Origin of the sequence: Geomicrobium sp. JCM 19039, assembly GCF_000698145.1 — a bacterium.
GTDB lineage: Bacteria > Bacillota > Bacilli > Bacillales > Marinococcaceae > Geomicrobium_A.
Genome location: NZ_BAXB01000017.1, coordinates 1 through 56,064 on the forward strand (window position 1 = coordinate 1; position 56,064 = coordinate 56,064).

General features: G+C 45.8%; 61 protein-coding genes and 5 pseudogenes (1 of these 66 only partly in view). 41 read left to right on the forward strand and 25 right to left on the reverse strand.

Annotated elements, in window-relative coordinates:
• The first annotated feature begins 521 nt into the window (after positions 1 to 521).
• Both JCM19039_RS15025 and JCM19039_RS15030 read left to right on the forward strand, forming a co-directional pair.
• Positions 522 to 1,286: an ABC transporter ATP-binding protein gene (locus tag JCM19039_RS15025; RefSeq protein WP_042428671.1), complete on the forward strand. Its 765-nt coding sequence runs from the start codon at positions 522 to 524 to the stop codon at positions 1,284 to 1,286.
• Positions 1,283 to 1,897: an ABC-2 transporter permease gene (locus tag JCM19039_RS15030; protein WP_042428674.1), complete on the forward strand. Its 615-nt coding sequence runs from the start codon at positions 1,283 to 1,285 to the stop codon at positions 1,895 to 1,897. The genes JCM19039_RS15025 and JCM19039_RS15030 overlap by 4 nt, the downstream gene beginning before the upstream one ends.
• Before the next feature lie 6 nt (positions 1,898 to 1,903).
• Here the strand turns inward: JCM19039_RS15030 and JCM19039_RS15035 are convergent, their stop codons facing one another.
• Together JCM19039_RS15035 and JCM19039_RS15040 are read right to left on the reverse strand one after the other, a co-directional pair.
• Entirely contained in the window at positions 1,904 to 2,797 is an 894-nt protein-coding gene (locus JCM19039_RS15035) for a LysR family transcriptional regulator (RefSeq protein WP_042428677.1), read from the reverse strand.
• 28 nt (positions 2,798 to 2,825) lie between these two features.
• Positions 2,826 to 3,572: a sulfite exporter TauE/SafE family protein gene (locus tag JCM19039_RS15040; protein ID WP_238545083.1), complete on the reverse strand. Its 747-nt coding sequence runs from the start codon at positions 3,570 to 3,572 to the stop codon at positions 2,826 to 2,828.
• Between the two features lie 251 nt (positions 3,573 to 3,823).
• Between JCM19039_RS15040 and JCM19039_RS15045 the strand changes: the two genes are divergently transcribed.
• The 4 genes from JCM19039_RS15045 to JCM19039_RS15060 all read left to right on the forward strand — a co-directional run bounded on the left by JCM19039_RS15045 (position 3,824) and on the right by JCM19039_RS15060 (position 7,109).
• Positions 3,824 to 4,867, forward strand: a complete 1,044-nt coding sequence (locus JCM19039_RS15045; protein ID WP_042428679.1) for an amidohydrolase family protein — start codon at positions 3,824 to 3,826, stop codon at positions 4,865 to 4,867.
• 14 nt (positions 4,868 to 4,881) lie between these two features.
• Complete coding sequence (locus JCM19039_RS23285) at positions 4,882 to 5,031, forward strand: Rieske (2Fe-2S) protein (protein ID WP_081834559.1); 150 nt, start codon at positions 4,882 to 4,884, stop codon at positions 5,029 to 5,031.
• Positions 5,007 to 5,240: a hypothetical protein gene (locus JCM19039_RS22380; RefSeq protein ID WP_152550228.1), complete on the forward strand. Its 234-nt coding sequence runs from the start codon at positions 5,007 to 5,009 to the stop codon at positions 5,238 to 5,240. Before JCM19039_RS23285 ends, JCM19039_RS22380 begins: the two co-directional genes overlap by 25 nt.
• A 1,347-nt stretch (positions 5,241 to 6,587) precedes the next feature.
• Positions 6,588 to 7,109, forward strand: coding sequence for a topology modulation protein (locus JCM19039_RS15060; protein ID WP_042428684.1), 522 nt, complete (start codon positions 6,588 to 6,590; stop codon positions 7,107 to 7,109).
• 12 nt (positions 7,110 to 7,121) lie between these two features.
• Here the strand turns inward: JCM19039_RS15060 and JCM19039_RS15065 are convergent, their stop codons facing one another.
• Complete coding sequence (locus JCM19039_RS15065) at positions 7,122 to 8,081, reverse strand: alpha/beta hydrolase (protein ID WP_042428686.1); 960 nt, start codon at positions 8,079 to 8,081, stop codon at positions 7,122 to 7,124.
• Positions 8,082 to 8,234: 153 nt separating this feature from the next.
• On the opposite strand from JCM19039_RS15065, the gene JCM19039_RS15070 reads away from it, so the two are divergent.
• Complete coding sequence (locus JCM19039_RS15070) at positions 8,235 to 8,717, forward strand: hypothetical protein (protein WP_042428689.1); 483 nt, start codon at positions 8,235 to 8,237, stop codon at positions 8,715 to 8,717.
• 196 nt (positions 8,718 to 8,913) lie between these two features.
• Positions 8,914 to 9,741 (forward strand): STAS domain-containing protein, encoded by an 828-nt coding sequence (locus JCM19039_RS15075; RefSeq protein ID WP_042428692.1) that lies wholly within the window; start codon positions 8,914 to 8,916, stop codon positions 9,739 to 9,741.
• Between the two features lie 38 nt (positions 9,742 to 9,779).
• On the opposite strand, the gene JCM19039_RS15080 is transcribed toward JCM19039_RS15075, so the two are convergent.
• Positions 9,780 to 10,547 carry a hypothetical protein gene (locus JCM19039_RS15080; protein WP_042428694.1) on the reverse strand — a complete coding sequence of 256 codons (768 nt, stop codon included), beginning with the start codon at positions 10,545 to 10,547 and terminating at the stop codon, positions 9,780 to 9,782.
• Between the two features lie 327 nt (positions 10,548 to 10,874).
• Positions 10,875 to 11,486, reverse strand: a complete 612-nt coding sequence (locus tag JCM19039_RS15085; protein WP_042428697.1) for a hypothetical protein — start codon at positions 11,484 to 11,486, stop codon at positions 10,875 to 10,877.
• 126 nt (positions 11,487 to 11,612) lie between these two features.
• Between JCM19039_RS15085 and JCM19039_RS15090 the strand changes: the two genes are divergently transcribed.
• The gene (locus JCM19039_RS15090; protein ID WP_042428700.1) at positions 11,613 to 12,878 is read left to right on the forward strand and encodes a S41 family peptidase; all 1,266 of its coding nucleotides are present in this window, start codon (positions 11,613 to 11,615) and stop codon (positions 12,876 to 12,878) included.
• Here the strand turns inward: JCM19039_RS15090 and JCM19039_RS15095 are convergent.
• Both JCM19039_RS15095 and JCM19039_RS15100 read right to left on the reverse strand, forming a co-directional pair.
• Positions 12,875 to 13,069 carry a hypothetical protein gene (locus tag JCM19039_RS15095; RefSeq protein WP_042428703.1) on the reverse strand — a complete coding sequence of 65 codons (195 nt, stop codon included), beginning with the start codon at positions 13,067 to 13,069 and terminating at the stop codon, positions 12,875 to 12,877. The two genes, JCM19039_RS15090 and JCM19039_RS15095, sit on opposite strands and share 4 nt — an antisense overlap.
• 5 nt (positions 13,070 to 13,074) lie before the next feature.
• Positions 13,075 to 13,767, reverse strand: coding sequence for a hypothetical protein (locus JCM19039_RS15100; protein WP_052398854.1), 693 nt, complete (start codon positions 13,765 to 13,767; stop codon positions 13,075 to 13,077).
• 39 nt (positions 13,768 to 13,806) lie between these two features.
• Here JCM19039_RS15100 and JCM19039_RS15105 point away from each other — a divergent pair, with 39 nt between their 5' ends.
• Both JCM19039_RS15105 and JCM19039_RS15110 read left to right on the forward strand, forming a co-directional pair.
• The gene (locus JCM19039_RS15105; RefSeq protein WP_042428705.1) at positions 13,807 to 14,409 is read left to right on the forward strand and encodes a TetR/AcrR family transcriptional regulator; all 603 of its coding nucleotides are present in this window, start codon (positions 13,807 to 13,809) and stop codon (positions 14,407 to 14,409) included.
• A pseudogene (locus tag JCM19039_RS15110) lies at positions 14,402 to 14,945 on the forward strand (DUF4256 domain-containing protein). Before JCM19039_RS15105 ends, JCM19039_RS15110 begins: the two are co-directional and overlap by 8 nt.
• Before the next feature lie 238 nt (positions 14,946 to 15,183).
• Here JCM19039_RS15110 and JCM19039_RS15115 read toward each other — a convergent pair.
• Together JCM19039_RS15115 and JCM19039_RS15120 are read right to left on the reverse strand one after the other, a co-directional pair.
• Complete coding sequence (locus tag JCM19039_RS15115; RefSeq protein ID WP_042428707.1) at positions 15,184 to 15,750, reverse strand: NADPH-dependent FMN reductase; 567 nt, start codon at positions 15,748 to 15,750, stop codon at positions 15,184 to 15,186.
• Positions 15,747 to 16,816: pseudogene (locus JCM19039_RS15120) on the reverse strand (LLM class flavin-dependent oxidoreductase). The gene JCM19039_RS15115 and the pseudogene JCM19039_RS15120 overlap by 4 nt, the downstream one beginning before the upstream one ends.
• Before the next feature lie 121 nt (positions 16,817 to 16,937).
• Between JCM19039_RS15120 and JCM19039_RS15125 the strand changes: the two are divergent.
• Positions 16,938 to 17,291 (forward strand): helix-turn-helix domain-containing protein, encoded by a 354-nt coding sequence (locus JCM19039_RS15125; RefSeq protein WP_042428710.1) that lies wholly within the window; start codon positions 16,938 to 16,940, stop codon positions 17,289 to 17,291.
• Positions 17,292 to 17,329: 38 nt separating this feature from the next.
• Here the strand turns inward: JCM19039_RS15125 and JCM19039_RS28055 are convergent, their stop codons facing one another.
• The 5 genes from JCM19039_RS28055 to JCM19039_RS15145 are packed head-to-tail and all read right to left on the reverse strand — an operon-like array spanning position 17,330 to position 19,257.
• On the reverse strand, positions 17,330 to 17,575 hold the full coding sequence (locus JCM19039_RS28055; RefSeq protein ID WP_373975841.1) for a GNAT family N-acetyltransferase: 246 nt from the start codon (positions 17,573 to 17,575) through the stop codon (positions 17,330 to 17,332).
• A gap of 2 nt (positions 17,576 to 17,577) precedes the next feature.
• Positions 17,578 to 17,844 (reverse strand): hypothetical protein, encoded by a 267-nt coding sequence (locus JCM19039_RS28060; RefSeq protein ID WP_373975817.1) that lies wholly within the window; start codon positions 17,842 to 17,844, stop codon positions 17,578 to 17,580.
• Positions 17,841 to 18,311 carry a helix-hairpin-helix domain-containing protein gene (locus JCM19039_RS15135; RefSeq protein WP_238545084.1) on the reverse strand — a complete coding sequence of 157 codons (471 nt, stop codon included), beginning with the start codon at positions 18,309 to 18,311 and terminating at the stop codon, positions 17,841 to 17,843. The genes JCM19039_RS28060 and JCM19039_RS15135 overlap by 4 nt, the downstream gene beginning before the upstream one ends.
• Before the next feature lie 19 nt (positions 18,312 to 18,330).
• A complete protein-coding gene (locus JCM19039_RS15140) occupies positions 18,331 to 18,678 on the reverse strand; it encodes a DUF6176 family protein (protein ID WP_042428717.1) in 348 nt (115 codons plus the stop codon).
• A gap of 15 nt (positions 18,679 to 18,693) precedes the next feature.
• A complete protein-coding gene (locus JCM19039_RS15145; protein WP_042428719.1) occupies positions 18,694 to 19,257 on the reverse strand; it encodes a metalloregulator ArsR/SmtB family transcription factor in 564 nt (187 codons plus the stop codon).
• A 148-nt stretch (positions 19,258 to 19,405) separates the two neighbouring features.
• On the opposite strand from JCM19039_RS15145, the gene JCM19039_RS15150 reads away from it, so the two are divergent.
• The gene (locus JCM19039_RS15150) at positions 19,406 to 20,227 is read left to right on the forward strand and encodes an AraC family transcriptional regulator (RefSeq protein WP_042428720.1); all 822 of its coding nucleotides are present in this window, start codon (positions 19,406 to 19,408) and stop codon (positions 20,225 to 20,227) included.
• A gap of 488 nt (positions 20,228 to 20,715) precedes the next feature.
• Here the strand turns inward: JCM19039_RS15150 and JCM19039_RS15155 are convergent, their stop codons facing one another.
• On the reverse strand, positions 20,716 to 22,305 hold the full coding sequence (locus tag JCM19039_RS15155) for a PucR family transcriptional regulator (protein ID WP_042428723.1): 1,590 nt from the start codon (positions 22,303 to 22,305) through the stop codon (positions 20,716 to 20,718).
• A 153-nt stretch (positions 22,306 to 22,458) separates the two neighbouring features.
• Here JCM19039_RS15155 and JCM19039_RS15160 point away from each other — a divergent pair, with 153 nt between their 5' ends.
• The 8 genes from JCM19039_RS15160 to JCM19039_RS15195 all read left to right on the forward strand — a co-directional run bounded on the left by JCM19039_RS15160 (position 22,459) and on the right by JCM19039_RS15195 (position 32,698).
• Entirely contained in the window at positions 22,459 to 23,907 is a 1,449-nt protein-coding gene (locus tag JCM19039_RS15160; RefSeq protein WP_152550229.1) for a CoA-acylating methylmalonate-semialdehyde dehydrogenase, read from the forward strand.
• 21 nt (positions 23,908 to 23,928) lie between these two features.
• The gene (locus tag JCM19039_RS15165) at positions 23,929 to 25,296 is read left to right on the forward strand and encodes an aspartate aminotransferase family protein (protein WP_042428729.1); all 1,368 of its coding nucleotides are present in this window, start codon (positions 23,929 to 23,931) and stop codon (positions 25,294 to 25,296) included.
• 274 nt (positions 25,297 to 25,570) lie between these two features.
• On the forward strand, positions 25,571 to 26,806 hold the full coding sequence (locus JCM19039_RS15170) for a Zn-dependent hydrolase (protein ID WP_042428731.1): 1,236 nt from the start codon (positions 25,571 to 25,573) through the stop codon (positions 26,804 to 26,806).
• A 91-nt stretch (positions 26,807 to 26,897) separates the two neighbouring features.
• The gene (locus JCM19039_RS15175; protein WP_042428734.1) at positions 26,898 to 28,268 is read left to right on the forward strand and encodes an NAD(P)-dependent oxidoreductase; all 1,371 of its coding nucleotides are present in this window, start codon (positions 26,898 to 26,900) and stop codon (positions 28,266 to 28,268) included.
• A gap of 18 nt (positions 28,269 to 28,286) precedes the next feature.
• Positions 28,287 to 29,552 (forward strand): NAD-dependent dihydropyrimidine dehydrogenase subunit PreA, encoded by a 1,266-nt coding sequence (gene preA, locus JCM19039_RS15180; protein ID WP_042428736.1) that lies wholly within the window; start codon positions 28,287 to 28,289, stop codon positions 29,550 to 29,552.
• A 15-nt stretch (positions 29,553 to 29,567) separates the two neighbouring features.
• The gene (hydA, locus tag JCM19039_RS15185) at positions 29,568 to 30,980 is read left to right on the forward strand and encodes a dihydropyrimidinase (RefSeq protein WP_042428739.1); all 1,413 of its coding nucleotides are present in this window, start codon (positions 29,568 to 29,570) and stop codon (positions 30,978 to 30,980) included.
• A 45-nt stretch (positions 30,981 to 31,025) separates the two neighbouring features.
• Positions 31,026 to 32,486, forward strand: coding sequence for an NCS1 family transporter (locus JCM19039_RS15190; RefSeq protein WP_042428741.1), 1,461 nt, complete (start codon positions 31,026 to 31,028; stop codon positions 32,484 to 32,486).
• Between the two features lie 5 nt (positions 32,487 to 32,491).
• Complete coding sequence (locus JCM19039_RS15195; RefSeq protein ID WP_042400723.1) at positions 32,492 to 32,698, forward strand: hypothetical protein; 207 nt, start codon at positions 32,492 to 32,494, stop codon at positions 32,696 to 32,698.
• Between the two features lie 884 nt (positions 32,699 to 33,582).
• On the opposite strand, the gene JCM19039_RS15200 is transcribed toward JCM19039_RS15195, so the two are convergent.
• Both JCM19039_RS15200 and JCM19039_RS15205 read right to left on the reverse strand, forming a co-directional pair.
• The gene (locus tag JCM19039_RS15200) at positions 33,583 to 34,050 is read right to left on the reverse strand and encodes a hypothetical protein (protein WP_042428744.1); all 468 of its coding nucleotides are present in this window, start codon (positions 34,048 to 34,050) and stop codon (positions 33,583 to 33,585) included.
• Entirely contained in the window at positions 34,047 to 34,262 is a 216-nt protein-coding gene (locus JCM19039_RS15205; RefSeq protein WP_042400720.1) for a helix-turn-helix transcriptional regulator, read from the reverse strand. The genes JCM19039_RS15200 and JCM19039_RS15205 overlap by 4 nt, the downstream gene beginning before the upstream one ends.
• A 105-nt stretch (positions 34,263 to 34,367) precedes the next feature.
• Here JCM19039_RS15205 and JCM19039_RS15210 point away from each other — a divergent pair, with 105 nt between their 5' ends.
• Genes JCM19039_RS15210 through JCM19039_RS28065 form a run of 6 tightly spaced genes read left to right on the forward strand, consistent with a single transcriptional unit; the run spans position 34,368 to position 37,516 of the window.
• Positions 34,368 to 34,946: a GNAT family N-acetyltransferase gene (locus JCM19039_RS15210; RefSeq protein ID WP_042428841.1), complete on the forward strand. Its 579-nt coding sequence runs from the start codon at positions 34,368 to 34,370 to the stop codon at positions 34,944 to 34,946.
• Complete coding sequence (locus JCM19039_RS15215) at positions 34,943 to 35,755, forward strand: SDR family oxidoreductase (RefSeq protein ID WP_042428747.1); 813 nt, start codon at positions 34,943 to 34,945, stop codon at positions 35,753 to 35,755. The genes JCM19039_RS15210 and JCM19039_RS15215 overlap by 4 nt, the downstream gene beginning before the upstream one ends.
• A gap of 13 nt (positions 35,756 to 35,768) precedes the next feature.
• Positions 35,769 to 36,587 (forward strand): DUF368 domain-containing protein, encoded by an 819-nt coding sequence (locus tag JCM19039_RS15220; RefSeq protein WP_052398855.1) that lies wholly within the window; start codon positions 35,769 to 35,771, stop codon positions 36,585 to 36,587.
• 55 nt (positions 36,588 to 36,642) lie between these two features.
• Entirely contained in the window at positions 36,643 to 37,152 is a 510-nt protein-coding gene (locus JCM19039_RS15225; protein WP_042428749.1) for a hypothetical protein, read from the forward strand.
• A 5-nt stretch (positions 37,153 to 37,157) separates the two neighbouring features.
• Positions 37,158 to 37,451 (forward strand): hypothetical protein, encoded by a 294-nt coding sequence (locus JCM19039_RS24525; protein ID WP_052398856.1) that lies wholly within the window; start codon positions 37,158 to 37,160, stop codon positions 37,449 to 37,451.
• Positions 37,412 to 37,516 carry a hypothetical protein gene (locus JCM19039_RS28065; RefSeq protein WP_373975843.1) on the forward strand — a complete coding sequence of 35 codons (105 nt, stop codon included), beginning with the start codon at positions 37,412 to 37,414 and terminating at the stop codon, positions 37,514 to 37,516. The genes JCM19039_RS24525 and JCM19039_RS28065 overlap by 40 nt, the downstream gene beginning before the upstream one ends.
• 380 nt (positions 37,517 to 37,896) lie before the next feature.
• On the opposite strand, the gene JCM19039_RS15240 is transcribed toward JCM19039_RS28065, so the two are convergent.
• Complete coding sequence (locus JCM19039_RS15240) at positions 37,897 to 38,472, reverse strand: class I SAM-dependent methyltransferase (RefSeq protein WP_052398857.1); 576 nt, start codon at positions 38,470 to 38,472, stop codon at positions 37,897 to 37,899.
• Between the two features lie 126 nt (positions 38,473 to 38,598).
• On the opposite strand from JCM19039_RS15240, the gene JCM19039_RS15245 reads away from it, so the two are divergent.
• Positions 38,599 to 39,069 (forward strand): GNAT family N-acetyltransferase, encoded by a 471-nt coding sequence (locus tag JCM19039_RS15245; RefSeq protein ID WP_042428754.1) that lies wholly within the window; start codon positions 38,599 to 38,601, stop codon positions 39,067 to 39,069.
• A 56-nt stretch (positions 39,070 to 39,125) separates the two neighbouring features.
• Positions 39,126 to 39,902, forward strand: coding sequence for a 3-hydroxybutyrate dehydrogenase (locus tag JCM19039_RS15250; protein ID WP_042428756.1), 777 nt, complete (start codon positions 39,126 to 39,128; stop codon positions 39,900 to 39,902).
• A 103-nt stretch (positions 39,903 to 40,005) separates the two neighbouring features.
• Here the strand turns inward: JCM19039_RS15250 and JCM19039_RS15255 are convergent.
• The 3 genes and pseudogenes from JCM19039_RS15255 to JCM19039_RS15265 form a co-directional block, all read right to left on the reverse strand.
• A pseudogene (locus JCM19039_RS15255) lies at positions 40,006 to 40,454 on the reverse strand (DUF4385 domain-containing protein).
• A gap of 92 nt (positions 40,455 to 40,546) precedes the next feature.
• Positions 40,547 to 40,861, reverse strand: a complete 315-nt coding sequence (locus JCM19039_RS24820; RefSeq protein WP_052398858.1) for a hypothetical protein — start codon at positions 40,859 to 40,861, stop codon at positions 40,547 to 40,549.
• Between the two features lie 460 nt (positions 40,862 to 41,321).
• The gene (locus JCM19039_RS15265; RefSeq protein ID WP_042428761.1) at positions 41,322 to 42,272 is read right to left on the reverse strand and encodes a ring-cleaving dioxygenase; all 951 of its coding nucleotides are present in this window, start codon (positions 42,270 to 42,272) and stop codon (positions 41,322 to 41,324) included.
• 77 nt (positions 42,273 to 42,349) lie between these two features.
• On the opposite strand from JCM19039_RS15265, the gene JCM19039_RS15270 reads away from it, so the two are divergent.
• The 6 genes and pseudogenes from JCM19039_RS15270 (at position 42,350) to JCM19039_RS26655 (ending at position 47,083) form a co-directional block, all read left to right on the forward strand.
• Positions 42,350 to 42,961 (forward strand): alpha/beta hydrolase, encoded by a 612-nt coding sequence (locus JCM19039_RS15270; RefSeq protein ID WP_042428763.1) that lies wholly within the window; start codon positions 42,350 to 42,352, stop codon positions 42,959 to 42,961.
• A 563-nt stretch (positions 42,962 to 43,524) separates the two neighbouring features.
• On the forward strand, positions 43,525 to 44,865 hold the full coding sequence (locus tag JCM19039_RS15275) for a cytochrome ubiquinol oxidase subunit I (RefSeq protein WP_042428765.1): 1,341 nt from the start codon (positions 43,525 to 43,527) through the stop codon (positions 44,863 to 44,865).
• Positions 44,862 to 45,878: a cytochrome d ubiquinol oxidase subunit II gene (locus JCM19039_RS15280; RefSeq protein ID WP_042428767.1), complete on the forward strand. Its 1,017-nt coding sequence runs from the start codon at positions 44,862 to 44,864 to the stop codon at positions 45,876 to 45,878. Before JCM19039_RS15275 ends, JCM19039_RS15280 begins: the two co-directional genes overlap by 4 nt.
• A gap of 4 nt (positions 45,879 to 45,882) precedes the next feature.
• The gene (locus JCM19039_RS28070; protein ID WP_373975830.1) at positions 45,883 to 45,978 is read left to right on the forward strand and encodes a hypothetical protein; all 96 of its coding nucleotides are present in this window, start codon (positions 45,883 to 45,885) and stop codon (positions 45,976 to 45,978) included.
• A 188-nt stretch (positions 45,979 to 46,166) separates the two neighbouring features.
• Positions 46,167 to 46,583: pseudogene (locus JCM19039_RS26650) on the forward strand (TraB/GumN family protein); the annotation flags it as partial.
• Between the two features lie 8 nt (positions 46,584 to 46,591).
• Entirely contained in the window at positions 46,592 to 47,083 is a 492-nt protein-coding gene (locus tag JCM19039_RS26655; RefSeq protein ID WP_081834565.1) for a TraB/GumN family protein, read from the forward strand.
• A 44-nt stretch (positions 47,084 to 47,127) separates the two neighbouring features.
• On the opposite strand, the gene JCM19039_RS15295 is transcribed toward JCM19039_RS26655, so the two are convergent.
• The 4 genes from JCM19039_RS15295 to cydD all read right to left on the reverse strand — a co-directional run bounded on the left by JCM19039_RS15295 (position 47,128) and on the right by cydD (position 52,683).
• Positions 47,128 to 49,035, reverse strand: a complete 1,908-nt coding sequence (locus JCM19039_RS15295; protein WP_042428776.1) for a hypothetical protein — start codon at positions 49,033 to 49,035, stop codon at positions 47,128 to 47,130.
• 218 nt (positions 49,036 to 49,253) lie between these two features.
• Positions 49,254 to 50,135: an amino acid ABC transporter ATP-binding/permease protein gene (locus JCM19039_RS25790; RefSeq protein WP_307190277.1), complete on the reverse strand. Its 882-nt coding sequence runs from the start codon at positions 50,133 to 50,135 to the stop codon at positions 49,254 to 49,256.
• Positions 50,123 to 50,965, reverse strand: coding sequence for a hypothetical protein (locus JCM19039_RS25795; protein ID WP_238545085.1), 843 nt, complete (start codon positions 50,963 to 50,965; stop codon positions 50,123 to 50,125). The genes JCM19039_RS25790 and JCM19039_RS25795 overlap by 13 nt, the downstream gene beginning before the upstream one ends.
• Entirely contained in the window at positions 50,962 to 52,683 is a 1,722-nt protein-coding gene (gene cydD, locus JCM19039_RS15305) for a thiol reductant ABC exporter subunit CydD (protein ID WP_238545086.1), read from the reverse strand. Before cydD ends, JCM19039_RS25795 begins: the two co-directional genes overlap by 4 nt.
• Before the next feature lie 153 nt (positions 52,684 to 52,836).
• Here cydD and JCM19039_RS15310 point away from each other — a divergent pair, with 153 nt between their 5' ends.
• The 6 genes and pseudogenes from JCM19039_RS15310 to JCM19039_RS25800 form a co-directional block, all read left to right on the forward strand.
• Positions 52,837 to 53,952 carry an aminopeptidase gene (locus JCM19039_RS15310; protein WP_042428780.1) on the forward strand — a complete coding sequence of 372 codons (1,116 nt, stop codon included), beginning with the start codon at positions 52,837 to 52,839 and terminating at the stop codon, positions 53,950 to 53,952.
• Positions 53,930 to 54,046 carry an aminopeptidase gene (locus JCM19039_RS26660; protein ID WP_152550232.1) on the forward strand — a complete coding sequence of 39 codons (117 nt, stop codon included), beginning with the start codon at positions 53,930 to 53,932 and terminating at the stop codon, positions 54,044 to 54,046. Before JCM19039_RS15310 ends, JCM19039_RS26660 begins: the two co-directional genes overlap by 23 nt.
• Entirely contained in the window at positions 54,034 to 54,387 is a 354-nt protein-coding gene (locus JCM19039_RS15315) for a TIGR04104 family putative zinc finger protein (protein ID WP_042428782.1), read from the forward strand. The genes JCM19039_RS26660 and JCM19039_RS15315 overlap by 13 nt, the downstream gene beginning before the upstream one ends.
• Positions 54,388 to 54,408: 21 nt before the next feature.
• Complete coding sequence (locus JCM19039_RS15320) at positions 54,409 to 54,879, forward strand: GNAT family N-acetyltransferase (RefSeq protein ID WP_042428784.1); 471 nt, start codon at positions 54,409 to 54,411, stop codon at positions 54,877 to 54,879.
• Positions 54,876 to 55,355, forward strand: coding sequence for a nucleoside deaminase (locus tag JCM19039_RS15325; protein ID WP_042428787.1), 480 nt, complete (start codon positions 54,876 to 54,878; stop codon positions 55,353 to 55,355). Before JCM19039_RS15320 ends, JCM19039_RS15325 begins: the two co-directional genes overlap by 4 nt.
• A 447-nt stretch (positions 55,356 to 55,802) precedes the next feature.
• Positions 55,803 to 56,064: pseudogene (locus JCM19039_RS25800) on the forward strand (CAP-associated domain-containing protein); its annotated part runs 79 nt beyond the window's last position; the annotation flags it as partial.

A 56,064-nucleotide genomic window follows, 5' to 3' on the forward strand; every position in this document is an offset into this window, starting at 1 on the left:
CAGCCCTCAAAATAGGCACTTTCGGTTCTCAACGGTCACAAATATCGCGATTTGTGACCGTTGACTGCGTTTATGTGCGAATCCACGTTTAAAATGATGATTTTCCCTTTCCGAACTGTCACAAATATGAACTTATGAGGCATTTGGGCTTCTTTTTCTACACCCTAGCCAGTAGGCAGAAAAGTGAACCGCGTCGCCCTTATGCTCTGGAATGTAAAGAAAACACGGAGCTGTCATTTGGCCACCGATGTTGCACTTGTAGTCTGGACTGCAACCCTCCCCCAGCAGTGAAAAGCAACAACTAACGGTGCTAATCAGGAAAAGATTTAATTGTTACCGTATAGGAAAAGGTTCCTAAATTATTTTAACGCAATTCTGAAGCAATATCGATGAATATTGGTAAAGTATGATTCCTAATCTCTATCTTTGCAAGATGTTAAAATCATTAGTCAAAACAGTACTCGGTGTAGCAGCTATAGATGATAGGATGGAACGTGAATCTATCGCTGAAGGAGAGGCCCATGGACCATATTCAATTTAATCAAGTTGCAAAAAAACGCGGCGATTTTGAACTGAACATTCCGTCTATAACGATCCAGCAAGGGGACATGCTTGGTGTGATTGGGAATAACGGTGCTGGAAAAACGACGATGATGCAGATGGTTTTAGGATTATTAACGCTTGATTCTGGCGAGCTTCGCCGCTTTCATGACGGGAAAGAGTTTCTTGATGTTGGGAAGTGGAAGCAAGATGTCGGCTTCGTGTATGATGACTTGCTCATGTATGACGATATGAAGCTCTCAAGACTTGGCAAGTTTCTTTCTGAACAATATCATTCTTGGGATGATGACCACTACCAATCGATGCTCGAGTCGTATAAGGTGGGTGAAAACAAAAAGATTAAGAGCCTTTCGCGAGGCATGAAGATGAAAGCTGGTTTTGCCATGGCGACGGCGCACCGCCCCCGGTTGTTAATGTTAGATGAGCCGACGGCTGGATTGGATCAAAAATCAAGAAGGCAAATGCTTCGGTTGTTGAAAGGAGCCAATGAACATGGTGTGACGGTGATTTTTTCTTCTCATATTTTAGGAGATATGGAAGAGTTGGCCGGTTCAGTTTGGTTGATGGACGAAGGAGAAGTGAAGGCGCACGGTAAAGTAAATGACCTGAAAAGCCGCTTCGGAAAAGACGAGGAAGGGAACGTCACCGCTAAAGAAGACGGAAGTGAAGACCTTGTCTCCTTAGAAGATCTTCATGACTTTTATTTAGGTGGTGAAGACGTATGATATCCTTATTCAAACTTGAAATGTGGCTATTCCGATATAGCCTTCCAATACTCGTCATCGGTCCATTTTTGCTCGGTTGGTTTTTTCCATCGGACAATGTAGTTAGCCCGTTAATCATCATTCTCGTACTGTCAATGTCACTCGTACAGTTGGAAGAGAAGAATGGTGTCGCCCGGTTTATGAACTCGCTGCCGCTAAATAGATCAGACATACTCCTCGCCCGTATTCTCGTTATTAGTACGTGCGGCTTCATGTGGTTGTTTTTTGAAAGTCTCGCGAGAGTCATGACAGGAACACCAATCACACCAGCACTCCTATTTTATATGGTTTCAATGATTGTGATGATCGTTTTACTTGCGACAATTTTGGCTATCACACTTAAACTGATGCGACCGGGAATACTGCGTTGGGTGATCATATTTGTTGTGTACGGTGTTGCAATTATACTGATGACTCTCGCCACGACAATCAGCACACAATGGTTTGCAGAACAAGTATCATCGTGGGTCACTTACAGTGCCACTATCGGAACAGCTGTAATGGGTGCACTATTGTTTTGGCTTCTCTTTATAGCCGGAATGGCGATTCACAAAAAGCAAGATGTTGTGTAATCGTATCTATTTAGGCGCCGCTAGTTGCTGTTTCACTTCTGTAAAAAACGAAGCAACTAATGGCTTTTCAAAGCGTTTTTCCTTTTTGACTGCCCAAAGGGTTCGATGAATGGATAGATTGGCAATCGGGATGTGAACGAAAGCACCGTGCCCGATCTCTTGTTCCACGACTAAGCGAGAGACGAACGCATAACCGACGCCTGACAACACGGCACTTTTTACAGCTTGGGTTGTGGATAGCTCGATGTATGGAGATGGTGGTGATTTCATTCGCTCGGACAGATGTTGTTCAACAATTCTTCGTGTGCCAGATGCTTCTTCTCGGGAGATGAGATGGTGAGGGTACAGGTCATCAATCACTAGTGATGTGCGTGCGGCCAACGGATGAGTTGGCGCGGCAATAGCGACAATCTCATCCGTAGCAATCGGTTCTTTCGTAAAATCATCTCCGCCAACCTCACCTTCAACAAATGCGAGGTCTAGTTCATCGGCATGTAAAAGGTCGAGAATATCAGGGGTATTAAGAATTTGTAGTTGCAATTCTCCGGGGGATTGTTGTTTAAACGAGCTAATAATCTTGGGGAGAACGTATTCACCAAGCGTGTAGCTGGCTCCGATTCGTAGCTTGGATTGGATGTGCTGTTGAATAAACAGAACGGCTTCTTTGGAGTTGTAGAACTCAGACACGATGGCGCGTGCATGCGGATAAAGTTGCTTGCCGGCTTCGGTCAAGGAGATCCTTCCTTGTTGTCGATTAAATAGCAGGCAACCAAACTCCTCTTCCAAGTCACGGACGCTCTTCGTGACGGACGGCTGGGTAAGGTATGCTTCCCGGGCAGCGCTACTAATGCTGCCTTTTTCTGCGATAAGGCAAAATAGTTCAAACGTGTGAATTTTCATCGGGTGTCCTCCTGTTCGTCTAACCGTCTCATATTACGAGTAGAACCGCAATGACGAACACGAGAGCTGCCAATAGTTTCGTGATAGCTGAGGCGTTAAAGCGTCTGGACATACGAGCACCAACGTATGCGCCGATAACTGCGCCAGCTCCGCACCAGGTAAGCAGCTGCCAATCAATCGTATCTGCGCCGACAGCAGAAGCTGCGCCGACAAACGAATAGATGCCAAGCGAGAACACAGACGTAGCCGTTGCCCGGTAGGCATCAATGCGAAATAGATAAATGAGAATCGGGACGAGGAGCCAACCGCCTCCAATGCCAAAAAAGGAAGAGATCGTTCCGATGATCAATCCAATGACGAGTAACAAAAAAATCTGTGGTCGCTCATTGGCCGAGGTGTAGCGAACTTCAGCCACCTCAGGCGGCTTCTTACATGTAATGTAAATGCCTAGACCTACGAGTAAGACCGCTAACCCATATTGAAACCAGTGCTCAGAAATTTGCTGTACGAAAAAGAGGCCGACGAATGTTCCAGGAATGGCGGCGACGCCAAAAAGAACCCCTTGTCGGATCAACACTCTTCCTTGTTTCAAATATACATACAGCCCACTAATACTATTCAGGAAAACGATAGCTAAGCCGGTTCCTGCAGCAATGTGAGACGGCGTATCAAAAAATAAAATGAGGAACGGAACGATAATAAACCCTCCGCCTGCGCCAATAATGATGCCGTACACACTTGCGATAAAACCGAGCAGAAACAATAAAATACTCATGAAGTTCATACCTTCTCTCACGTTGTTCCTTCTATCTTTACATAGTTGTTCGTGGATTTGGCTCAGTTTTGTAAAGCGTTATAGCCTATAACAAAATGGCATAGTTGAAAATGTGTCACTGATGCTCACTGAATATCACTGATGTTCACTGAACGAGCTCATCGCTTTATATGAGCGCTCAGTCGGTTTGTTGGAACACGTTCCCTTATGGTACATTTTTCAAAAAGTTGTAGTGTAAAGGGGATGAGTGAATGAAGTTAATCGATACAGATATACATGAGCGGGTAAGTTATGAACAGTTATTGCCGTATCTTGAACAGCCGTGGAAGCGGTATATTACGGACAGCAACTGGGTTCAGGAGAAGCATATGCCGTATACGCAACCAGCGGTTGCGGGTGTGGATCGTGCGGATGCGAAGGTGCCTGATGGGAGACCTGCTGGCTCTGATCTCGGTTTCTTGCAAGAGCAATTGCTTGATGCGAATAATCATGAATACGGCATACTTACGGGTGCGCTTGATCCTTCGCCGTCATCGATGCACGGATGGTATGAAATGGCGACAGCTCTGGCAAGTGCATATAACGATTGGCAAATTGACCATTGGCTCGAGCGAGATGAGCGGTTGTACGGATCGGTCCATATCGCCGCACAAGATCCTGCAGGGGCGGTTCGCGAGATTGAGCGTGTAGGAAGCCATCCGAAAATGGTTCAAATCTTACTTCCAATTGATGATATTTTGTGGGGAGACCCGTATTATCATCCGATCTATGAAGCGGCGCAAAAATATGACTTAATGATTGCGATGCACCATAATGAGCCACCAGTCTATTTTGGGAAGTGGCCACGGTATTTTATTGAATGGCACACGTTAATTCCAACATCACATATGAATCAAGTGACGAACATGATTTTCTCGGGCGTGTTTGAGAAGTTTCCGCGCTTAAAACTCATGATGATTGAAGGCGGATTTACGTACGCCCCGTTTCTAATGAGAAAAATGGATCAGCAATACAAAGACTTGCGCCATGAAGTGCCTTGGGTGAAGCGGATGCCAAGCGACATCGTATGTGAGCATCTGTGCTTTACGACCCAACCGCTAGAAGAGCTAAAAAAGTGGGAAATGATGCAAATGATTGATCAGATGGGAAGTGATCGCAATATTGCGTTTTCCACAGATTATCCACATTGGGATTATGATTCTCCGGAACGTGCCTTGCCGCCTGGACTGGATGATGAACTAAGACGGAAAATCTTTAGCGAAAATGCAAGAAACTTTTACCCAAAACTTCCATAGGAGATGAAGCACAAATGCAAAAAGTGGTAGGAACGACAGCGGATTTGTCCCCGGGAGAAATGATGGAAGCGGAGTTTAACGGCCGGTCGATTGTCGTTTGCCGAGCTTCTGACGGCGAGTTTCATGCGTTCACCAATGTGTGTCCTCATCAAGAGCTCCTTTAAGTAAAGGGAAATTGTGCGGGGCGCCCGTTGCAACAGAACAAATTGGGGAATATGACTTTCAACATGAAGGGGACATTCTTCGTTGCCCTTGGCATGGCCGTGAATTTAATATTAAAAATGAAGGTCGAACACTTGCCGCAGATGGAAGGCAGAAGCTACGTGAATACACGCTTTCTATTGAAGGTGAGCAGATCATGATTCATAAATAGTAAAGAGAGGCGGCCTGAGAAGGTCGTCCCTTTCGTCGTGGTGTGGCAAGTATGACTCATAATTTGAGGACATTCGCTTTGACAAACCGCTTGTTGCAGGAGTAAAGGGGAGGATTGTTCAGATTTCTTCGTAGACATGTGCAGTTTCTGGCACATATGCAATTGGGATATAATGGAATTTAGTCATTTGGATCGCACCCGAAACGATATAGATCACGTTAAAACAATGGTTTTTACCACACACTGGTCGATCTAGATCGTTTTCTTGATGATCTATATAGAATGAACGTAACATTTTCTTGACTTGCACTGTTGGGTTGGAGGGGTAGCGCGGTGCTAGGTGCCATTCTGCGCGCAAGTTTGCGCTCTTCACCGATTTTAGCGCCGATATCACCAAACTTGCGCGCAGATTCCAGGCTGAAGTGCCAACGACAAGTCGGCCCCAGAGGGCCGAAGCCAAACCGGATTCGGTTCGGCGCGAACCGCGCCGACGTCTTCGTAGCACAAAGGCGACATCGGTTCGGTGCTGCCTCCTGGCTACGGTGTGTGGAAAAAAGTCCAAATGCCCCATATATTCATTAATGTGACACTTGAGAAAGAAAAATGATGATTTTAAACGTGAATGCGCACATAAACGGTCTCAACTGTCACAAATATTGCGATTTGTGACATTTGCGTACCGAAAGTGCCCGGTTTGAGGCTGGATTGTCACATACGTGACCGGCCATCGCATGCTTGTGTCAGGTGGTGAGCTCGGTCACGACTTTTTACCCTTAGTCAAACGTTTTTCGTGTTGCCCGCAACCCTTGCAGTGACGAACAACGATCGGCAACGAGATGAATTTCAACAGACAATATGCAAGCACTCACACGCAAAGACCGATCTCGGTCATCCGATTCAGTGAAATTCTTTCGTTCAACTTATATAGATCGTTTTCACGATTTTCTGCTCGAGCATTGGCGTTGGCTCCTCATTTTCAGGAGATTGGCGATCTAGATCGCATTGGAACACCACGACGATCTACGAACACTCATTTCAACGCCGAACTTCAATCCTCTTTTTTCATATAAACCTCAAGCGCTAGCAACGACCGGCACCTCCGGTGCCGAAGATAAACCGTACGGTCTTTGGAATGTCTTGTTGGCCTTTGTGACCGAGAAGAGTGGTGGAATTTCTTACGCTGAGGTATGGAGAGGAAGGTTGATGAAGTAACAACCTCAAGAAACAGTTATTTCTAGATCGCTTTTACAGGAACGCAGATCCTCACCCAATAATGTAATGCAAAATTCCTTTTTTTAACTCATTTTGTAGTATACTTGTGTATTGCACTAGAGCGGGAGGGGTATGATGAATCGGATCATGGTGATAGGTGTTTCCCCAGGAGTTGGCAAGTCAACGTTCGCTAGAGAACTTGGCGAAGAGCTGCACATGAATGTGTATCACCTGGATGCTTATTTTTGGAAGCCAGGCTGGGTGATGAAAGCTGTTGATGAATTTGCTGCTGAGCAACAAGAGATTGTAGAACGTGAACAATGGATTATTGAAGGGAATTACAACAATACGTACGAGGTTCGTGTTGCCCATGCAGACACGATTATTTATTTAGAGCTTCCTCTCTACGTATGTCTTTATCGTGTATGTAAACGATGGATCAAAAATTTCGGGCAAACTCGTTCTGACATGGGTGAAGGGTGTAAGGAGAAACTAGACGTTGAATTTATTCGTTATATTGTGACAACGTATAACCGACGCAAAAAAACGATGAAGAAACGGTTGCAAGCATTTGAGGAACAGCGTTCTTTAAATAAAGTGATTGTATTAACGAATAAAAAAGCCATCCGCACCTATTTGAATACGGTATGCGGATGACGAGTGTGGCTGTTACTTTGAGGGTAAGGCGTGACGATGCAACACATAGGTAGCAGCTTGAATGTACTCAGCCATCGCGCGTTCACTTACTAGCGTATCCGGCGCAAGTCCTTCAAAGCCATGAAATGCGCCGGGATATAAGTGAAATTCTACATCAACACCGGCATGGCACAGTTTTTGAACGTATGTGAGCGTCTCGTCACGAAAAGGATCGAGCTGACCAACGCACGTATACGTATACGGTAGACCGGCTAAATCGTTGGCACGAGCGGGTGCGGCGTATGCGGATACGTCATCGGTCCCGTTTTTATTGTTCAAGTACATCGCCCAAGCTTTTTCATTCAAATCGTGATTCCAAATCATATGTCCGGTAATCTCAAGGCTTGACGGAGTATTGTTATAGTCATCAATCATAGGATATAGCGGCATTTGAAAACAAAGCTCAGGTCCTTGTCGATCTCGAGCGAGCAATGCTAAGGCAGCGGTTAGCCCTCCTCCAGCACTTTGCCCACCTACACCAATGCGTGTTCGGTCAACGCCTAGTTCAGCTGCATGTTTGGAAAACCACTCCAAGGCCATATAGCAATCCTCTAATCCCGCTGGATACGGATGTTCTGGGGCAAGTCGATAATCGACAGAAACAACGACACACTCTGATTCTGTAACAAATCGCTGGCACAATTGTTCATCTCCTTCAGGAGAACCAAGTACATACCCTCCACCATGGATCCATAACAAACCAGGTAAAGACCCTGAGCTGCCCTTTGGTTCGTACACACGAACACGAACAGGTGGGTGGTCGGATCTTGCTTCGGTGGTACGGTCGGTAATCATTACAGCTTCATTGATTGGAAGGGGAATCATTTCTGCGGCCATCGCCATTTGCTCCCGTGTCGCCGTCACATCATCTAGGTCAATCGCTGGAAATGTGAGAAGAGCCTCTCTTAGTTCAGAATCAATTCGATTTTCCATGGACTACACCATCCTTATTTGTAAGCGCTTACTTTTAGTATAGCAATATGAGGGGAGAAACAAAAAGATTTACGGTGCACATGCATGAAAAAAGTCGTATTAGGGTATGGTCATTAGAAGATACATAGATGAACGATGTGGAGTGTGAAGAGAATGGATGCGAAAGAAAGTATCAAACGAGAACTAAGCCGACATTATCGAAGAAAAATTGCACTGACACATGCTGTAGAGCTCATTGATCAATATTGCCATGAACTTGAGGAAGAGTTAAGTTATTTCCTTGAATTTGCCGATGACGACCTTTACTTCAACCAAGATAAAGGCATCGGGCATTGGGAAGTTGAACTTCCGTTAAATCGGGAAATTCGAATTACGTTAAGAATTGACGATGTTGGTGAGCCATTGAACGCAGAGGAAATTGATGTGGTCGTAAACAAAGACGGAAAAGCGATCTTTAAAGACGTACTCATCTACAATCCAGAAATTAATGCCGACGGGTTTATTTCTGAAACGATCAATGAAGAAATCTGTAATGACTTACTCAATAAATATTTTCGTGTGCTGCAACAAGATGATGCGGCAAAACAGTTCATGCGGCGATACGATGACAAGCGGATGGATGAGAGCTCTTCTTAATGAAGGGTTCTTTTTATGTGGATGGTAGTTTGCCTAAGACAGGAGTGACGATGAAAAATCGCGATAACGTATTGCAATCGCGGCATTGTACTTTACTTATTTCTACAATTTATTGGTTCATGCAGATGCCCTTTGATTCCACCCGAAAGTTATTTATAATAGAAGTGAAGGATTTATAGAGAAAGAGGGTATAGGGATGATGGACCGTAATAGTCTATTATATGGACGTTTTTTCGAACAATTGCAATCCGTTGTAGAACGAATTGTTGCGAAGACGGCACAGTCAACATCACGTACACTATCAAAAGATGAGCAAGAACTGCACAGTCACCTTCTGTATCGATTACTCCAAAAGGTTAAAAAAGAATTGGTCGTGCAAGAATCGACGGAAGATATAAATTTGGATTACGATCCAACGGACGTTCTCGCTAAGCAAGGTCATGACCTTGAGTATATCGTTGAATTGCTATCCCGCTTTCGTGTGCACGCGCTTGAGGAAATTGAACGAGAGTTGAAGCAGTCGTTTGGAGAGATTGATGACCAAAACCAAACGGAGCACATTTTTCCGTTTATTTTTCGAATGACAGAAATTTTTGACCAAGTGATTGCTAACTCCACTAAATATTATAATAGTCAGCATAAGTTACGCTTACTAAAATTGGAAGAGGAATTGTTAGAAGTATCTGCACCGATCGTACCGGTTCGCAAACACATTTCTGTTCTTCCAGTTATCGGTGTGATGAGTGAGGACCGAGCGACGCACATCCTAAATGAAGTGATCCCGAATGTTGCGAGCAAAGAAGTACAAATACTGATCGTTGATTTCTCGGGCATTCATATGTTCGATACGTTTGCCGCTTCCCGCTTTTTTACGATCACGCAGACGCTAGCTTTGTTAGGCATTCGTCCGGTCATTACGGGCGTTCGTCCTGAGATGGCACAAACGACAATCCAACTCGGTGTGAAGCTTTCGGACTTAGAAGTGTATCGTGATGTGAAGACGGCGTTAGAAGCGTTAAAATAAACCCTCATTGGTGTGCGTCAATGAGGGTTTGATTTGCTCTATGATTGCTCTTTTAGTTCCTGTAAACGTTGTTTGGCACCTTCAAGCGATTCGTCGTAGATTGAATCAATCGAGATTAGGATGTTACCTGCGGATTTTATCGCCTCGTTCGACCGCTCGTGTTGGTCTAATGCCACGTATACCTCAGCTTGTAACACGTAAGCCCGAAATAAAACGGGAAACGTGGCATCGTCAACGAATTTATGAAACGCAACTTCCAACGTGTTGCGTGCAGCAAGAGGGTCTTCTTTAGAATGAGCAAAGCGATACGCTTGTGCGAACGATTTTTCGAATTTCGACTGCAGTGCACCCACTCTTTCATCCTCTTTTTTCATTAATTCCGTAGAATCACCAAAGCCTTGAGACAAAATGATCGTATTGCCCGTAGGATCAGTAATGTTCACCCGCCAGTCCTCGGCTGTTTGGTTCATCCTCGAGATGCGCGGCAACCCTTTTACAGGAATTCGGCCATAATAGGCTTTAAGATTAGCGCGAAGCTCATCATTGATCTCTTTTAGGTTCGGGACAATGACCGAGCACCCTCCAACATTCCCTTCCTCTTCGTGTTTACGGTTGCCAAAGAAACTAAACTCGCCAATTCCTTTTTTAAAAACTTCAGCAAAACGATAAGGAGCCTTCTGATAATACGTAATCTGAAACCCCATCGCTGTATAAAACGCTAAATGATGATCAAATTCATGGTAATCACAGTCGAAAATAGGGATCGTCCGGTTGCGATTCAAACCATCGTCGTTTTTTTCACTCATGCTCGTCCACTCCTCTAGTTTTGGTAGGTGGAGAACTATCGTACCAAATACCGCTGAACATTTCCTATTGTTTTTTGAGTGGGGTAGCGAACATACATAGGGACTAACACTGATACGAGGTTTGATCACATAAATCGTCCTCGAAGGTAAACCGAATTATTCTTCAATAAAGCACTGCCTTCAGCCAATTCCTTTATCCGAGCACATGAATACTTAGAAATGCAATGTAGAGCAACGAGATTCAACCGACAAGTGTCGGCCAGCGCTCGGTGCTCTTTTTAATGACTTGTCCACGTATTTAAAGCAAATCATCGGACGATTTTTTAGCTATCCTCCTAAACCATCCCACCAATCACTGATGGATTGCAGGATGCGTTGAAAAAAGTTCGATTCTTCACTGGGCTCTTCAGTCTCCTCTACATCTAGCTCAGGCGTGTCCATCGGTTCAACGTAAATCATTTCGGATCCGTACTCCTCATACAGCGCGTCGCGATGGCTGTCGGTATACGGATCGATCCCGACATCGATCTGGTTTTCAAAAAGGTTTACACTAGTTCCGACAATCTGGAAGTCAAAACCCGTCTCGTCAGGCGGGCCGATGGTAATATTCTCTTGCTTTGTGAGCAACTCCTCTTCGGTAAAGGCGACTTCGCGGAATCTGACTTCGTCTTCCTCACTCGCTATCGCTTGGATGTCTTCTTGTTGTTCAGTAGAAATCATTTCTGTAAAAGAAAGCATAATAGCAGCATCTGCAAATTCGTCTTCTCGGTCTAAGTGAAGACTTGCAAATTGGTTGCTCTCCACATTGTCATGGATATAATCTTCAATGGCTTCAATAACGTTCGGTTCAGGTTCGTGTCCTAGATCGTCAGACGTGTTAGCAACGGATGTACCCATAAAGAGCACAATACCTAGGGTCAGGCTAACGTTTCGAAACATTGATACCTCTCCTTTTTTAATGAATAATCTGACTTTATGAATCTGACGTTTCATATGGCAAAAGGTTACAAGTGAAAGGATGTGAGCAATACGTTGTCGAAATAGGTCATAAGAAGGGGGCTACGTATGAAATACGTATTTTCTAAAGTCGTTGAAACGATGCACGCTGATTATGCGGGTAGTACGGATAAGCGCGGTTGGGATGATCCAGAGCGATATAGGAAGGAACTCAATGATCAACCATTATGTAGAGAGCAGTTCACAAATGTTGTAAAAGATTATTTACTTGACTTTGAAGATCCACATCTTTTTTTCGTCGATCGCAAACAGAAGGCTGTCGGTCAAAAAGATCGAGGTTTTCAACTTCGACGATTCAAGGATGAGCTATTTGTTACGCATGTGGGTCGAGAACAGAGGGTCGTCAAAGGGGATCGGTTCATTCGGTTAGACGATACGCCGGTCCACATAGTAAAACAGACGTACAATCGCCTGCTTCGCAATGAAACTGCAGAGCGTGAAAATTGGTCAAAAGTACTCCCGTATGTACAGTCTGGAACATTCATCGATCAAGAAGGAGCGGAGAGAACGATTGAGTTTACGAATTATCCGTCAGAGCCTCCTGTCGCAGTTCACGCTGTCCAGTCACTCGATCAAGACATTGCGTTAATCACCTTAACCGACTTCGCAAACCCTAATGATGTTCATGACTTACTTAAGAGAGAAAGAGAGTCGCTTTCCAAGAAGAAAAAATGGATTTTTGATGTACGTGTGAACCACGGGGGATCAGATGCTAGTTTTCATCCATTATTAGACTATGTAATGCCAATTGAAGGCGTTGAGCTGTACGACGAATCGGAGATGAGTCAGTACTTTTGTACAGAGAACAACACCGATCGAATGGTTCATTTTTTACACGAGCAATTGGAATCTGTTGAAGATCCTGGAACAGTCGACGTATTGACGTTCGTGATTCGTGAATGGGAGCGTCACCGCGGAGCAGGTTTTGTTGATTTCGATCATCAACAGGTTCTTCCAAATACATTTATCCGAGGACGTAGCGATGGACCGGAACACATCGTTCTTTTAACAGACGTCATGTGTGGGAGTTCTGGTGATTCATTTGTTGAAGTGTGCAAAAAGTCTAGCAAAGTGACGGTGATGGCGCGCGCGACGCTCGGTTTGAATGACTATGCAAACATTGTGACCGAAGACGTCGGCGAAGGATTTGAGCTCATGTATGCGACATCGAGGTTGAAGCGGATTGATGAAGGAAAAGGGATGACGGGTGTAGGGATTGTGCCCGATATCCATATCCCTTGGACACCAGACCATATCCATACAGATGTTGATCTACATCGTGCCATTCAGTTTTTGAACAAGTCATTCAATTAGTTCTGGTTTTCTGGCTTTTTAACAATAGACGTACCGACAATTCCTATAATTAATAGGATGATGGATGGTACGGACAACGTGTCAAACCAGTGACCACCGGGAATGTCTGGCAAGCTGTCAATTTGTTCTACGAGTCTAAAGCCAGTGAGTATGAGTCCTACGATCAGCAACAGTTGGAATACACGATACATGGAAATCATCCTTTCTTCTGGAAAATATACGTTGCGGAAATGATCGTATCAACGATGAAAACGATGCCCCAAATCATGGCGACGGAGTAGAATGTTTCGTTCGCATATGGGGTAGGCTCGTAACTTTCGCTACCGAACCAGTCAACGTCTAGTGTGAACAACTCGTTCACCTGTACACCACTCAAAACGAGAAACGACACTTGAGCCACAATGAATACGGCGAGGTGCACGAGCCAAGTGAATGTGTAATATTTCGCTTGAAAACGAGGGTCCTTATGCTTCTCCATCTCTTCGTAGTCTTTTTTTGTTAGCAGGTTTGGCGCGTCAATTCGCTTTCGCATCCACCGGTCCAGACGCTTGAAATCATGATAACCAAACGTGATGGCGTACAAAACAAATAGCGTCACGATAATTTGAAAGGCGGAAATTTCACCTGTTTGGCTATATACATACCAAGCGAGCCATGCTTCTAGAAATGTCAGTAAGATAAACCCAATTAGAAAGAACACGCTAAATGAAGGTTTTTTTACGATATAGCGGACAACAGCAAATGCAATCAAAGCGAGCAATCCGAATACTTCGATTGCGATGAAGATTTCCCATTGATGCGTAATGAGTAGATCAGAAATAAGGATCACCTCTTTTTTATAATTCACTTGAGCTAAAATAAAAATACCATGAAATAAATTAGTGTGCAATGATTTAACTCAACTGAATGAAAATGATATACTTGCAGTATGCCAAAAATAGTTGATCATGAACAAAGAAGGAAACAAATTGCTGAAACGACGTGGGAAGTCATCCGTGAACGTGGGATATCGCAGGCGACGACGAGAAACATCGCATCTCGAGCAGGGTTGTCGCAAGGGGCACTCAGACACTATTTCCCAAAGCATACAGATTTAATGGTGTTCGCGATGGACTCTGTCATTGAACGTGTGACCGAGCGGTTACAATCGTTGGACCAAAAAGGATTAGCGCCGCTGGAGAAAGTGGTTGAATATTTGACAGAATTACTACCGACGAATGATGCCAAGATGTTAGAGATGGAAGTTTGGTTTGCCTTTGTGTCCCATGCGCGCTCAAGTTCAGAGCTGGATGTTCAGTACGATCATTTACAAACGGCAGTTAAAGATGTGATTGTATTTCTCGACAACCGAGGGATACTACATCCTGATTTGAACGTTGCATTTGAACAAGAAAAATTGTACGCGTTTATTAACGGGCTAGCTCTCAATTTATATTTGGAGCCGGGAGTAAGAACAGAGAGTCAAATCAAAGAAATGATTGTAGATGACGTAAAAAAACGAATTGTTAATAAGGAGAAGAGCGATGACTGAAAACAATCAAGAACACATTGTGAGCATCTTAGCTGAGCGGTTCGATGCAAATATGCACCGGCATGAAGGGATGGAATGGGAAGTGATTCGAGAAAGAATCACACATGACCCGAAGCACCTTTTGGCGCTCCGGGCCATGGAGGATACAGGTGGGGAGCCTGATGTGATCGGCTACGACGAAACGTCAGACACGTACACGTTCGTTGACTGTTGTAAAGAAAGTCCAAAAGGCAGAAGAAGCGCCTGTTATGACAAACAAGCTCTCGAGTCACGAAAGAAGTTTCCGCCGAAACACAATGCGATGGATACCGCCGCTGAAATTGGGATTACCATTCTTACTGAGGAAGAATACCGGGCGTTGCAACAAGTTGAAGTGGTGGACACAAAAACATCCAGCTGGATTCATACCTGCAGATATTCGAGAACGGGGCGGGGCACTGTTCGCCGATTATCGGTACGGGCATGTGTTTATCTATCATAACGGTGCCGAGTCATACTACGGGGCGCGTGGCTTTCGTGGGAAGCTAAATGTGTAATAAAAAGAGGCCACCTTCGGTTGTGAGGTGGCCTCTTTTTATGTTTTTATGCTACCAATCCGCTGAGTGTATCGGCGGTAGGCTACCAGAAAATGGTAGTGAAGTACCGAAAACGAGCCTTATCGGCGGCAGGCTACCATAAAATGGTAGTAGAACACCGAACCCGTACACTTATCAGAAGAGCGCTACCAGAAAACGGTAATGAACCACCAATCGGTAGAATCCGAGCCGTGCGGACCTAGAAATCGTACAAATCGTCTTTTTTCTGAAGCATTTCTTGATACGTTTCGGCGAGGAGCATCGTATCTTCGACGAGGTTTTGTAAGCGAAAATGTACATCGTCGTTGACGATTTCTTTTTGATGAAAATCTTTCTCTTCAATGAAAACGAAGTTCTGTGACACATTCGCTTTCATATACGTCAGAATTGGCCGGAGTTGTTGTTCGGCGATAAGGTAATGCTTTGGGGAACCGGCGGTGACGACGATGCTGACGGTTTTGGTTTCTAATGCCCGTTCGGGTAGAAGGTCAAAGACATTTTTCAATGAACCAGGAATGGATGCTTGAAAGATCGGCGTTCCAATAATCAAGACATCGGCATCCATGATCGCCCGAGAGACGTGCTTTGTATCGCCTTCGTAATCGAGGAAATGACGTCCATCACTCCAGTCGAGATCTACGCTGGCGAGGTCAATTGTTGTCGCCTCTGCATTAGGGTAGCTTTCTTCGAGTACGCGCATCGTCTCCGCCATAGCTGTTCGTGTTTTTGAACCGATTCTTGAGCCAGATAAACCTACGACTTTCATGATGTGCCTCCCGGTTGTTGTTTTGTGTACTTGCGAATGGCTGGCAAGATCTCAGTGCCGATTAATTCGATATTTTTCTTGAGCTTATCGAGAGGAACACCGCCGAAATCCATCTGTCCAATAAACCGCTGGTTTCCAAACATCTCGTGCTGGTAGAGAATCTTTTCAATCACTTGTTGGGGGCTGCCGACATTGATAACACTTCGAAGGTCGCCACTTTGCGCGAAGGCTTGTTTTGGGAAGCCACGTCCGTTTGTTCTTTTCATCCCTTCATTAATGTGAGGTAGTATTCTCGCTGGGCTTCACTCGTCGTCTCTGCAGTATAGAAGAAGCCCGCAGTAGACACCGGAAGCGTGCTCGGATCATGACCATTCTCACTGGCAGCCTCGCGATAAGCATCGATCGTTTGCTTGAATTGGGAAGCGGCACCGCCTAAATGAGCAAGGAAAATTGGCACACCAGCATAACCCGCTTTAATGGCGCTCGCAGGCGAACCACCTACAGCACGCCAAATCGGTAGCCGGTCTTGATAGGCGCGAGGAATGACTTGCGCGTTTTCCAACGCGGGTCTGAATTTCCCGCTCCAATTCACCGTTTCTTGTTCATTAATTTGGCGAAGCAACGCAAACTTTTCTTCGTATAACTCTTCATAATCGTTCAGGTTATACCCGAGCAAATCGTAGAGCCCGATTCGTGAAGCTCTGCCGGCAATCAGTTCGGTCCTTCCTCCCGAGATCAAATCAATGGTCGCGAAATCTTCATAAACACGTACGGGATCGAGCGTACTAATAATCGTTGAACTGCTCGCAATCTTTATTTTTTCCGTCGCCTGTGCAATTGCTGAAAGCACGACGCTATGGGCTTGTGTTGCGAAAAATTCTTGGTGACTTTCACCAACAGAAACAAAATCAATGCCTGCCTCTTCAGCGAGCTGAGCAACTTCAATGATTTCTTGAATGCGTTGTTTTGTTGAGATGCGTTCTCCACTTTCGGGATGTGGCAAATGGTCGCCGAGCGTATATAATCCAAATTCCAATCCGTTTGGATCGAGACGATAGTCATTCATCATGACGAATCAACCTTTCTTCCTGTTCGTTCTAGTGTTAGTATGGGTGAAAGAAGCAGCTTTTGGAAGTACGCACTTTAATGATCTATAGTATCTAAAAAGATACCATTGGAGGACGACGATGAAATTTGAACCCGATTTATGCCGTGTTGAAGACGCGCTTAATATTATTGTAGGCAAATGGAAGCCAATCATTCTTCTTCATCTACTGCAAGCGGGCACGCAGCGTTTTAGTGAGCTAAAAAGCCATATGCCAGGCATTACCCAGAAAATGCTCACGAAGCAGCTTCGGGAGCTGGAAGAGGAAGATATTGTCGTGAGGAAAGTGTATGCACAAGTACCGCCGAAAGTAGAGTACTCGATCACGGAGTATGGTAGAACGCTGGAACCGATTCTCCATGCGATGCATGAGTGGGGCACGAAGCATCAAGCGCATCGTGAACAAAAAGAACGGAACACGAAAACCATCCCTTAGTAGACCTACTCTGGGATGGTTTTCTTTGAAACTCAGGCCTACGAGTGAATCGCTTTTTTCATAATCAAATCGATTTGTTCTTCGTCACCCATATAGAACGGGTGCGCTGAGACGTGGGTGAAGCCTTTCTTTTCATAAAACTGAATCGCGTTATGGTTTTCTTCCCAAACACCGAGCCAGATAAATTGTTTGTCCAAATCAGATGCACGTTCCAGCGCCTTTTTGAACAGTCTGTTGCCTAATCCTTGGTTTTGAAATGCTTGATGGATATAAATGCGTTCGATTTCTAACGCATCATCCCCATATCTTCGGTTTGTGCACCGTTATGGTTGATTTTTAAATAACCTGCGCGCTCATCACCGACAAACAAAAAATAAAATTCTGACGCTGGATGATCGAGTTCCGCTTTCAGTTTTTCGAGTTGATACGCAGTTTCAAGATAAGCATGTAAGTTTTCTTCAGAATTTTGCTCAGCAAATGTATCGGTGAATGTTTCAATGCTCATCGTTTGCAAGTGAAGTACTTCTTCTTTTTTGATGCGTGTAATCGTCATCGTTCATCCTTTCTGCCGATCGACTCATACCAGGCAGTTTGCGGCCTATTCGCAGGATAGCCATGTTCGGTTCGATACTGTTTTCTTATACTCGTAAAATGGTGCCACTGTTTCTCGCTGTTTGGGTAGTTGGCGTGATGAACAACACAGTGAATCTGATCTTCCACACACGGGTCTGTCCATACCCCTAAGCGAAGTTCTAGTTCACTCAGTAAAATTGCGGGGTTAGCGGTTTTCATCTCTTGCAGCGAATAGATACGTAATTGATACACAAGTTTTTCTGCAAGCTGATAACCAATGGATGGAATCTGTTGAAATTTCGAGAGCGCTTTTAGCTCTTTCGCCCGTTCTTTGGAAATTTGTAACAAGTCTGTGAGCTCTGCTGTAGGGATCGATTTTACGTCAGCGATTCGTCGTTTAGCTTTTCGAAGCTGGCGTTTTTCTTCTTCAGATAGTGGAAGTTTCATAAACATCCCTCCCAGTCGTCTATTCTTTCATACTAGCACGAACCGGTTCAGGAATCATGACGACTTCTTGAATGAGGTCAACAGGAGGTTCGGATTCGTCGATGCATTCCTCCCAAAACCGAAGGTGAGCATGGTCAACCCAATGGTCGGATTCTTCAACAGCTGTCCCACCTTCCCCTTGCGCGGAATACCAATACAAGTATTCCGTTTCCCCGACGGTTTCACTAAAAATCGTCTCCACATACATCTTTTCTCCAACGAGTGTTTCGGTCACTGCGTCCATATTCTGATTGAGAAAGTCCAGCCACTCTCGAACCGTCTGTGATTTTCCGGGTTTTACTAGGTAGCGTGTTAATTCAATTTTCATCATTACCTCCAGGGATTATACCGGCCACATTTCCGGTGGATTTAGTTCATATAGATTGTCTTTACGGTACATAAAATGCGTCATAATCCATTCTCTTCTGACGGTAGCAAAGTCATCGTAAAAGTGCAGGATGTGTTCATTGATAACTTTTTCAGGGTAAACCTTTCCGTGCTCTAATCCACGAAGCATATATTCAAGAACAATTAATTTCTTTTTACGTTGTGCGGGGAAAGATTTAAGTTTTCCTGCCGAATCAAGGAAGTTGTTTAGTACTTGTGTCTTTTCAGCTTCTGTAATATCAAACATTCCGTCTCCTCCAATCTCAGTAATCGCCCGTGCCATTCGGTCTAGATTCTTCTCATTTAACGAGAAATAGATTGTATTTTTATGCCGTTGTTGATGGATGATATCGATTTCTTTCAGCTTTGCCAAGTGATGGGAGATGGTAGGGGGTTTGAGGCCGAGCTTGCCAGCAATTGCCCCGCCGTGTAGTGGCCCACGTTTCAGCAAGCTAATTATCCGCACCCGCGTTTTGTCTCCCATCGTTTTATGAAAGTGAACCAGTCGATCAAATTGCATAATAACCTCCAATCTAATTCGATTATAATCTAATTAGATATAAATTGAAATAGATGAAGGGAAAATAGAGTCATGCACACGAAAGCACAGAAAGACGGATGGGCAATGGGGTGTTTTGCTAAGCTAGATATTAAGGAGGTGATTGAATGTGGATGTGTTGAACCAATTCAATCGTGCAATTGACTATATTGAAGACAATTTGGACGGTCAGATTGATATTGAAGAAGCGGCAAAGAAAGCGTACAGCTCACCGCATCATTTCAAACGAATGTTCTCCCTCGTGACCGGGGTGACGTTCTCTGAGTATGTGCGCAGAAGACGTTTGACCCTCGCAGCATTTGCATTGCGGGCGGATGACGTAAGGGTGTTAGATGTAGCGATTATGTATGGGTACGATTCGCCAGATGCGTTTACAAGAGCTTTTCACGCGTTGCATGGCATCACGCCTCGGGAAATGAAAACGACGGAGAAGCCGATTAAGGCGTACTCCAAATTAAGTTTCGACATTAAAATAAAGGGAGTGGAAGAAATGAATTACCGATTGGTGGAGAAAGATGCATTTCGTGTTGTCGGAGAGAAAGAAACCGTTAAAATGAAAGATGAAACGTTCGACCCTCAGCTTTGGGGTCGATTAGAAGAAGTGGAAGAGCGTGTCCGCTCGTACGATAATACCTCGTTCGAAGGACCAATTCATCTGTCAGTCACAAAAGAAGATGGGGATGTGGACTATTATATTGGCAGTGCCACCACTCACAAAACCCCAGACAACCTAGCAGAAATTCACATTCCTGCAAACACATGGGCGGTGTTTCACGCGGAAGGACCGATGCCCGAATCGCTCTTAGACACGTGGTCACGCGTATATACAGAATGGTTTCCAACCTCAACGTTTGAGCTCGCCAAAGCTCCAGAAATGGTCCGAAGTACACAGACGCATACCGAAATCTGGATTCCAGTGAAGCAAGCGTAAGCGAAAAGGCTCGGTGGTCAAAGATTGACCACCGTGATTTCTATGCACTCCCGATCAAAAGAGCAATACGGTTTATGTTTCTGGCTACTGTATACGGTGTGGTAAGAAGTCCTAATGCCCCATATATTCATTTAAGTGACACTTGGGAAAGAAAAATCTTCATTTTAAACGTGGGTGCGCACATAAACGGAGTCAACGGTCACAAATCGGGATATATGTGACCGTTGAGGGTCGAAAGTGCACGGTTTAAAGGCTGGATTGTCACATAAGTGGCAGGTCATCACACGCTTGCGCCAGATGGTGACCATCGGTCACGTCTTTTTACCATTCAGCAAACGTCTTCCGTGTTGCCCACAATCCTTGCAGCAACGAACAACGATCGACATCGAAGTGAGATAAACTTTAACAGACGATAGGTAGGCGTTTGCCTATAAAGACCGATCTCCTAGAAACTCCCAAATCCCGAGCAACCATCGCCATCCCTCCCGTTACTGCACTTTATTACGAGAAACGCCATTCAACTTGTACGCACTGATCGCCACTTCGGTGGCGAGTCGTAGTAGCGGGGTATCGGTGATGGGCAGACCGAGAAGCTCCTCGATGGTGTGCAACCGGTGGTATAACGTTTGCCGGGCAATATGCAACTTCGTTGCGGTTTGTTGTTTGGAGCAATTTTGCTCTAAGTAGATGTTTAGCGTATGGAGTAGTTCGCTGTTTTTCTCTTCATCATATTTCAATACTGGGGCCAAATACGTACGAACAAATTTTTCTAACGTATCATCTTCCAATTTAATGAGCAACTGATAAATGCCGGTATCTTCATAAAAATGAATGGATGTTTGCTCGTCTGTAGCGGTGATGTTTACAACGTCATCGGCTTCTTGGTATGCGCACGCCGCGTGTTGAAGTTTCGAATACGTTTGACTGGCAAAGATTCGAATCGGCAGTTGGGATTCGCTCGTATGAATGATTTTTTGAAAGCGCTCTTTTTCCTCGTCGTTGGATTCGAGATTAAAAGCAAGAACAATGTATGAATGGCTGCTGCTCGTCGTAATGACTGATTCAAATCGATGCTTTTGAAACAAGTAACGTAGAGACCGTACGGTCTGAAATTGCTTCGTTTGCCGATTTTCTAGCGACGTATTATCATCGATCATTTTAACGATGCATAACCGGAATTGCAGTTCTTCTTGGTCCCGACACACTTTAAGCAAGTGTGTTCTTGCTTCCCGTTCACTCGTGAGCTTTTGGTTAAGCAGTTCATGAACCCAAGATTGTTCATTCAGAAGCCGGTTTTCCTCGGAATGAAAAAAACGGAGCAGATTTTGTGCAAGAACATTGGTTGCCCGTTCAAGTGCGAGCAAGTCAAACGAACGAAGAGGTGTACAGTTTTTTATGAGAAGCAGACCCCACGCTTGTTCCATCGTTTCAATCGGCTTAATTAAGTACGATGCGTTCCTTTCTTCGTCGTACCATGTGCCTGGAGCCTCAGGCATCTCTTCAAATGTTTTTTGAATTCGGTTTTGTTCGTCTTTAAGGAGAGAAGGTAGAAAGTAAGCTTGTGTATCTTTTGGCAGGAAAATCAAATCTTTTCCCGTAACCTCTTGAAGTTTTTTTAGAATCTTTACGTTGCCGTGAACGTGTAGCGTAAATTGGTGAAATTCATTAGAAAGCTGGTCCAATTCTGCGAGCTGACGATGCTGTTCATTTAGAATTTCCCCATGCAAATCTTCGGTGATGTCGACAAATCGAACAACTTGTGTAAAAACGATAATCGGAAAGTGGTGGACATTCGCTGCTTCAATAATCTCTTCGGGGACCGAAGGATAGTGGGCACTCAATTCAATACAAAGACAAGCGGCACCGTGTTCGATGAGCTTGTTAACATATTCCAATCCTTGTTCTTTTAAGGCGACAGCCGTACTTAAAATCATTTCATTGCCATGAAGCAACGTGTCGAAATTGAGGATCTCTAGCACATGGACCCAGCGAACCGTTTGCTGGAGGTTGGCGTGTTCATTGACCACTTGAGCATTTTCAAACGTTGGTCGTTGTAAAATTTCTTCAATTGTGAGCATGTGTCATATGCCTCCATGTTCATGATGTCAGTCAAAATCGAGGAAAGATTGGACAGTTTGTCACCTTATATTATGCAGAAAATTTGATATATTGTCTACAATGCATCGGCTGTATACACAATACGTATGGTCGAAGAACATGGAGGGACAATGATGACGACAATGCTAAAAAATTACATCGGTGGACAATGGACAGATTCAAGTCGAGAAGGTGAAGATGTATTCAACCCTTCAGACGGGTCAATCATTGCGCACACTCCGTATTCAACAAAAGAAGACGTAGACAAAGCAGTAGGAGCGGCCAAAAAAGCGTATGAAACTTGGCGAAAAGTACCAGTACCGGTGCGGGCGAGATACATGTATACGTACCATGAGTTACTCGTTGAACATCACGAAGAACTTGCGCGACTCCTCACGAAAGAAAACGGAAAAACATACAAAGACGCCTATGGCGAAGTACAACGAGGGATTGAGAACGTTGAATTTGCCTCAGGTGCTCCCGAACTCATGAAAGGCGAAATCCTTCCCGATATCGCAAATGGCATTGAGTCGGGTATGTATCGTTATCCTGTAGGTGTCATCGGCGGCATTACGCCGTTCAACTTTCCGATGATGGTGCCGTGCTGGATGTTCCCACTTGCGATTGTTTGTGGAAATACGTTCGTCCTCAAACCTTCAGAGCGAACGCCACTGCTCGCGCAGCGACTCGCTGAACTTCTTTCAGAATCAGGCTTGCCCGAAGGCGTATTTAACATCGTTCACGGAGCCAAAGACGTTGTAAATGGCTTACTCGAACACAAAGACGTAAAAGCAATTTCCTTCGTCGGGTCCCAGCCCGTTGCTGAGTATGTGTATGAAACTGCCGCGAAAAACGGCAAACGCGTGCAAGCACTCGGTGGCGCCAAAAACCATTCCATCATTTTAAATGATGCCAACCTAGAGAAAACGGTAGAAGGTGTGATGAACGGTGCATTCGGAAGTGCAGGTCAACGTTGTATGGCCACATCTGTCTGTCTCGTACAAGATGGCGTGGCCGATGAGTTTTTAGCTCAATTAAATGCAGCGGCGGACAAATTAACAATGGGTAACGGGATTGATGAAGGGGTTGACTTAGGTCCCGTAATTCGCAAAAGTCAACTTGATAAAGTGCACAACTATATTGAGCTTGGTGAAGAGCAAAATGCGACCCTCGTTCGAGATGGGAGAAAAGATGTCGAAGCTAGCACGAGTGGGTATTATCTCGGAGCGACTATTTTTGATCACGTCACGACGGAGATGACGATTTGGAAAGAAGAAATCTTTGCCCCAGTTCTTTGTGTAATCCGAGTGAAAGATTTGACAGAAGCGATTGAACTGACGAATCAATCTGATTTTGGAAACGGTTCGGTACTGTATACCGCAAGCGGCTCAGCGGTCAGACAATATCGCGAGGACATTGAAGTCGGTATGCTCGGCGTTAACGTCAACGTTCCCGCACCGATGGCATTTTTCCCGTTTTCGGGTTGGAAGAATTCATTTTATGGAGATTTGCATGCAAACGGACGAGACGGCGTGGAATTTTTTACACGGAAGAAAATGCTGACGAGTCGCTGGTTCGATTAAACCTTTGAGAGGATGAGCGAAATGGCTGACCAAACAAAGCAAAAAGAGTTGTATGAAAAGGACAAAAGGTATGTTTGGCATCATATGAAACCGTACCAAAATGATCAAAACCCGATGGTCATTGAGCGGGCAAAAGGAGCTTGGATTACCGACGTTGAAGGAAACGACTACTTAGACGGTATGTCAGGTCTTTGGTGCGTCAATGCCGGATACGGTCGTGATGAGCTCGTCGACGCTGCCGCCGAGCAACTTCGGCAAATGCCTTTTCACCCGTTGTCCAACAGTCATGTGCCTGCCATCGAACTTGCCGAAAAGCTAAACGAATGGCTAAAAGGCGATTATCGAATGTTCTTCTCCAACAGTGGCTCTGAAGCGAATGAGACAGCTTTTAAAATCGCTAGACAATATCATTATCAAAATGGGGAACCCGGCAGGTATAAGTTCATCTCCCGCTACCGAGCGTATCATGGCAATACCCTCGGCGCGCTCTCTGCGACCGGTCAGGCGCAACGGAAGTTTCGCTATGAACCGCTGCTCCCTGGATTCATTCATGTCCACGCCCCTGATGAATACCGGGCGCCCGATGGACAGTCCTTTGAAGAATGGAGTCTCGCTTGTGCCCGGATGATGGAAGAGACAATTGTGTGGGAGCGCCCCGAAACGGTTGCTGGCGTCATTATGGAGCCAATCATTACAGGCGGTGGCATCCTCATCCCACACCCTGCCTATGTAAAAGAAGTGGAGCGAATCTGCAACAAGTATGGCATTCTCCTTATCAATGATGAAGTGATCTGCGGATTTGGTCGCACAGGTGAGAACTTTGGCTATCAAAACTACGGCATCGAACCTGACATTGTAACGATGGCAAAAGGCATTACGAGCGGGTATTTGCCACTCGCTGCAACAGCGGTGAAACAAAAATATTATGACGTCTTCAAAACCACAGACGAAAGCGATCATTTCCGGCAAGTCAACACGTTTGGCGGCAACCCCGCCGCGTGTAAACTCGCACTGAAAAACTTAGAAATTATGGAAAAAGAAAATCTCGTCGCCCGTGCGAATGAACTCGGCAGCCGGATAAGACAAAGCATCGAGCCACTCACCGCCGAGCCCCACATTGGTCATATCCGCCAGCAAGGACTGCTCATCGGCATCGAGCTCGTCAAAGACAAGCAGGCGAAAACACCTGCAAGTAAAGAAATGGTCGGTGGAATCATTGCGGCTTGCAAAGCGAAAGGACTCATCGTCGGCAAAAATGCCGACACTGTTGCTGACTACAACAATGTCCTCACCCTTGCCCCGCCGCTTAGCATGACCGACGAAGACTGTGATTTGATTATCGAGACATTACAGTCTGTACTCAAAGATACCGCCATCGTTGCCCAATAGAACAAATCCTCGAGAGCGCTCTCGAGGATTTGTTCTTTAAGGAATGAGATGAAGAGGACAATGGAAAACGGATGTAGAAACAAGTAGTAACGAACATTGGCGCTTCCATTCTTCGATTTAATGATGATCGTATGGACACTTTGACTAACAAATGGATTCAAAAATAAACATTTTGTAACATGTACACGCTTTGGGATGCGTGTAGAATTGAAGGTATATTTAAAATTCAATAAATTCTAAACATGTAGTTTTCAAACGTAAGGAGGCGTGTCGCTTGAAGCAACAGAAATTGCTAATCAATGGTGACAGACTAAAACAATCACTAGAAGAATTCGCATCGTTTGGAAAAACGGAGAATAATGGTGTTACACGCTTGGCTTTATCAGAGGAAGACCGACAAGCCCGCAATTATTTTCGGTCGTGTTGTGAAGCGTTAGGGATGACGGTGAATGTTGATGATTTAGGAAACATGTACGCGACACTTGTTGGAACGGACCGTGAAAAGCCACCGGTCGTTATTGGTTCTCACTTAGATTCTGTGAAAAAAGGCGGGCGTTTTGACGGTGTGCTCGGTGTACTTGCAGGCTTAGAAGTCGTTCGAACGATTGTTGAGCACGGTGTTCAGCACGAGTCTTCGATCGTGATTGTAAACTTTACGAATGAAGAAGGTGCCAGGTTTGAGCCGTCCATGATGTGTTCAGGTATTCTTTCTGGGAAGTTTGAGAAAGAAATGATGTTTGCAAAAAAAGATACGGAAGGGATTTCGTTTGAAGATGCGCTAGAGAACGTTGGTTATGCTGGAGACGTGAGTCACCGTTTGCAACAAGCGAAAGCTTTTCTAGAGTTGCACATTGAACAGGGGCCAAGTTTAGAGAGGGAAGAATTAAAAATTGGTGTCGTTGAATGTGTCGTTGGTATGGTCTGCTATGAAGTTGTTGTGAGTGGTGAGTCGAACCACGCTGGGACGACCCCGATGAATATGAGAAGAGATGCGCTGTTTACAGCGACCGATAAAATTGTTGAAGCGAGAGAGCAATTACAGAAGTTGGACGATGATTTGGTGTATACGATGGGGCGCATGAATGTTGTTCCGAATATTCATACAGTAATCCCGAATCGTGTTGTTTTTTCTATAGAAGCCCGCCATCAAGATGAAAAAACGATCGCGAGCGTCGAACAAATAATTAATCGTCTTGCGCAATCAGAAAGTGACGAAGCGTGTGAAGTAAGTGTAACGAAGCTTTGGGGACGAGGTACCGTATGGTTCAATCCTGAAATTGTTCATACGCTTGAGCAATCGGTCCAAGCGCTTGATTATCCGTATAAAAAGACGGTCAGTGGAGCTGGACATGATGCCCAGTTTATTGCGAGCTATATTCCATCTGCGATGGTGTTCGTGCCTAGCATTGGTGGGAAAAGTCATGATGAGGACGAAGTTACGCCTTGGGAAGATTGTGAGCGCGGAGTGAATGTCATTCTGGACAGTGTGTTGACGATTGCGGCAGAGTGAACTTCCACTCAGAAATATCTAAATATTCAAGTATTTTGTTAGAAAATCGTACATTAGACTTTTATTCTGAAAGAAAAGCAGGTGATCTTTGATGAGTACAGGGAATGAAATGTTGCTGGAGAAATTACAGGCGAATTTTAATGAAGTTGAGCCACCGCTCTCTCACCAAGAAGCGTTTGAAGAAGCCAGTCGTTGTTTGTACTGTTATGACGCACCTTGCATTACAGCTTGTCCGACGGGCATTGAAATCCCATCATTTATTAAGAAGATCGCAAGTGATAATTTACTCGGATCAGCAAGAAAAATTATGGAGGCTAATCCGGTTGGCGCTAGTTGTGCTCGTGTTTGTCCAACCGAGGAGCTTTGCGAAGGGGCTTGTGTGTTAAATGGTTCCACACAGCCGATTATGATTGGGAAACTGCAACGCTATGCCACGGATTGGGCGATTCATAATGAGAAAGTGTTGTTCAAATCTGGAAAACCGAATGGGAAAAGCGTAGGCGTCATTGGAGGAGGACCAGCGGGGTTATCGGCTGCACGGGAACTAGGACTCATGGGTTATGGCGTGACCATATATGAAGCCGAAGAAGAGGCTGGCGGTTTAGACACCTATGGCATTGTGTCATTTCGCCTGCCAAAGCGCGTATCGTTTTGGGAAGTGGATCAAGTGAAACAAGTAGGCGTCGATATTCGCACAAACACCCGCGTCGGTCGTGACGTTAGCTTAGAAGAACTCAAAGAAAATCACGATGCAGTTATCCTCTCCGTCGGCATGTCCGACGTGCCGATGCTTGGGATTGAGGGAGAGGAATTGAACGGTGTTCACGATGCCATTGAGTTTGTGAAACAAACGAAAAGTGGGCAACTGTCACAAGCGTTTGCTGGCAAAAAAGGCGTCGTTATCGGCGCTGGAAATACAGCGATTGATGGGGCAACGTGTGCGGTTCGACTCGGGGCAGAAAATATGAAGATCTTGTATCGTCGTTCCGAGAAGGAAATGACCGCTTATGACTTTGAGTATGAGTTCGCAAAGCAAGATGGGGTCGAGTTCCGGTGGTTAACGGCTCCGAAACGTCTCATCGGAGACGAAGCGGGCAACGTATGCGCCATTGAATGCGAGAAGATGGAGCTAGGTGAAGCCGATGCAGATGGGCGTAGAAGACCAATGCCAATACCGGATTCCACGTTCACACTCGAGGTTGATTTTGTCATTAAAGCGATTGGTCAAACTCGTTATACCGACCTATTAGAGCAATTTAATATCCACCATGATGGTGGGGTCGTGACGTTAAATGACGATCGCTTTGAAACGAGCGTAAACAATGTGTTCTCTTGTGGCGACGTTATTTTCGGTAAAGGTCAAGGTGAAGCGATGGTCGTTACTGCCTCGGAACAAGGCAAGCAAACGGCGTATCAAGTTCACGAGAAACTATCTGGATTACAAGCTGAGTCAACAGCATAGGAGGGGTATTATGCAGATTTGTATACAAATGTAGCAGGAATCAAATCACCGAATCCTTTTTGGCTAGCAAGTGCACCGCCGACAAACTCAGGATATCAAGTACAACGAGCGTTTGAAGCAGGATGGGGAGGCGCCGTTTGGAAGACGCTTGGAGAACCGATCATTAATACGTCGTCCCGGTTTGCTGCTGTTTCATTCAACGGACAGCGAGTAGCTGGGTTTAACAACATTGAACTCATTACCGACCGCCCGCTAGAAGTGAATCTACGTGAAATTGAAGAAACGAAGCTCCGCTTCCCGGACCATGCCATTATTGCTTCACTCATGGTCGAGCCCGAACAAGAGAAATGGCATGAAATCGTCAAGCGAGTAGAAGCGGTCGGTGTTGACGGCTTGGAATTAAACTTCGGATGCCCACACGGCATGGCAGAGAGAGGCATGGGGGCGGCCTCTGGTCAAGTACCAGAACTCGTGGAAAAGCAAACGTACTGGGTGAAAGAAGTAGCGCAAACCCCGGTCATCGTCAAGCTGACCCCGAATATTACCGACATTACCGTCACTGCAGAATCGGCTGTCCAAGGCGGAGCAGATGCGGTGAGTATGATTAATACAATCAATAGCCTCGCTGGCGTTGACATTCATACGTGGAATACCGTTCCGAATGTAGACGGAAAAGGCGCTCATGGGGGATATTGTGGACCGGCTGTAAAGCCAATCGCCCTTAACATGGTCGCTGAGTGCGCGAGAAACCCAAGCATAAACGTACCGATTTCAGGAATCGGGGGAATTGGTGATTGGCAGAATACAGTCGAATTTATGCTGATGGGTGCGTCAGGTGTGCAAGTGTGTACGGCTGCGATGCACCATGGTTTTAGTATCGTTGAAGATATGATTGACGGCCTAAGTAACTATCTTGATGAAAAAGGTATCGGGTCGGTCCAAGAGATCATTGGCAAGACTGTACCGAAGTACTCCGATTGGGGAGATATGGACTTAAACTATCAGACAGTCGCTAGAATTAATAACGACGTGTGTATCAATTGCAATAAGTGCCATATCGCGTGTGAAGATACCGCACATCAATGCATTGACATGTTAAAAGGCGAAGACGGTGAACCGATTTTACAGGTTCGTGAAGAAGAATGTGTCGGCTGTAACCTTTGCTCCATCGTTTGCCCAGTCGACGGTGCCATTGACATGATTGAAAAAGACAATAACTTGCCGCCACTCTCATGGAATACACGCCAGAATGCCATTAACGCTAAGAGCTTAGCCAATTCATAGAAAGGAATGGTGGAAATGAAGAAAATTATTCGAAACGGAACGATTGCGACCGCTGCAGAAACGTATGAAGCAGATATCCTTATCGTCGATGAGCAGATTGCTGCAATTGGGAAAGAGTTTAATGAGGATGGAGCAGAAGTAATTGACGCCGCGGGCTGTTACGTATTTCCAGGCGGGGTAGACCCCCATACGCACTTGGATATGCCCTTTGGCGGAACCGTGACACGCGATGATTTTGATACCGGAACTGTTGCCGCGGCGCACGGGGGAACGACGACAATCGTTGATTTTTGTTTAACCGAAAAAGGCAAGCCGCTCTCTGAGGCGATCACGACGTGGCACGAGAAATCAAAAGACAAAGCGGTCATTGATTACAGTTTTCATCTCATGATCGGTGAGATTACCGATGACGTGTTAGAAGAATTGCCGGCAGTCATTGAACAAGAAGGCATCACGTCGTTCAAAGTGTTCATGGCCTACAAAAATGTCTTTCAAGCAGACGATTCCACGCTCTTCCAAACATTGATCAAAGCAAAAGAGCTCGGCGCACTCGTCATGGTTCACGCAGAAAATGGTGATGTGATTGATTATTTGACGAAAGAAGCGCTTGCGAATGGAAAAACCGACCCGATCCACCACGCGCTTACACGCCCACCGTCGGTTGAAGGTGAGGCAACGGGTAGAGCTTGCCATCTGACGGCACTTGCCGATTCGCAACTGTATGTCGTCCATGTGACGTGTGAACAAGCAGTGAAACAGATTGAGGAAGCTCGCAAGGCTGGGGCAGATATTTGGGGGGAAACGTGCCCACAATACCTCGTTCTTGACGAAGAAATGATGAAAGGCCCAGATTTCGAAGGCGCAAAATATGTTTGGTCCCCGCCTCTCAGAGAGAAAAAACATCAAGATGTGTTATGGAACGCACTCAAAGTCGGATCACTGCAAACGATCGGTAGTGACCAATGCTCGTTTGATTTCGAAGGACAAAAAGACTTAGGCAAAGGAGATTTCACGAAGATTCCGAACGGTGGACCGATCATCGAAGATCGGATGAGTATTTTGTACTCCGAAGGGGTCGCCAAAGGCAGGCTATCTCTTAACCAGTTTGTTGACGTTACGTCAACGCGAGCGGCGAAGTTGTTCGGCATGCACCCGAAAAAAGGAACGATTTGTGTCGGTGCCGATGCAGACGTCGTCATCTTTGATCCAAGTGTGAAGCGAACACTGTCCGCTAGCACCCATCACTTAGCGGTCGATTACAGCGCCTTTGAAGGAATGGAAGTCGTTGGACAGCCTAAAACCGTGTTGTCACGCGGCAAAACGATCGTCGACAATCAAACGTTCGTCGGCACGAACGGTGCGGGTCAGTTTGTTAAACGAGCGAAATACGGAGAACCGTTGAAACAACAAGCCGCACTATCAAAATAAAAGAGAACGAGAGATTCGGAATATATCAGTAGAAAGGTAGATGAGATGAGTTCTAAAAGCAGCTATTTAAAGTCGCCTGATTTGTTTCCGATCTCTCAATTAAAACGAAAAATGAGCACGGTCGGGTTTGCCATTCTTTGGGTAAGTATGGCCGTCGTCCTCGCTGCGTTTGCTATTGGTGGAGATGGCATTCAAACGTTACCCTTACACCTCGTCATTATCGCAACGATTATTGGATCTTTAGGGATTGGCCTTTGCATGACGTTGACCGGGGACATCGGCATTGAACATGGGTTGTCATTCCCGGTGTATATGAGAGCTCCTTTTGGCACAATTGGCACGCACATTCCTTCGATTTTTCGCGGGTTCGTCGCCTCGTGCTGGTTTGGAATCAATACGTTCTTTGGTGCCACCGGGATTAACGCCATTTTGTTTATGCTGTTTGGCATCGATCAATGGTTCATTTGTTTTCTCATATTTGCCGCATTACAGCTTTTTAATACAGCATTTGGGATCAAAGCTGTCGAGCGTTTTGCTAATCTTGCCGCACCCGTAATTGTGATTATTTCTGGCTGGATGTACATCGCGCTTTCATCCCAAGCAACCGCCGCTGGGCGTGATGTGTGGGCGTGGGTGGAAGCACCAGCGGTAGGTGTTGAAGCGGTGAGTGCCTTCTTTATCGTTGTAATGGCAACGATGGGGTTTTGGGGTACGCTCGCTGCAGATATGCCATCCATATCACGATTTATAAAAGCGCCGAAGTACGAGCGGAGTTGGTTCAAACGCAATCGTGGTCAACTCATCGGCAGTCTCGTCGCTATGCCGATCGTTCACACATTCATGGTCATCGTCGGTGCAGTTTCGTACATGGCTGTCTTCAATTCCAATCCTGTAGAAGCATTAATGGAAACGACCACAAACGGAATCTTACTCGGCGTACTCATGCTCATGATCGCCCTCGCCCAATGGTCAACAAACACATCTTCCAATGTCATTCCCGCTGCCACCATCTTTTCCAACGTTGGCGGACCGAAAGTGCCATTCTGGGTAGGGGTCATGATCGCAGGGGCGATTGGCGTTCTCGTGCAACCGTGGAACTTGTTTGACATCATTGTACCGGCACTTCTTTTCGTAGGTGGCATTTTAGCCGCCATTGTGGGCATCCTCGTCGTCGATTATTACATCATCCGCAAACGTCGCGTAAACGTGACTGATTTATATGAAGAAACCGGACAATATCATTATTGGAAAGGCATCAACGTCGCTGGACTATTGGCGTGGATTGCAGGTGGAGGGGGTTCCCTCCTGTTCCCGTCCTATTCATTTATCATCGGTCTCGTGCTCGGCGGGACAGTATATTATGTTCTCGCCAAATATTGGTGGTTTAAGCGCTATCCGCAAGCAGAACTGGAAAACCCAGATGATGACACTTATCTCGGCTTAACCGTTGGAAGAGACTGGACCGTGCAAGACGAAGAAGTAGAAACTTTCAAAGAAGCGAGGTGAACGCTTTGAACGAGTACGACGATTATGTAAAAGAAAAACAAGAAATTGATGACTATATTCTAAGAGGGTATCAGATCAATGACGTTCGCGAAGACTTGAGTGGCGCACTGCTCACCCTCGTGAACGCCGATGGAGAAAGAGAGACACTGCGAATCGGTAACGCCGACGCCAGAAAATACTTTGCCGTTTTACTGCTAGATAAGTTGAACTAAAGAAATTCATTAAATCGGATGACCGAGAGGGGTCTTTGCGGGTGAGTGCTTGCATATTGTCTGTTGAAATTCATCTCGTTGCCGATTGTTGTTCGTCACTGCAAGGGTTGCGGGCAACAAGGACAACGTTTGCCGAAGGGTAAAAAGTTGTAACCAAGGTGCACTGCCTGGCACAAACATGTGATGGCCGGTCACGTATGTGACAATCCAACCCTTAAACCGGGCACTTTCGGCACGCAACTGTCACAAATCGTGATATTTGTGACAGTTGACTACGTTTATGTGCGCATTCACGTGTAAAATCATGATTTTTCTTTCTCAAATGTCACAAATATGGATATATGGGGCATTTGGACTTCTTTCCACACACCGTAGCCAGGAGGCAGAAACGTGATGTTGCACTTATACTTTGGAGTGCATAGAAAACACGGTGGGCGTACTATGACCACCGATGTTGTCCTTGTAGTCTGGACTGCAAGCATCCGCCTAAAGTGGAAAGAAACAACAATCTGTGCAATTAAGAAAATGTTACGTTCATCCTATGTTGATAAGTAAGCAAAAAAACGGGTGCCTTAGATAGGCATCCGCTTTTTTAAGGCTAGCACAAGTCGCTGTCGCCGAAAGCGCATGAGCATGGAGAAAGTGGCCTCGCGTTTGAGCATGCCAAACGGTATCCACCTGTGTGTAAATTTTATTTAGTGGAAATCTTCCCATTGGCATTTCAATGGGAAGATTTCTGGCTTCTATAGTGTGATCTTCACCCATTCATCCAGAAAACCAATGAAAATCAATCCATAGAATGGTCTATGGATTGATTTTTGATAGGTGCTGCGCTAGACAGTGTTGCATGAAGCTAGTCGGAGGCCACATCACAAATCAATGAGTTAGACAGCATAATACGCCCGGTTCCAAGTAATGGCATACACAATCACTTGAACGAGAGGGATGAGCATGACGATCAACACAGGAAAATATGGCATGGTCGTCATCACGAGTGGATATAGCGTAATGAGGGCACCGGCGAGTGGTACGGCATAGTACATGCTTACGTAAGAGGCTCGGCTCGCTTTTTGTGTAATGGTTTTCTCTCGTTCGTCGGTTTCTTCAATCTCTGCCGGGAGCCATACCGACTTACGGTATGGGATTTTTTTCGCCCTTGCGATGAAAAACTGGATGGCTGCGAAAATTGAAATTAAAACAATAGGCATCAAGTCCAATGAAGCGGAAGCTGCGAGTGATGGTTGTTGAATGGAGCCTACGAATTCGTGGACAAAGTTAAAGATGGCAACCAAGCTCCAGCCGAACAAAAATAACGTTACAAATGAACAAACGAGTCCCCAAACAATCTTCATGTCGTTTCCTCCTCTTTTTCCAATGTAAATATTTGTTCAACGGGTAATTCGAACACTTCTGCAATTCGCATCGCCAAGATGAGCGAAGGGGTGTAATTGTCTTTTTCTAAAGCGACGATCGTTTGGCGTGTAACGCCGACGGCCTGTGCTAAATCTCCTTGCGTGAATTGGTCTCTGGCACGTAGCTCTTTCACTCGATTTCGAATTTTCATCGTATCACCTTGTTATTAATGTATGGTTAACTTTACTTTTTGTCAAGTTGATTATACATTTATTTTTAAAATGATATACTAGGAATACGTGAAAGGGTGGGGCCGTTGAATCCGTTATTCCTTGATTTTCCACAACAATTTGAGACCGACCGGTTGTTGATTCGTCTACCGCTGCCCGGTGATGGTGAAGCTGTTTACGATGCGATACGTGCTTCGAAATCAGAACTAAAACCGTGGTTACCGTTTGCACAAAAGGAGCGTACGCTGGAGGATGTTGAGCTTGATCTCCGAGAAGCGCACATCAATTTTTTGAAAAGGGAAGACTTACGATTTCTATTATTTAGAAAAGATACGAGTCGACTTGTAGGCGTATCAGGACTACACCGGATTGATTGGGATGTCCGGAAATTTGAAATCGGCTATTGGGTTGATACAAGGCAAAGTGGACAAGGGTACATATCAGAGGCTGTTGCTGGGATTACGCAATTTGCGTTCGACCAACTCCGTGCGAGAAGAGTTGAAATTCGCTGTGACCGAATCAATCAAAGAAGTCGCGCTATTCCAGAGAAGGAAGGGTTTATGCTGGAGGGAATCTTAAGAAATGACGACACTGCCGCCTTTGACCCCCGTGAAATGAGAGATACGTGTGTGTATGCAAAGATTTCGAAAGAGGTGGAAGCTTGAAACTACAAAAAAGAAACGCTTACCCGTTACAAGGAAAGACCGTACTCATTACAGGTGTGAGTCGTAGAGCTGGAATTGGTTATGCGATTGCAAAGCAGTGTGCCGCTTACGGAGCATCCATCATGATTCAACATTTTCGCACTCACGATGAAGAGCAAGAGTGGGGCGCAGATCATCTCGAGGCAGTGATTGCAGGAATTCAACAAGAGATGACCCCTAGGGCGCAGTTCGGCCATTATCATAGCAATTTCCTCCAGGAAGACAGTGCAGAAACGCTCATTAAAACGGTCGTCAAAGAGCATGATGCTATTGACGGAATCGTCTGTAATCATGCACGGTCAGGTGGAGATGGCCCACTCGGCAATCTGACGGCACAAATGCTAGACAATCACTGGAAAGTGAATACGAGATCATCCGTATTGTTGGCGCAGGCGTTTGCCGAGCAATACGATCCGACGAGAGGCAGAGGGAAGATCATTTTCATGACCTCAGGTCAACGACAAGGACCGATGCCCGGTGAAGTTGCCTATGCACTCGCCAAAGGAGCGCTTGCAGACATTACACTCACGCTCGCTGACCAACTCGCCGACCAGAACATTTGCGTGAACACGGTGAACCCAGGACCGGTCAATACCGGCTATCTGAACGATCAGTTGTGGGAGGAAACACGCACGAAATTCCCATTTGACCGATTCGGTGAACCCGAAGACCCGGCACGGCTTATCTCCTGGCTTCTCACGGAAGAGGCGTCATGGATCACCGGTCAGATTATGAACACCGAAGGCGGATTTGCTCGGTGGCGGTCATGATGGAGGGGGTACGTTGAACTGGCGAAATACAGTAAAAGGCATGATGATGGGCGTCGTCGAAACCGTTCCAGGAGTGAGTAGCAGCACCATTGCCATGCTGTTAGGCATCTATGAAAACGTGGTTCACGCCATTCACAACCTCACAACGAACGAATATAAGAAAGCCGTTCGCTTTCTTTTGCCAATCGGGGTCGGCATTCTTGTCGGACTTGGTTTAACGATTTCCGTTATTAGCTATCTATTAGAGCATTTTCCGATACCGATCGGTTTTCTATTTATCGGGCTGATCGTTGGAATGTTGCCATTTATTTGGCGGGACGGGCTCGCTTCAGTGAGGCAGCAAGTGTACAGCTTTCCCCAGGTGATGCTCATGATCGGCTGTATCCTTTTTCTCGTTATGTTGAATGGGGTCGTCGGGGCAGACGCACGAGTCATGATGGAACTTACCTTTAGTGATTACGTGTATTTATTTATTGCTGGTTGGTTTGCGAGTACGGCGCTTGTGTTGCCAGGGATGAGTGGCGCGCTCATTCTCGTCATTTTAGGAGTGTATGAAACAGCACTGTTGGCGCTCACAACGTTTGAGCTACCGGTTGTTATCGCGATCGGTTCGGGGGTCGTCGTTGGCATTCTCATCATGGGCAAAGTGGTCCGATTTATTCTGACTCGGTACCGAAGAACAACCTATGCTGCCATTTTTGGTTTGTTGAGCGGCTCGGTGTTTATCGTTTTTCCGGGACTGCCCGTCACAGTGATGGAGTGGGTCGTGAGTAGCTGTCTGTTCGTAGGTGGATCGGTGTTTACATTTCAAGTAAGTTCAAAAAAGGGTTAATTGTATGAATAAAGGGTATGCGAGTATTACTACTTGCAAAAGGAGACGATACCCGATGCGATGGATAACTCTTCCGTTGCTTACCCTGATGCTCACAGGCTGCGCTACAGCGGGTGAAGACCCAGTAGCTGGAATTAACGAACAAATTGACGAAAGCGAATTTAACGCAATTATTGCTGAACATGACCAGTTTGAGATTTTATCTGCGTATATCCAAGGGTCTGAAAGCTTTGATACGCTCACGATCAATTACGGGGAGCCTGATTCCGATGAGCCTGCACCTGAGTTCCCAGAGACGAATGAATTTGAGCGTTTGTATGAAGGGTTCGTTGGGGAAACCGCAATCCAGCTCCAAATCCAAGAGTTTGAAACAGAGCTAACCGAAAGCGAAGAGATAGAGATTGCCGGCCATTCGGTTTCTGTCGGTGAATTCGGGCCAGACAATTATACGAACCACCTTGTAAACATGAATGATTATGGGTGGATCATCTTCTATTTCGACACAGACATCAGCGATGAAGAGATGCTCGCCTTTACTGAACGATTGATCGAAAGGAACGAGTAAAGCTCGTGGTTACGGTGAGAAAGTTAGACCGTGTTTCTGCCGCTATGCTGTCTTTGTTAGTGGCTGAAAGCCAACGAGAGGGATTTCGGTTCATTAGAAGGTTACTGCATGATTATGAAGAAGGAACAAACCGGTTTGACCAGCTCGGCGAATGTTTAGTCGGGGCTTTTGCGAGTGACGGTCAGCTCATCGCCATTGCAGGCTTGAATACCGACCCTTATTGCGACGCAACAAGGTCGATCGGTTGCGCCGTTTTTACGTGTCTCGGCCGTATCGGAGTAAAGGCACAGGCACACTGATGCTCGAGTCAATTATTCAGTATGCAAAGCCAAACTATGACGTTCTGACGCTGTATACCGATTAAAAAAAAAGCCGATCGATTTTACACTTCATTTGGGTTTTCTCGTCTTGCACAGCATCGCTCCACGAATACGAGCCATTATCTGTATTTGCGTTAGGAACACTTTCGACATGCCGTTCCCGCCGGGGGTGGCTCTGTGCGTGTCGCACCGATAGCATTTTCGAACTTCGGGATCGGGGGCATTGGGCAGGGAGCCGTGCCCTTTTCTGCGCGCGAGTTTACCCATTCTGCGAGCAAGTTTGCTCATTTTAGCGATTTTAGCGCTGATTTCGCGAAACTAGAGCGCAGATTGTCCCAACTTGCGCGCAGATTTGCTAACGCCTCAACATCCTATTGTATGCTGTCCCCGCCTGGCCCTGCGCGAATCGCTCCGATGTCGGAATTTATCTCCGCGCAATAATAAGGTAAGCAGGGTCTCCACCCATTCTGAAGTCGAGGGGTATTTGCTCAACGATTTCAAAGCCAGCAGCAATGATGGCAGATGACATTTGCTCGGATGACACGCGTGGCCCAGAGGATGAAGACGTGTGTTCCAGTTCTAAGCAGAGGAACTGTCCGTCATCTTTAAGAACACGGTGAATCTCTTTCAATACGTCGGGCAATTGTTTCGTCTCATGAAGTGAGATGGAAGCGAGCGTTGTATCCACCGTTTCATCACCAAGAGGGATGGATGTGAAATCCCCAGTTATTGGGGTAATATTATGATGGTTTTGTTCCTTTGCCTTTTGCGAAAGGTAGGCTAGAATATTTTCATCACGGTCAAGGGCATATACCGTACCAGCTGTGCGATCCGCAACAGGTAGTGTTAAGTAGCCAGTACCCGCTCCGAGGTCAAGGATGTTTGCCGCAGGCTTGATGTGCAAACGGTCCAATAACTGGTCGGCAGGCAGCTTTTGTGTTCTGTCTTGATTTTCAAGTGCTTCAATCTTTCTTTGTAGTCGTTCATGATGTGAATGCAATTGTCGCTCTCCTTTATTGTAGATATATAGAGTCTTTAATATCTTTAATGTAACTGAAGAAAAATAAAGTGTCAAACTGCAAATTTGGTATAATGAAAACAATGACGTTAAGTTGGAGGTTCATGTATGGAAACAGATGTGGTACTCAAGTTTTATTCTGATCAACATGAGAAAAAATTAAACGAATTTGAACTTCCGTCTGAGCAAGAGAAGTTTACATCTTTACCTTCTGCAATGGGTGAGGTTCATAAAGGTCAGTATCGTATTGTCGTTTTATTTAATGATGAACCTGTCGGTTTCTTCTTATTGCATGCCACAAAGAGAGTGCAAGAGTACACCGATAATCCTCACGCGATGTTACTTACAGCTTTGTCCATCGATTACAAACAGCAAGGCAGAGGCATCGCGAAGAATAGCATGAACCAATTGCCGGCGTTTGTTCGCGAGGAGTTCCCAGGGTGTGACCAAGTCGTATTAGCTGTAAATCATCGAAATATTGCAGCACAAAAGTTATACCGTCGCGTTGGATTTACAGATTCTGAACGTAGGATCGAAGGACCGATCGGAGAACAATATGTGTACGTCAAAAACATATAAACGATTCGGTTTGATTATACTCTGGAGAGTGAAGTTATCGAAACGGGGGGATTGATGTGAATCAGTTACAAGGGAGAACAGCGTTAATTACAGGGGCAGCGAATGGCTTAGGTTGGGAGATCGCAAACCGGTTCGCTGATGCTGGTGCTAGCGTCGTATTGACTGACCGCAATGAGTCGTTACTTCATGATCGAGCTGAGCAGTTGCGAGGGAGAGGCAAGGACGTGCTTGCATTAGTATGTGATGTGCAGGATGAATCGAAGATTGAGCAGACGGTTCAGCAAACGGTGGAACGGTTCGGGCGGTTGGATATACTGCTGAATAATGCAGGCATGCAACACGTATCTCCGGTTGAAACGTTTCCAACGAAAACATTTGAAACGATGATTGATGTGATGCTTACGGGTCCGTTTCGATTGACGAAGGCGGTACTGCCAATGATGAAGCAGCAACAGTACGGCCGCATCATTAACATGGCGAGCATTAATGGTCTCATAGGGTATGCGGGTAAATCAGCATACAATAGTGCAAAGCACGGGCTCGTCGGTTTGACGAAAGTGACGGCGCTAGAGTGTGCGGCAGAAGGAATTACCGTGAACGCCCTTTGCCCTGGGTATGTCCGAACCGATCTCGTACAAAAGCAACTCGATGACCTTGCTAGTGAAATGAACGTTTCAGAAGAAGAAGTACTCAAGAAAAAGTTTTACCCGTTAATTCCGCAGCAACGATTACTCCAACCCAAAGAGATCGCCCATTACGCACTGTTCTTAGCGGATGAAGCGTCACAAGGAATTACAGGTCAAACGAATGTGATGGATGGCGGCTACACCTAAAATGAGAAATTTCTCATTTTACGGTGTTTTTAGCGCAATTGGGAAGGTTCGAGTCTGTATGACACCTCACGACGAGGAAGCGGGGCACTTTGGAAGATGTTTACTACCCGTACTTTTTTTGGTGCTCGTGCTTCAACTGCAAATACTCTTCGTCTTCCCGCACTGAGACCCATTTTTTCTCAAAAATGCCGCGGCTGCTGCTTTTTCCTCATCAATTTTTCTCTCGTTCACTTCGCCATTCTTGCTATACTTCTTGCCTCCTGGATAATTGGCATACCGTCGAGCACGTGTGTAGCCCATTTGTAAAAACTTTCTCGCCATATCCATTCCGACAAAATCGCCAGCTTTTTTGTACTGGGCGTATTGCTCATATATTTTCTCCGATGACTTCTCGGCAACGGGCACGCTTTTAAATCGCCAATTTGGCAAGATTTCACTTTTATAAGGCTCGACAAGAAGCACGCCTTGCTCGCCCCTGCCAACCCGGTAACGTTCCGGATGTTTACGGAAATCGGTATTGTCGAAATCGATGTCATCATAAAATTTACTCATCCTGCAACCCTCCTATGATTTTACATTACCTCAAGCGATGCTTGTCCAAACCTACGGTTGCGCGCAACCGTCGTTTGCGCGCAACAATAAAGTTACCAGGAGGGTTTGCCGGTCATCTTGTCGTAAGGGGGCTGCTTCGGACGTTTCTCGATCACGAGAATGCTGTCGTAATAGCTCATCGACCAAGCAGATCTAGAAAAATCATTCACAGCTAAACGTGCATCTCGGGAGTACCACGCATGCAATTGGTCAATGAACGGCTTTGAATATTCAATGAAATTGTTTGGGTTTTCATATCCTCCGCCGTATTCCTCCATGTAACTTGTGTGCAAGTCTTCGATGAGGAACACGCCATTTGCCGACAACAATGGATACATTTCTTCAAAGGTGATGATCTGCTGGTGCATAAAGTGCCCGCCGTCATCAATAATGATATCCATTTCCGGTAAGGTAGCTTAATGGATTGCCAAAAGGTGCGATTGCCTTGGTCGCCAATAATAATGTTAACTTGCTCTTCTTCAAAGGTTTTGCACACGGGGTTAATGTCTAGCCCGTAGATGGTGGCGCCTTTTCCGAAGTATTCTTTCCACATTTGAAGCGATCCTCCGTGTGACACACCGACTTCCAAAATGTTGACGTCTTTTCCGACAAAACGATCAAAATGGCGCTCATAAATGTCAAAGTAATGAATCCATTTATGAATTAATCGTCCGTCATTGGATTCAAAGTACTTGTGTAGCTTATTCATTCGAACCTCCTTATGACGAGGATTTCTTTTATTTATACGCTAAGAAAATTGGAAAATGTGTTCGGGGCATGGCCGAATTTATGAACGTAAAAAACCGCCCACGTACGGGCGGCCGGTCATTACGTTTGCAGTGGCTGGAGTTTTGCTTCAATTTCCTTTCGGTTGGGTTCAAGAAAGTCAGGGAGAGAAAGAGATTTTCCTAATTGATCAACGGGTTCGTCGATTGCAAAACCTGGTCCATCCGTCGCCAGTTCGTATAGAATACCGTTGGGTTCTCTGAAATAGAGAGAACGGAAATAATACCTGTCGACAAAGCCTGACGTTTGAAAGCCTTCATCTTCAATTCGTTTCACCCACTGCTGGAGTTCTTCTTCGGTTTCTACACGAAATGCGACGTGGTGCACACTGCCTCTTCCTTCTCTTGCTTTTGGTGAGGTTTTATCTTCTTCGACATGTACTTGTCCTGATAAACCTGCCCGGTCTGCTTCAAATACAAAAACTCGATGCTCACCGTTTTTGTATTCGCCTTTTTTCGTGAAGCCGAGCACGTCAGTTAATACGTCGCTCGTTGGCTCTACGTATTGAACTTTTAAACGCACAGGACCTAGACCTAAGATGTTGTAGTCATTCGGGATCTCTTCAGGTGAAGACGGTTCCCGTTTGTCATCCAAGTCGCTTTCGGCAACGAGGAGCATCTTGTGTCCTTCAGGGTCTTGGAAAGGGAGCACGGCGGTATCGTTCATCGTTTGGACTTCATTGTGCGTCACTTGGTACCTTTCAAAGCGAGTTTTCCAAAATGAAAGCGCAGCGACGGAAGACACGCGTAAGGATATTTCGTTAATGGTGTTTGTGCCGTCATGTTTTTGGGCGAGGTTTGGAATCTCAAAAAACGTAACTTCAGTGCCTGGGGTACCTTGTTCATCAGCATAAAATAAGTGATAAAATGACGTATTGTCTTGGTTGACGGTTTTCTTTACGAGTTTCATTCCGAGTACATTCCGATAAAAGGCAAGATTCTTTTTCGCATCTTTTGTTAACGATGAAATATGGTGTTGACCGCGTAATTTCATACCCTTCACCTCACAGTTGATTTATTATCAGTTTAAATGTAAACTGATAGAAAGTCAAACGGGAAGGAGCGATAACGATGAAGCATTTTTTTCATAAGAGTACGGATCACCCACACACATTTGTGCTACTTCACGGAAGTGGGGGGAGAGAAACAGACTTACTCAGCGTTGTTGGGGAAATTGACGTAAGGCAGTCAGTGTTAGGAATACGCGGGTCAGTGCGTGACCACGGTGGGTTTCGTCATTTTGAGCGGCCGACAGACGGAAAGTTTGATAGAGAAGAAATCAATCAACGTGCCGAAGAGGTGCTACACGTCATTGAAGATTACGTCCAACATAACCAAGTGAACCGCAAGCATATTCATTTGTTAGGCTATTCGAATGGGGCGAACTTGGCCGTAAACATGCTTCTTCAGCAACCCGAACTCTTTTCAGCGGCTCTCCTTTTTCACCCGAGCCATCTGTACCCTGAAGCCGAGCGAAGTGATCTTAGCGGGATGCCGATTTTCATGACGAGTGGATCTCGAGATGCAATTACCCCGCCAGGAGAGGCATATGCCCTTAGACAGCAATTAGAAACCTTCGGTGCGGATGTAACTGTGGAACTCACCGATCACGGTCATGAGTTAACGAATAAGGAAGTAGATATTGCAGCAAGTTGGTGGAATAAAGGGTTGGCTAGCCGCTAAGAGCAGCGACGTTCCTGTGCAAGGTGCGGAGCGAGAGGGTGCGCGGTGGGAAGCGTGCACTCCCGTGTCGAAAGTGTGCACATCGGTGTCGGAAAGGTGCACATACCGTTTGCACGTCGCCCCACATCGACGTGTGTCAAATATACAACCAGTATGTGTCTACATCATAGGTACAATACCAGCACGGGTGTCGAAAGTGAGCACTCCCGTGTCGAAAAGGTGCACATCCATGTAAAAAGCATTCACACCCCAATAAAACCAGCTCGTACAACGTCGTACGAGCTGGTTTTATTCACGTTTCTAAGCGGTAGGAACCGTATAATTCCACCTGGTCACAGGCTGCGCTGCCTACACGTTCAAATTTGCAGGTGTACCGTGTAAATAAAAACGGGTATAGCTAGATGATGACGACGAGTGACAAATTTTAAAACTGTGTCTAGACATTCATAAAATAGTCAAACCATACACATGTCATCCTACATATCCAGCTGGTATAATAAAACTAAAAGATTGTGAAGTTGTGCACAATCTTTTTCGGGTCGTAATGAAAAAGGAGGCAGCAGATGTTTATTGATGATCCGGTTTTGATGAGTCGACTGTTAACGTTATTGACACTGTCTTTTCATATATTTTATGCGACTGTGGGTGTCGGGCTGCCACTCATGATCATGCTCTTTCATTGGCTAGGAATCCGTAAAGATGATATTCACTACATCCTTATGGCGAGAAGGCTTGCAAAAGGGTTCGTCGTCACCGTTGCGGTCGGCGTCGTCACGGGTACTGCGATTGGTTTGCAACTCGCGCTTCTATGGCCGAACTTTATGCAGCTTGCAGGACATATTATTGCGCTTCCGCTGTTTATGGAAGTGTTTGCGTTTTTCTTTGAAGCTATATTTCTAGGAATCTATTTATATACTTGGGACCGCTTTGATGATCAAAGAAAGCATTTGTTGTTACTTGTGCCTGTCGCGATCGGTGGGGCAATGAGTGCGTTCTTTATTACAGTTGTGAACTCGTTTATGAATTCACCTGGAGGTTTTGAACTCGTAAACGGGGAAATGGTTGACATTAATCCGTTGCTGGCGATGTTCACGCTCTCTATGCCAACGAAGGTTACCCACGTTCTTGCAACCGCGTATATGACGGTCGCCTTTATGTTGGCAGCAATTGCGGCGTTTCGCCTGCTGAAGGGAAGCCATACAACGTATTACAAAAAATCATTGAATGTCATGATGAAGGTTGGTTTCGTTTTTGCGATTGCAACAGCTCTTATTGGTGACCTATCCGGTAAGTATTTGGCAGAGCACCAACCTGAAAAGCTAGCCGCTGCCGAGTGGCATTTCGAAACAGAAGAAGCGGCGCCGCTCATTTTATGGGGGATCCTTGATGACAACCAAGAAGTTCAGTATGGCATTGAGATTCCCTATGCGCTAAGTATACTTGCGCACAGCAATCCAATGGCGGAAGTGACCGGGCTAGAAGAGTTTCCAGAAGAATTACAGCCGCCACTTATTATCCACTACTTCTTCGATACGATGGTGACGATTGGGATGTTCATGCTTGCGCTTTCCTTCGTATATGTGGTCGCAAAGTGGAGAAACTGGCAGTTTGTCGATCGAAAGTGGTATCGCTGGCTCATTGTGCTTGGAGGTCCGCTCTCATTTTTAGCGATTCAAGCAGGTTGGTGGATGTCTGAAGTCGGTCGTCAGCCGTGGATTTTAAGAGGCATTATGACGGTAGACGAAGCGGCAACGACCGCCAGTTATGTAGACCTTGTGTTCATCGGCTTCGTGTTGCTCTATTTCATCCTCGGTGTGGGTACAATCGTCGTCTTACGCAAAATGTTCCGCGGTAAGCCGGTGGAAAAAGAACTCAAGGAGTTTACAGGAGGGGATGAGCGATGAGTTTAGAAGTTGTAGGGATTTCCGTACTATGGCTCTTCCTTTTCTTTTATATCATTGTCGGCTCGATTGATTATGGAGCCGGAGTGTTTAATACGCACAGTATTATGACAGGCAAACAGCACATTTTAAGCAAAGTCATTCAACGGTACTTGTCGCCGGTGTGGGAAGTCACGAATGTATTTTTCGTGTTCTTCTTTGTCGGCATCATTGGTTTCTTCCCTGACAGTGCGTATTATTTCGGAACGATACTGCTCATTCCAGCGAGTGTTTCAATTATCCTTCTTGCCATCCGCGGCTCGTATTATGCGTTTGAATCATACGGTGCCAAAGGGCATAAAGGGTATGCGTTTATGTATGGGGTGTCCGGGATTCTCATTCCTGCGTCTCTATCGGTCGTGCTCACGATTTCAGAAGGCGGGTTTGTCTATTTCGAAGATGGCAACCCGGTGCTCGATTATACCGGGCTATTTACGAGTCCGCTCACGTGGGCGATCGTCGTGTTGAGTATCGTGGCTGTCTTATATATTTCGTCAGTATTTCTCACGTGGTATGCAAATAAAACCGGCGACGGCAAAGCCACATCACTCATGCGCAAGTACGCGATGATTTGGTCTGTGCCACTCATTGTTGCCGCAAGCGGAATCATTGTGGAGCTTCGAAATCATAACATCCATCACTTCGAAAGCATTCTAAATCTATGGTGGATGTTCGCCATTTCATTCGTATTGTGGGTAGCGACGCTCGTGCTCATCGTGCGCGCGAAGCGGTTTGGTCTCGCGGTCTGGCTCATGATTGGACAATTTGCTTTCGCCTTCTTCGGGTATGGAATCTCCCATTACCCATATATTTTGTATCCGTATTTAACGATTTACGACGGTTTTACAAATGATGCGATGGCCATCTCGCTCATCGTCGTGTTTGGCCTCGGCATGTTGTTGTTATTGCCGTCACTCTACTTGCTTGTACGTCTCTTCTTATTTGATGACAAGTATGTAAAAGGAAAGAGGGGTTGAGCTCATGCTAGATGACTTTCTCATTCTCGTTGCTCCGTTCCTTGTGCTCATCGCAGCGATTGTGATTGCCTTCTTTATAGCCTCAAAAGATAAAACGTGACAGAAAAGAACGCCCCATCCAATGTCGATGGGGCGTTCTTTTTGAGTCGCTTCACGACCGTTCTTGGACTCTTCATAACCGAACGGCTACCTTCGAGTTTTGACCGGGTCTTATTTGTGTATATAGAGGGTGAACAGAAAAACAACGATGGAGGAACGATCATGAAAAAATGGATAGCTGGAATGGGAATGCTCGTACTTTTGACCGCTTGTGCGACGGATGAAGAGGAACAAACCGAAGAAGTAGAAGCAGATGCCCCTGAATCTGAAGAAGAACAGACCGTAGAAGGGGAGGGTGGCGGTTTTCTTTGGAAGATCGAGGAAGGGGATACGACGGTCTACTTGCAAGGCACGATTCATACTGCGTTTGCTGACATGTATCCACTCAACTCAGAACTAGAAGCCGCCTATGAAGAGGCGGATGTACTTCTTCCTGAAATTGACTGGCCCCGCATGGACATCAGGGGCTTAAATGAAGAAGAGATGATGGATTTGATTACCTTTGATGATGACACGTTGCTCGAAGATGTGATTGACGAGGAAATGTATGAAGAGATCGTCACCATCATGGAAGCTCAAGGAATGCCAGAAGAGGTGGTCAACAGCTTGGAACCGTGTACATTACGAGCGGACTTCAAGAAGAGGAAGAAGGAAATGCGACGTTTGATGCTGGCGTCGATTGGCATTACCTCGAACGTGCCGTTGAAGACGGAAAAGAAATTGAGGAGCTTGAAGGACAAATAATTAGCTTGCTCGCATTGAATGAGCAGTCCCTCGAACTTCAACTTGAACAACTTGAAGATGTGATGAACCCCGAGGACGTCGATATGCCAGATGTAGATGGGGATGACATGGTTGAAATGTGGCTAGAAGGAGAAGAAGAACCGTTAATTGAATATTGGGAAGAAGTGACGTATGGGGAAGAGTATGACCGAGTGTATTTGTGGGATCGAAACGAGCGCAATGCCGATATTATTGATGAAATCTTGCAAGAAGATGACGGTCAAACCTACTTGGCGCTCATCGGCGCATTCCACTTTTTTATCGAGCCAGGCGTTCATGATTTCCTGGAAGAGCGAGGATATACGGTGGAACGAATTAATTAGAACAAAAAAGAAACGTTCATGAATAAATCGTGAACGTTTTTTTTCTATTCGTTTTTACAATCGCACGGATCACAATCAATACGTACTTTATTTTGAATAACTTGGTCACCGATGACAACATCACTCTCACGATATCTTGCGAACAGAACAATGTCACCTGTTGTGCCTTCAGGAATAACGGTCACTTGATTTCCTGCTGCATCGAACCAACCGATAAATTCAAAACCTTCCACTGGTCCTGGATCTTGTAGAATAATCGGCAAGTCTTCTGGTTGATAACTCGTTGGATTCGGATTAACGTCACTTAACACGTTCAGGTAGGTAATCGTGTTTTGGCCAGGAGATGGGTTGAATACGAGCACCACCTGGTTGTTGAGGAGCTGGATGTTCCAATCCTCAAATCCAGTTACAGGTTTGAGAAACGCATCAGCGTCAGTTTGCGCTAATACAGGGTATGATTCTGTTGGGATGGCAATGACGATAGGGCTTCTTTCTGGATCTGGAAAGACATAGTCGGTAGTGTCTAATTGGAATATCGAACCTGGAAGCAGTGGGTTTATGATGCGCACAACATTGTCGGCAGACGCAATGAATAGACCGTTACTGTCTAAAATGAGATTTTGAACATTCAATATTCCAGCATTTAAAATCCCTGGTGCAATAGGTGCTTCATTAGAACCAACAGGGCCAAAGTTTACTTGGTCAATTAATGTGAGTGTTCCTAAATTGAAAATCGCACCCGCTTGCGTCGCGGCACTGTTATCGAGAATCGTACCATTTTGAATGAGGGCATTACCCCCTGTATTAATCGATATTGCTCCGCCAACGTCACTCGTATTACGGTCTATTTCTGTGTTAATGATTGAAACTACAGCATCAGTATTTATAAATACTCCGCCTGCTTCATTTGCTGCTGAATTTGAATCAAGGAAACTGTTCACGAGTTGAAGCGTAGCGCCAAAGTTCACATAGATGGCTCCGGCGTTCGTTGAAGCGTTGCTAAAAAACGTACAAGCAGAGATGGTTGACTCGGTATTCGTGTTAAGAAAAATTCCGGCCCCGCTGCTCGACACGGCATTACTCGTGAATGTGCTGCCACTTAAATTCATGATCGCTGAATTATTTAAGAATATGCCTCCACCATTTGCTGCTGTATTGAGTACAAAGGAGTTTCCACTAAGCACAGAGTTACTGTTATTGTTTAAATAAACAGCCCCTCCATTCGCGCTTGTTGAGTTGCTATTAAATTCGCTATCGCGCAATTCGAAAATCGTGGTTGGATTAACAAAAATCGCGCCGCCATTATTCGCTTGATTGTTGAAAAAGCGACAGTTCGTCATGATTGTTGAGGTATTTATATTGGCAAACAATGCCCCGCCATTTGTGGATGCGATGTTTTCGCTGAAGGTCACGTTTGTACAACGCAGTGTAGTCGTTTGATTAATATAGATGGCGCCGCCGTTACTACCAGAAAAACTGCTAAGCACAGTTGTGTCATTAATGGTGAGTGCACTGTTACTTCCGCCAACATAAATTGCGCCACCAATCTCCGGAGCTGCACAATTTGAAATAATTGCGTTCGTTAAGGTAGTAGAATTACCTGCTTGAGAGATCGCTCCTCCGCGAAAAGAAGAAAAGGAATTTTCTAATGTCACATCGGTAATGTTTAATTGTCCGGCAGTGTTTATTAATGGTGAGGCGACACTACCACTATTGCTTGCGCCATCTACAATTAAATTTTGCAAGTTTAATTGACCGCTACTTGTTACATTGAATACTACACCTAAAGAAGTTGGAGATCGTTGAATTAGGGTGGTTCGGCTTGCCCCACGTATGAGTACAGGATAATTCACTGTAGCCGTCCCTTCAGCAACAATATCGTTCGTAATAATAATTGCAGGCGCATTTGCAGCCAACGCTAATAAAAGCTCTTGAAAGCTTGATACATTCAAGATGTCGATACCTCCTTTTCCCTACTATTTTCTCTTTTTAATAACGTATGGATGAGTCGTGAGAGTTGCTTGTATTGGCGTCTAAAAATGAAAAAATGTGCGAATAAAGAGACGGGGGTAGAGAGCATAAGTGTGGAGGGGTCAGAAGTTGCGTTCAGCATAAGGTTAGTGGCAAGTCATTAGAAAAAACACGAGACTTCGCAACGAAGTCTCGTGTTTTATCCGGCGAACAACTCACTCTCAAGGTCTTTCATCTGCTTTAGATAGCCGTTCTGTGCAATCAAGTCGTCATACGACCCTGCCTCTATAATCTGTCCGTGATCGACGACGATTATTTGGTCCATTTGTTCGAGACCGGTGAGTCGGTGACTAATGAGCACGACGGTGGCGTCTTCAGTACGGCTAAACACTTGGTCGAGCATGCGCTGTTCGGTAAGGGCGTCTAATGATGACGTCGGTTCATCGAGCACCCACAGTGACGCGTCACGCAAGAAGAGGCGAGCGAGTGCGAGCCGTTGTTTTTCTCCACCAGATAGGTTTGCGGCGTTTTCATGCAAGGCGTCGCTCAAGTTCAAATGGTCGAGTTCGACGCTCGCAAGCGCATCGGTCATTTCTGCTGCTGTTGCTCGATCGTTGCCCATTGCCAAGTTCTCGTTTACGCTACCGACAAAGAATTGGTTGGACTGAAGCGACACGTTGGTTGATTGCCATACGTCTTGCTCATCAATGTGGTCAAGCTGGGTGTTGTTCAAGTAGATCGGTTGATCGTCAACAGGTTGCAACTTGAGGAGCAACGATGCAATCGTCGATTTTCCTGAGCCGCTTGCTCCGATGATGGCGGTATGGCTCCCAGGGGCGATGGCAAACGAAACGGACTCCAGCACTGGACGTGGGAAATCTGGAAACGAAAAGCTCACCCGATCAAACTGAATACTAGGGGGTGAATCACCGTCATACGGAGTAAATGACGGTTCTGTACGGGCATCCTCATCAATGTCTTCCAGCCGTTTGGCGGCTTGACTGCTCTCCTGCACGTAGTACGGGAAAAGCGCCATCGGTGTGACTTGTTCAAAAACGGTGAGTGAAATCATGAGAAGCATGGCAAGCAATGTGCCGGCGAGATTTCCTTCTGCGACTTGAAACCCAGCGAACGCGAGCACGCCAACAGAGACGATGAGTGAGAGAAATCCAATGGCGGACTCACTCCAAATGTGCATTCGCTCGGACTGCTCTTTCTCCCGTTCATACGCAGTAATTTTTTCGTGAACAACATGTTTGTGTTGCTCGGAAGCGCCATGAATGACGAGTTCTTTGAAGCCAGAAAGAAACTCGGCTGTTTCGGATGAAAGCTCCCCCTCGTTTGGCGAAGCTTAGAATCAACACGACGATGACCGATAAAAAATAGTGTTGGAATGACGACGAGCACGAGTACAAAGCCTGCCAAAATAACAACCGCAGAACCGAACGAAAGCGTGAATGTAAACGTAATCGTTGCGATAAATACGGTAAGCATAACGACGGGTGGATAAATGACGCGCAACAACACGTGTTGCAACGACTCAACGTCCCCAACAATTCGGGACATGAGGTCACCGCTTTGAATTTTTGACAATACGCGAGATGCGACGGGTTCCAACTTTTCGTATACCCTGAGGCGGATGTTACTCAACATTGTGAATGTCGCACGGTGTGAGAAATAGCGTTCACCGTAGCGGCTGATGGCGGCGGTCACACCGAGCAGTTTCACGATCGCAACGATCACCATTAGTGTGTAGATCGGGGGCGTGAGTGCGGCTCGAGAGATGAGCAAACCGCTTGCCGAAAAGAGACTTACCGCTGCGATTCCGGCAATAAACCCAGTCAAAATTGATAAGAGCATATCACGCCTTTCGGCAAACGCCATCTTCACATAAGGAATGAGAGCTTTCATGACGATTCTCCTCCTTGTTGTGTCTGGATCATCTGTTGGTAAAGGGGATCGCTCTGCCACAGCTCTTCATGCGTGCCGACGGAACGAACGGTTCCTTCGTCCATGAAAACAATCCGATCTGCTTGTCGAATCGTATAAAGGCGATGAGCGACGACGATCACAGTTGAGTTCTGATTGAGTCGTAACAACGATGATTGGAGCACTTGCTCTGTTTTTAAATCGAGCCCGGTCGTCGGCTCATCAAACAGAACGACCGCGGGTTTCTTATAGAAAGCTCGTGCAATGAACACACGTTGACGTTCACCACCGGAGAGTCCGCGCCCTCCGTCCCCAATTACGGTATCAAACCCGTCTGGAAGCTGTGCGATCCACTCGTACACACCGGCCTCAGTTGCCGCTTCAAATACTGCTTCATGACGGATCGGATCGTTGTCACCGAGCGCGATGTTCTCCGCAATTGTGCCGGCGAATAAATAGCCATCCTGACTGATTACGCTCAGTTGCTTAAACCAAGACGCAACAGACAGCTGTTCACGGCGGACCCCATTAATGAGGTAAGCGCCGGAGTGAATCGGTAACAAACCGCCAAGCATATGGAGAAGTGTAGACTTACCTGATCCAGTGGCGCCGATAATCGCAATTCGTTCAAACGGACGAGCATGAAAGTCAATCGCTTCGATTGCGAACCGATCATCGTAGCGAAACGCCGCTTCTTTTAGCGTGAGTGTTGGGGGGTGTTCGGTCGCGACGGGTTGCTCTCCCCAAACGACCGGCTCCCCGCGATCATTGTTCACAAGTTCTTCCACTTTATCGAGTGCACCTGAGCTCGTTTTTCCTTGATGAAACGCTGTGCCTAATTCTTTCAGTTTATTGAAAAGCTCGGGCGCGAGAATGAGCATAAGAAAACCTGAAACGAACGAAGTGTCTTGCACGATGATCATGCGAATCGCGACTTCGAGCGCAATAATACCGATGCTTAGCATCGAGATGAACTCTAGCGCCAAAGAGTTGCTAAACGCCACTTTCAGCACGTTCATCGTCGCATCACGAAACGCTAAGCTCTTCTCTTTAATGCGTTGGCGTTGCATTTCAGATTGCCCGAAAAGCTTGATCGTGTTCAAACCGCGTAACGTGTCGAGGAAAACCCCAGAGAAACTGGCCATCTGATCGAGCTGTTCTTGCGATTTATCGCCAGTTTTCATGCCGATAATGATCATATAAATAAAAATAAACGGAGCCGTAATAAGGATAATCAGTCCGCTCGCCCAATGTTCAAAGAAGATGACGGTAAGAATCATGAGTGGAATTACTAGCGATTGCACCATTTGTGGAATGTACTTGCTATAGTAGTTTTGTGTCTCATCAATCGTATCGAGGAAATAGCTCGTCTTTTGACCGGTATGCGCCTCTTTGTTCCCAACGATTGCGCCATTCGTATAATGCTCAATTAAACGACCTCGAGCTTGAACTTTCGCATCTGAGGCAATCCTGCTCCCCATTCGTTGAATGAGAAAGCGACTAAACGTGCGCAGGAATAACGCAGCAACGAGTAGAACAAGTAGAGGGGCGATCTGTTGAAACGTCGAAGATTGCAGAAATAAGCCATCGATAATAAAAACAATGCTATATGCTTGCGTAATGATTGCTACACCTGTAACAACAGTGATGAGCATCATCATGTACATCTTTCGTCGGTAAGGATTCAGTCGTGCGTTCACAAAAGCCCTCCTTATCGTACCTCTTACATCCTATTTTATAGCTCATCAGTTAGCTTTCATACAATTACGCCTTACAATCACCAATTGTTGCGATTTCTATCACAGAACAGTAACGGATTTGTCATGATTACAGAAAACGGAAGGGGGAAACTCATGAGTATACGTGCGTATGCCCAAATCATCATACAGATTGGGATTCGGGTAAAACCGGGCGAACTGGTGCGTGTCAACTGTCACCCTGAGCACCTAGCGTTCGTGCAAGAAATTGTGAAAGAGGCGTATCGTAGAGGTGCCCAACATGTGGAGCTCGACGTACGCGACCCTGGCATTGAGGATGCGAGAACTGAACACATGCACGAAGAATTTCTTCATACATACCCAGAGGTTGCTGTTACGAATGAAAAAAACAATATGCGGGCAGGGTATTCCACGATTACGATCACGTCACCGACATTTTCACAGTACGCCGATGATAATTTACAGAAGAGAGCATTGGCCGTCCGTCAGGCGAAAGCACGGGCGATGCGACCGGTGCGGCAATTCGGAATGGAAAATCATAACAAATGGGTCGTCGTTTGTGCGCCAACAACGGAGTGGGCGGTGCAGTTGTTCCCTGATCTAAGCGAAGCGCGGGCACTTGAGCAATTGTGGTCGCTCATCCTAAATGTGTGTGGCGCATATGAAACAGACCCGGTGTTCGCTTGGAAGCGTCGTGATGAAGCGCTTAAACAAAAGGTCGCATTGCTCAATGATGCACGGTTTGACGCGTTGCGATTTGTGAGCCCGGTAACGGATTTGACCGTGACGTTAATTGATGGGCATCGGTGGACAGGCGGGTCTGAACAAACGAAAGACGGGCGCGTGTTTCTTTCCAACATTCCTGTAGAGGAAGTGTGGACGATGCCGAACAAACGAGGAGTAACCGGATTTTGTACGCTGACGAAACCGGTGCATCTGCTAGGGCAAACGTTTGAGGATGTGCAGTTGTTCTTTGAAACAGGCCGTCTCGTGCGCATTGAACCTCCGAACGCTCGCTTGTTTGCCTATTTGCAAACCGATGACGGGGCGAGTAGGCTCGGAGAGGTTGCGCTCGTTGCTGCAGATGCAGCCGTCGCAAAAACAGGCGTAACATTTTTGAATGTGTTGCTCGATGAAAATGCGGCTTCACACATCGCTTTTGGAGGAGCGTATGTAGACAACTTGTACGACGGTGAGCAGATGAGTGTGGAAGAACGAATGGCAGTAGATGAACGAATCAGCCATTCATGAAGACGTAATGATCGGTAGTGAACAGATGAACGTGTACGGGCTAAAAGCGGAACGGACGGTTCTGATCATGGAGCATGGACGGTGGCAAATTTAGTATGCTACGCTACACACATGTGTAAAGAGGAGGTAATCACGATTCCGATTTGTGAAAATTGCCAACAATTATGGAGCTATCGATGGAGTTTGAAGCAAGCGTTTACCCGCATTCATCATATGAATTGTTCTCATTGTCACGTACCTCAATACTTAACGAAGCGCGCAAAGAAGCGAGGTGTGATCACTGCGATATTGCCGCTCATGATCCCAGTACTTAGCTTGTTTACAAGTCTGTCTTTTTTAGGGATTATGAGCGTGTTTACCGTGTTAGCTGTAGCAGTGATTGCGGTCTTTCCACTACTCATGGAAGTAGGAAATGAAGAATACTTGCCATTCTAATGATGACCTGGAGGGAGAAATTTGGTTACACTCGTTCGCATGAACAGTGAAGATGTAGAGCGTTACGTGGAAACGGCTATTAGAAAGTACGCCCGAGAAAATGTGAAATCCGGAACGTGGAAAGAAGAGGAGGCAGAAGAGCGGTCCCGAGCGACGTACGAGCGGTTGTTGCCACATCTTGATAAAACGACCGGGCACTTTCTGTACGATGTGTACGATGCACAAACCCCGCTAGGTCTCGTTTGGTTTGCCAAAGTATCAGACGATGAAGGTTTTATATATGATATTTCCCTATCCCCTGAACATCAAGGGAAAGGGTGGGGCAAACAAACGATGCAAGAAGTCGAGCGACTGGCAACGAAGATGGGCATTTCTCGACTCGGGTTGCAAGTGTTGGGCCATAACGTTGTTGCAAGGAGTCTTTACGAGAAGCTCGACTACGAAGAGACGAACATTATAATGAAAAAAGACATAAGGAGGAGTCGGGCATGATTACAGAACAAGACATCCACTATCTTGAACGTGCGGTTTCTCTTGCCGAAAAAGGGTTGGCCGAGGGCAATGACCCGTTTGGCTCGGTCCTCGTATCCGCAGACGGTACAATTCTTGCCGAGGATTATAACCGTGTATCCTCAGGGGACGTGACGAAACATCCAGAAATTGAGCTCGTTCGCTTTGCATCTGTTCATCTCAATCAAGAAGAGAGACACCAATCTACCGTGTATACGTCAGGTGAGCATTGTCCGATGTGTGCAACGGCTCATGCGATGGCAGGGATGGGGCGAATTGTGTACGCCACGTCATCAAGCCAATTACGTGAATGGAAGCGAGAATTCGGGAGTACGAGCACAGTCGTCCACCCGTTGCCGATTCATAAAGTAATCGTTGATGCGTGGGTTGATGGCCCAGTGGACACGTTTTTTAATCAAGTAAAAGCGTTACATAATAGAAGACATAAATCAAAGTAAAAGTTCCCTTTGGCAACGGCGAAATTCTTTCAATTTCGTTAACAAGGATTATCGGCGGCGGAAACGGTGTATAGTAGAAAAAGGAACATGTGTAACGTAAGGGAGAAAAACAGCGTTCATTTTTATGAGGCGAGTTTGGTATACAGAAGGAGCGTATCCAATTTGAAAAGATCCCTGTATGTGTTTATGTTTGCGATTGCCTTTTTCTATATAAATCCGGGAGCTGCCGATGCAGCTGAAGAATCAACGCTATGGGATACGATTAATCAGTCAAGGGAAGAGATTGCAGATGATTTTCAACTGAGAGAGCTATTCCAAGATATTAACCGTATGATTCATTCGGTCATCAATGCCATTACAGGCAACTCAGATGAACCACCTGAAGATGTCGAAGATCCAGATTTGCACGAGCCAACGGATCAATTGTTCTCCATCCATAATATTGAAATGGGTGACGATCGGTCGGATGTTGAAGCTGAAGTAGGTTCCCCTGAACGGTCTTCACTGAGTGAATACGGCTTGGAATGGGTCACGTACCACGATCAATATCACAACTATGTTCAGGTGATGTATGACGAGGAAGAGCAAGTGCGTGGCTTATATACGAACCAAGACTTAATTTCATCGACGAGCGATCTTTCATTTGGCAGTCTTCAAGAAGATGTGCGAGGGGAACTTGGTGAGCCTGAATCTTACTTAAGAAAAGGCT

Bases quoted from the DNA above. Each gene is read 5' to 3' on its own strand.
- JCM19039_RS15160 (WP_152550229.1), top strand. From the start codon at position 22,459: ATGACGACAATGCTAAAAAATTACATCGGTGGACAATGGACAGATTCA.
- JCM19039_RS25795 (WP_238545085.1), bottom strand. From the start codon at position 50,965: ATGAAAGCTCTCATTCCTTATGTGAAGATGGCGTTTGCCGAAAGGCGT.
- JCM19039_RS15225 (WP_042428749.1), top strand. From the start codon at position 36,643: ATGCGATGGATAACTCTTCCGTTGCTTACCCTGATGCTCACAGGCTGC.
- JCM19039_RS15080 (WP_042428694.1), bottom strand. From the start codon at position 10,547: ATGAGTGAAAAAAACGACGATGGTTTGAATCGCAACCGGACGATCCCT.
- JCM19039_RS15090 (WP_042428700.1), top strand. From the start codon at position 11,613: ATGAAATACGTATTTTCTAAAGTCGTTGAAACGATGCACGCTGATTAT.
- JCM19039_RS15145 (WP_042428719.1), bottom strand. From the start codon at position 19,257: ATGCAATTTGATCGACTGGTTCACTTTCATAAAACGATGGGAGACAAA.
- JCM19039_RS15085 (WP_042428697.1), bottom strand. From the start codon at position 11,486: ATGTTTCGAAACGTTAGCCTGACCCTAGGTATTGTGCTCTTTATGGGT.
- JCM19039_RS15060 (WP_042428684.1), top strand. From the start codon at position 6,588: ATGAATCGGATCATGGTGATAGGTGTTTCCCCAGGAGTTGGCAAGTCA.
- JCM19039_RS28070 (WP_373975830.1), top strand. From the start codon at position 45,883: ATGCTAGATGACTTTCTCATTCTCGTTGCTCCGTTCCTTGTGCTCATC.
- JCM19039_RS15115 (WP_042428707.1), bottom strand. From the start codon at position 15,750: ATGAAAGTCGTAGGTTTATCTGGCTCAAGAATCGGTTCAAAAACACGA.
- JCM19039_RS15040 (WP_238545083.1), bottom strand. From the start codon at position 3,572: ATGAGTATTTTATTGTTTCTGCTCGGTTTTATCGCAAGTGTGTACGGC.
- JCM19039_RS15140 (WP_042428717.1), bottom strand. From the start codon at position 18,678: ATGAAAATTGAATTAACACGCTACCTAGTAAAACCCGGAAAATCACAG.
- JCM19039_RS15165 (WP_042428729.1), top strand. From the start codon at position 23,929: ATGGCTGACCAAACAAAGCAAAAAGAGTTGTATGAAAAGGACAAAAGG.
- JCM19039_RS15265 (WP_042428761.1), bottom strand. From the start codon at position 42,272: ATGAAATTACGCGGTCAACACCATATTTCATCGTTAACAAAAGATGCG.
- JCM19039_RS15280 (WP_042428767.1), top strand. From the start codon at position 44,862: ATGAGTTTAGAAGTTGTAGGGATTTCCGTACTATGGCTCTTCCTTTTC.
- JCM19039_RS15035 (WP_042428677.1), bottom strand. From the start codon at position 2,797: ATGAAAATTCACACGTTTGAACTATTTTGCCTTATCGCAGAAAAAGGC.
- JCM19039_RS15125 (WP_042428710.1), top strand. From the start codon at position 16,938: ATGAAATTTGAACCCGATTTATGCCGTGTTGAAGACGCGCTTAATATT.
- JCM19039_RS15175 (WP_042428734.1), top strand. From the start codon at position 26,898: ATGAGTACAGGGAATGAAATGTTGCTGGAGAAATTACAGGCGAATTTT.
- JCM19039_RS15045 (WP_042428679.1), top strand. From the start codon at position 3,824: ATGAAGTTAATCGATACAGATATACATGAGCGGGTAAGTTATGAACAG.
- JCM19039_RS15275 (WP_042428765.1), top strand. From the start codon at position 43,525: ATGTTTATTGATGATCCGGTTTTGATGAGTCGACTGTTAACGTTATTG.
- JCM19039_RS15200 (WP_042428744.1), bottom strand. From the start codon at position 34,050: ATGAAGATTGTTTGGGGACTCGTTTGTTCATTTGTAACGTTATTTTTG.
- JCM19039_RS26660 (WP_152550232.1), top strand. From the start codon at position 53,930: ATGAACGAATCAGCCATTCATGAAGACGTAATGATCGGTAGTGAACAG.
- JCM19039_RS24820 (WP_052398858.1), bottom strand. From the start codon at position 40,861: ATGCACCAGCAGATCATCACCTTTGAAGAAATGTATCCATTGTTGTCG.
- JCM19039_RS25790 (WP_307190277.1), bottom strand. From the start codon at position 50,135: ATGCTTCTCATGATTTCACTCACCGTTTTTGAACAAGTCACACCGATG.
- JCM19039_RS15205 (WP_042400720.1), bottom strand. From the start codon at position 34,262: ATGAAAATTCGAAATCGAGTGAAAGAGCTACGTGCCAGAGACCAATTC.
- JCM19039_RS15155 (WP_042428723.1), bottom strand. From the start codon at position 22,305: ATGCTCACAATTGAAGAAATTTTACAACGACCAACGTTTGAAAATGCT.
- JCM19039_RS15065 (WP_042428686.1), bottom strand. From the start codon at position 8,081: ATGGAAAATCGAATTGATTCTGAACTAAGAGAGGCTCTTCTCACATTT.
- JCM19039_RS15310 (WP_042428780.1), top strand. From the start codon at position 52,837: ATGAGTATACGTGCGTATGCCCAAATCATCATACAGATTGGGATTCGG.
- JCM19039_RS28060 (WP_373975817.1), bottom strand. From the start codon at position 17,844: ATGACGATTACACGCATCAAAAAAGAAGAAGTACTTCACTTGCAAACG.
- JCM19039_RS15075 (WP_042428692.1), top strand. From the start codon at position 8,914: ATGATGGACCGTAATAGTCTATTATATGGACGTTTTTTCGAACAATTG.
- JCM19039_RS15105 (WP_042428705.1), top strand. From the start codon at position 13,807: ATGCCAAAAATAGTTGATCATGAACAAAGAAGGAAACAAATTGCTGAA.
- JCM19039_RS15135 (WP_238545084.1), bottom strand. From the start codon at position 18,311: ATGAAACTTCCACTATCTGAAGAAGAAAAACGCCAGCTTCGAAAAGCT.
- JCM19039_RS15190 (WP_042428741.1), top strand. From the start codon at position 31,026: ATGAGTTCTAAAAGCAGCTATTTAAAGTCGCCTGATTTGTTTCCGATC.
- JCM19039_RS15095 (WP_042428703.1), bottom strand. From the start codon at position 13,069: ATGTATCGTGTATTCCAACTGTTGCTGATCGTAGGACTCATACTCACT.
- JCM19039_RS15270 (WP_042428763.1), top strand. From the start codon at position 42,350: ATGAAGCATTTTTTTCATAAGAGTACGGATCACCCACACACATTTGTG.
- JCM19039_RS15070 (WP_042428689.1), top strand. From the start codon at position 8,235: ATGGATGCGAAAGAAAGTATCAAACGAGAACTAAGCCGACATTATCGA.
- JCM19039_RS15245 (WP_042428754.1), top strand. From the start codon at position 38,599: ATGGAAACAGATGTGGTACTCAAGTTTTATTCTGATCAACATGAGAAA.
- hydA (WP_042428739.1), top strand. From the start codon at position 29,568: ATGAAGAAAATTATTCGAAACGGAACGATTGCGACCGCTGCAGAAACG.
- JCM19039_RS15025 (WP_042428671.1), top strand. From the start codon at position 522: ATGGACCATATTCAATTTAATCAAGTTGCAAAAAAACGCGGCGATTTT.
- JCM19039_RS15325 (WP_042428787.1), top strand. From the start codon at position 54,876: ATGATTACAGAACAAGACATCCACTATCTTGAACGTGCGGTTTCTCTT.
- JCM19039_RS23285 (WP_081834559.1), top strand. From the start codon at position 4,882: ATGCAAAAAGTGGTAGGAACGACAGCGGATTTGTCCCCGGGAGAAATG.
- JCM19039_RS15030 (WP_042428674.1), top strand. From the start codon at position 1,283: ATGATATCCTTATTCAAACTTGAAATGTGGCTATTCCGATATAGCCTT.